At 67.7% G+C, this 55,167-nt stretch carries 54 protein-coding genes and 2 tRNA genes (2 of these 56 cut by a window edge); 37 read left to right on the top strand and 19 right to left on the bottom strand.

Annotated features, from left to right (window positions below):
- The 8 genes from I7X39_RS18485 to tssJ form a co-directional block, all read right to left on the bottom strand.
- A protein-coding gene (locus I7X39_RS18485; protein ID WP_198112649.1) for a DUF2345 domain-containing protein crosses the window boundary here: on the bottom strand, positions 1 to 976 show its 5' portion. Its footprint begins 335 nt before the window's first position; 976 of the gene's 1,311 nt are visible here — the first part of the coding sequence; it begins with the start codon at positions 974 to 976; its stop codon lies off the left edge, out of view.
- The gene (locus tag I7X39_RS23865; RefSeq protein WP_445666936.1) at positions 946 to 1,191 is read right to left on the bottom strand and encodes a transposase-like zinc-binding domain-containing protein; all 246 of its coding nucleotides are present in this window, start codon (positions 1,189 to 1,191) and stop codon (positions 946 to 948) included. Before I7X39_RS23865 ends, I7X39_RS18485 begins: the two co-directional genes overlap by 31 nt.
- 162 nt (positions 1,192 to 1,353) lie before the next feature.
- Positions 1,354 to 2,253 (bottom strand): hypothetical protein, encoded by a 900-nt coding sequence (locus tag I7X39_RS18480; RefSeq protein ID WP_198112648.1) that lies wholly within the window; start codon positions 2,251 to 2,253, stop codon positions 1,354 to 1,356.
- Between the two features lie 11 nt (positions 2,254 to 2,264).
- Positions 2,265 to 3,728: a hypothetical protein gene (locus I7X39_RS18475; RefSeq protein ID WP_198112647.1), complete on the bottom strand. Its 1,464-nt coding sequence runs from the start codon at positions 3,726 to 3,728 to the stop codon at positions 2,265 to 2,267.
- A gap of 8 nt (positions 3,729 to 3,736) precedes the next feature.
- On the bottom strand, positions 3,737 to 6,724 hold the full coding sequence (locus I7X39_RS18470; protein WP_198112646.1) for a type VI secretion system Vgr family protein: 2,988 nt from the start codon (positions 6,722 to 6,724) through the stop codon (positions 3,737 to 3,739).
- Positions 6,725 to 6,857: 133 nt separating this feature from the next.
- Positions 6,858 to 7,637, bottom strand: a complete 780-nt coding sequence (gene icmH / locus I7X39_RS18465; RefSeq protein ID WP_198112645.1) for a type IVB secretion system protein IcmH/DotU — start codon at positions 7,635 to 7,637, stop codon at positions 6,858 to 6,860.
- Positions 7,637 to 8,986 (bottom strand): type VI secretion system baseplate subunit TssK, encoded by a 1,350-nt coding sequence (gene tssK, locus I7X39_RS18460; RefSeq protein ID WP_198112644.1) that lies wholly within the window; start codon positions 8,984 to 8,986, stop codon positions 7,637 to 7,639. The genes icmH and tssK overlap by 1 nt, the downstream gene beginning before the upstream one ends.
- Positions 8,987 to 9,222: 236 nt before the next feature.
- Positions 9,223 to 9,834, bottom strand: coding sequence for a type VI secretion system lipoprotein TssJ (gene tssJ / locus I7X39_RS18455; protein ID WP_198112643.1), 612 nt, complete (start codon positions 9,832 to 9,834; stop codon positions 9,223 to 9,225).
- Positions 9,835 to 10,250: 416 nt separating this feature from the next.
- Here tssJ and I7X39_RS18450 point away from each other — a divergent pair, with 416 nt between their 5' ends.
- From I7X39_RS18450 to I7X39_RS18360, 19 genes are all read left to right on the top strand, one after another.
- Positions 10,251 to 10,883, top strand: a complete 633-nt coding sequence (locus I7X39_RS18450) for a hypothetical protein (RefSeq protein ID WP_198112642.1) — start codon at positions 10,251 to 10,253, stop codon at positions 10,881 to 10,883.
- Between the two features lie 30 nt (positions 10,884 to 10,913).
- A complete protein-coding gene (tssB, locus tag I7X39_RS18445; protein ID WP_198112641.1) occupies positions 10,914 to 11,432 on the top strand; it encodes a type VI secretion system contractile sheath small subunit in 519 nt (172 codons plus the stop codon).
- A gap of 5 nt (positions 11,433 to 11,437) precedes the next feature.
- On the top strand, positions 11,438 to 12,925 hold the full coding sequence (tssC, locus tag I7X39_RS18440; RefSeq protein ID WP_198112640.1) for a type VI secretion system contractile sheath large subunit: 1,488 nt from the start codon (positions 11,438 to 11,440) through the stop codon (positions 12,923 to 12,925).
- Between the two features lie 194 nt (positions 12,926 to 13,119).
- On the top strand, positions 13,120 to 13,638 hold the full coding sequence (locus I7X39_RS18435; protein WP_198112639.1) for an Hcp family type VI secretion system effector: 519 nt from the start codon (positions 13,120 to 13,122) through the stop codon (positions 13,636 to 13,638).
- A 63-nt stretch (positions 13,639 to 13,701) separates the two neighbouring features.
- Positions 13,702 to 14,169 carry a type VI secretion system baseplate subunit TssE gene (gene tssE / locus I7X39_RS18430; protein WP_198112638.1) on the top strand — a complete coding sequence of 156 codons (468 nt, stop codon included), beginning with the start codon at positions 13,702 to 13,704 and terminating at the stop codon, positions 14,167 to 14,169.
- Positions 14,169 to 16,016: a type VI secretion system baseplate subunit TssF gene (gene tssF / locus I7X39_RS18425; protein ID WP_198112637.1), complete on the top strand. Its 1,848-nt coding sequence runs from the start codon at positions 14,169 to 14,171 to the stop codon at positions 16,014 to 16,016. The genes tssE and tssF overlap by 1 nt, the downstream gene beginning before the upstream one ends.
- 1 nt (position 16,017) lies before the next feature.
- Positions 16,018 to 17,100, top strand: coding sequence for a type VI secretion system baseplate subunit TssG (tssG, locus tag I7X39_RS18420; RefSeq protein ID WP_232352047.1), 1,083 nt, complete (start codon positions 16,018 to 16,020; stop codon positions 17,098 to 17,100).
- A 13-nt stretch (positions 17,101 to 17,113) separates the two neighbouring features.
- The gene (tssH, locus tag I7X39_RS18415; protein ID WP_198112636.1) at positions 17,114 to 19,795 is read left to right on the top strand and encodes a type VI secretion system ATPase TssH; all 2,682 of its coding nucleotides are present in this window, start codon (positions 17,114 to 17,116) and stop codon (positions 19,793 to 19,795) included.
- A 19-nt stretch (positions 19,796 to 19,814) separates the two neighbouring features.
- Positions 19,815 to 22,838 (top strand): type VI secretion system Vgr family protein, encoded by a 3,024-nt coding sequence (locus I7X39_RS18410; RefSeq protein ID WP_198112635.1) that lies wholly within the window; start codon positions 19,815 to 19,817, stop codon positions 22,836 to 22,838.
- Positions 22,835 to 24,364 (top strand): polymorphic toxin type 15 domain-containing protein, encoded by a 1,530-nt coding sequence (locus I7X39_RS18405; RefSeq protein ID WP_198112634.1) that lies wholly within the window; start codon positions 22,835 to 22,837, stop codon positions 24,362 to 24,364. The genes I7X39_RS18410 and I7X39_RS18405 overlap by 4 nt, the downstream gene beginning before the upstream one ends.
- Positions 24,348 to 25,040 carry a GAD-like domain-containing protein gene (locus I7X39_RS18400; protein ID WP_198112633.1) on the top strand — a complete coding sequence of 231 codons (693 nt, stop codon included), beginning with the start codon at positions 24,348 to 24,350 and terminating at the stop codon, positions 25,038 to 25,040. The genes I7X39_RS18405 and I7X39_RS18400 overlap by 17 nt, the downstream gene beginning before the upstream one ends.
- Positions 25,041 to 25,051: 11 nt before the next feature.
- Positions 25,052 to 26,080, top strand: a complete 1,029-nt coding sequence (tssA, locus tag I7X39_RS18395; protein WP_198112632.1) for a type VI secretion system protein TssA — start codon at positions 25,052 to 25,054, stop codon at positions 26,078 to 26,080.
- 57 nt (positions 26,081 to 26,137) lie between these two features.
- Positions 26,138 to 27,172, top strand: coding sequence for a hypothetical protein (locus tag I7X39_RS18390; protein ID WP_198112631.1), 1,035 nt, complete (start codon positions 26,138 to 26,140; stop codon positions 27,170 to 27,172).
- A gap of 54 nt (positions 27,173 to 27,226) precedes the next feature.
- Complete coding sequence (locus tag I7X39_RS23835) at positions 27,227 to 27,517, top strand: glycoside hydrolase family protein (RefSeq protein WP_375140803.1); 291 nt, start codon at positions 27,227 to 27,229, stop codon at positions 27,515 to 27,517.
- Positions 27,501 to 28,496: a hypothetical protein gene (locus I7X39_RS18380; protein ID WP_198112629.1), complete on the top strand. Its 996-nt coding sequence runs from the start codon at positions 27,501 to 27,503 to the stop codon at positions 28,494 to 28,496. The genes I7X39_RS23835 and I7X39_RS18380 overlap by 17 nt, the downstream gene beginning before the upstream one ends.
- A gap of 7 nt (positions 28,497 to 28,503) precedes the next feature.
- Positions 28,504 to 29,541: a type VI secretion system protein TssA gene (gene tssA / locus I7X39_RS18375; RefSeq protein ID WP_198112628.1), complete on the top strand. Its 1,038-nt coding sequence runs from the start codon at positions 28,504 to 28,506 to the stop codon at positions 29,539 to 29,541.
- Between the two features lie 45 nt (positions 29,542 to 29,586).
- Positions 29,587 to 29,823, top strand: coding sequence for a hypothetical protein (locus tag I7X39_RS18370; protein WP_198112627.1), 237 nt, complete (start codon positions 29,587 to 29,589; stop codon positions 29,821 to 29,823).
- A gap of 139 nt (positions 29,824 to 29,962) precedes the next feature.
- Positions 29,963 to 30,355, top strand: a complete 393-nt coding sequence (locus tag I7X39_RS18365) for a hypothetical protein (protein ID WP_198112626.1) — start codon at positions 29,963 to 29,965, stop codon at positions 30,353 to 30,355.
- Between the two features lie 75 nt (positions 30,356 to 30,430).
- Positions 30,431 to 30,958, top strand: coding sequence for a hypothetical protein (locus tag I7X39_RS18360; RefSeq protein WP_198112625.1), 528 nt, complete (start codon positions 30,431 to 30,433; stop codon positions 30,956 to 30,958).
- A gap of 11 nt (positions 30,959 to 30,969) precedes the next feature.
- On the opposite strand, the gene I7X39_RS18355 is transcribed toward I7X39_RS18360, so the two are convergent.
- Positions 30,970 to 32,400, bottom strand: a complete 1,431-nt coding sequence (locus I7X39_RS18355; RefSeq protein ID WP_198112624.1) for a cryptochrome/photolyase family protein — start codon at positions 32,398 to 32,400, stop codon at positions 30,970 to 30,972.
- A gap of 34 nt (positions 32,401 to 32,434) precedes the next feature.
- Between I7X39_RS18355 and I7X39_RS18350 the strand changes: the two genes are divergently transcribed.
- From I7X39_RS18350 to I7X39_RS18320, 7 genes are read left to right on the top strand one after another with little or no spacing between them, the layout of a single operon-like run.
- On the top strand, positions 32,435 to 33,013 hold the full coding sequence (locus I7X39_RS18350) for a YqgE/AlgH family protein (RefSeq protein ID WP_198112623.1): 579 nt from the start codon (positions 32,435 to 32,437) through the stop codon (positions 33,011 to 33,013).
- Complete coding sequence (ruvX, locus tag I7X39_RS18345) at positions 33,010 to 33,399, top strand: Holliday junction resolvase RuvX (RefSeq protein ID WP_198112622.1); 390 nt, start codon at positions 33,010 to 33,012, stop codon at positions 33,397 to 33,399. Before I7X39_RS18350 ends, ruvX begins: the two co-directional genes overlap by 4 nt.
- Complete coding sequence (gene pyrR, locus I7X39_RS18340; protein ID WP_198112621.1) at positions 33,396 to 33,905, top strand: bifunctional pyr operon transcriptional regulator/uracil phosphoribosyltransferase PyrR; 510 nt, start codon at positions 33,396 to 33,398, stop codon at positions 33,903 to 33,905. Before ruvX ends, pyrR begins: the two co-directional genes overlap by 4 nt.
- On the top strand, positions 33,905 to 34,867 hold the full coding sequence (locus I7X39_RS18335; RefSeq protein ID WP_198112620.1) for an aspartate carbamoyltransferase catalytic subunit: 963 nt from the start codon (positions 33,905 to 33,907) through the stop codon (positions 34,865 to 34,867). Before pyrR ends, I7X39_RS18335 begins: the two co-directional genes overlap by 1 nt.
- A complete protein-coding gene (locus I7X39_RS18330) occupies positions 34,864 to 36,153 on the top strand; it encodes a dihydroorotase (RefSeq protein WP_198112619.1) in 1,290 nt (429 codons plus the stop codon). The genes I7X39_RS18335 and I7X39_RS18330 overlap by 4 nt, the downstream gene beginning before the upstream one ends.
- Positions 36,150 to 36,881 carry a lysophospholipid acyltransferase family protein gene (locus tag I7X39_RS18325; protein ID WP_198112618.1) on the top strand — a complete coding sequence of 244 codons (732 nt, stop codon included), beginning with the start codon at positions 36,150 to 36,152 and terminating at the stop codon, positions 36,879 to 36,881. The genes I7X39_RS18330 and I7X39_RS18325 overlap by 4 nt, the downstream gene beginning before the upstream one ends.
- A gap of 5 nt (positions 36,882 to 36,886) precedes the next feature.
- Entirely contained in the window at positions 36,887 to 38,497 is a 1,611-nt protein-coding gene (locus I7X39_RS18320) for a GMC family oxidoreductase (RefSeq protein ID WP_198112617.1), read from the top strand.
- Here the strand turns inward: I7X39_RS18320 and gpmA are convergent.
- Positions 38,479 to 39,216 carry a 2,3-diphosphoglycerate-dependent phosphoglycerate mutase gene (gene gpmA, locus I7X39_RS18315; protein ID WP_198112616.1) on the bottom strand — a complete coding sequence of 246 codons (738 nt, stop codon included), beginning with the start codon at positions 39,214 to 39,216 and terminating at the stop codon, positions 38,479 to 38,481. The genes I7X39_RS18320 and gpmA overlap by 19 nt on opposite strands.
- A gap of 162 nt (positions 39,217 to 39,378) precedes the next feature.
- Between gpmA and I7X39_RS23730 the strand changes: the two genes are divergently transcribed.
- The 9 genes from I7X39_RS23730 (at position 39,379) to I7X39_RS18270 (ending at position 46,319) form a co-directional block, all read left to right on the top strand.
- Entirely contained in the window at positions 39,379 to 40,890 is a 1,512-nt protein-coding gene (locus I7X39_RS23730; protein ID WP_198112615.1) for a methyl-accepting chemotaxis protein, read from the top strand.
- 91 nt (positions 40,891 to 40,981) lie between these two features.
- Positions 40,982 to 41,359, top strand: coding sequence for a rhodanese-like domain-containing protein (locus I7X39_RS18305; RefSeq protein ID WP_198112656.1), 378 nt, complete (start codon positions 40,982 to 40,984; stop codon positions 41,357 to 41,359).
- Entirely contained in the window at positions 41,356 to 41,616 is a 261-nt protein-coding gene (grxC, locus tag I7X39_RS18300) for a glutaredoxin 3 (RefSeq protein WP_198112614.1), read from the top strand. Before I7X39_RS18305 ends, grxC begins: the two co-directional genes overlap by 4 nt.
- A 54-nt stretch (positions 41,617 to 41,670) precedes the next feature.
- A complete protein-coding gene (gene secB / locus I7X39_RS18295) occupies positions 41,671 to 42,132 on the top strand; it encodes a protein-export chaperone SecB (protein ID WP_198112613.1) in 462 nt (153 codons plus the stop codon).
- Between the two features lie 54 nt (positions 42,133 to 42,186).
- Positions 42,187 to 43,194: an NAD(P)H-dependent glycerol-3-phosphate dehydrogenase gene (locus tag I7X39_RS18290; RefSeq protein WP_198112612.1), complete on the top strand. Its 1,008-nt coding sequence runs from the start codon at positions 42,187 to 42,189 to the stop codon at positions 43,192 to 43,194.
- An 81-nt stretch (positions 43,195 to 43,275) separates the two neighbouring features.
- Positions 43,276 to 44,241: a glycosyltransferase family 2 protein gene (locus I7X39_RS18285; RefSeq protein WP_198112611.1), complete on the top strand. Its 966-nt coding sequence runs from the start codon at positions 43,276 to 43,278 to the stop codon at positions 44,239 to 44,241.
- Positions 44,228 to 44,623: a GtrA family protein gene (locus tag I7X39_RS18280; protein WP_198112610.1), complete on the top strand. Its 396-nt coding sequence runs from the start codon at positions 44,228 to 44,230 to the stop codon at positions 44,621 to 44,623. The genes I7X39_RS18285 and I7X39_RS18280 overlap by 14 nt, the downstream gene beginning before the upstream one ends.
- Positions 44,608 to 45,753 carry a putative hexosyltransferase gene (locus tag I7X39_RS18275; RefSeq protein ID WP_198112609.1) on the top strand — a complete coding sequence of 382 codons (1,146 nt, stop codon included), beginning with the start codon at positions 44,608 to 44,610 and terminating at the stop codon, positions 45,751 to 45,753. The genes I7X39_RS18280 and I7X39_RS18275 overlap by 16 nt, the downstream gene beginning before the upstream one ends.
- A complete protein-coding gene (locus I7X39_RS18270) occupies positions 45,750 to 46,319 on the top strand; it encodes a hypothetical protein (RefSeq protein ID WP_198112608.1) in 570 nt (189 codons plus the stop codon). The genes I7X39_RS18275 and I7X39_RS18270 overlap by 4 nt, the downstream gene beginning before the upstream one ends.
- Here I7X39_RS18270 and I7X39_RS18265 read toward each other — a convergent pair whose 3' ends face one another.
- Entirely contained in the window at positions 46,320 to 46,790 is a 471-nt protein-coding gene (locus I7X39_RS18265; protein ID WP_198112607.1) for a tRNA (cytidine(34)-2'-O)-methyltransferase, read from the bottom strand.
- A 4-nt stretch (positions 46,791 to 46,794) separates the two neighbouring features.
- A complete protein-coding gene (locus tag I7X39_RS18260) occupies positions 46,795 to 47,505 on the bottom strand; it encodes a ComF family protein (protein ID WP_198112606.1) in 711 nt (236 codons plus the stop codon).
- A 26-nt stretch (positions 47,506 to 47,531) separates the two neighbouring features.
- Here I7X39_RS18260 and I7X39_RS18255 point away from each other — a divergent pair, with 26 nt between their 5' ends.
- The gene (locus I7X39_RS18255) at positions 47,532 to 48,407 is read left to right on the top strand and encodes a methyltransferase domain-containing protein (protein ID WP_198112605.1); all 876 of its coding nucleotides are present in this window, start codon (positions 47,532 to 47,534) and stop codon (positions 48,405 to 48,407) included.
- Here the strand turns inward: I7X39_RS18255 and I7X39_RS18250 are convergent.
- Positions 48,404 to 49,351, bottom strand: a complete 948-nt coding sequence (locus tag I7X39_RS18250; RefSeq protein WP_198112604.1) for a LysR family transcriptional regulator — start codon at positions 49,349 to 49,351, stop codon at positions 48,404 to 48,406. The genes I7X39_RS18255 and I7X39_RS18250 overlap by 4 nt on opposite strands.
- A gap of 86 nt (positions 49,352 to 49,437) precedes the next feature.
- Here I7X39_RS18250 and I7X39_RS18245 point away from each other — a divergent pair, with 86 nt between their 5' ends.
- Positions 49,438 to 50,433: an alpha/beta hydrolase family protein gene (locus I7X39_RS18245; RefSeq protein WP_198112603.1), complete on the top strand. Its 996-nt coding sequence runs from the start codon at positions 49,438 to 49,440 to the stop codon at positions 50,431 to 50,433.
- On the opposite strand, the gene I7X39_RS18240 is transcribed toward I7X39_RS18245, so the two are convergent.
- From I7X39_RS18240 to I7X39_RS18215, 6 genes are all read right to left on the bottom strand, one after another.
- Entirely contained in the window at positions 50,417 to 50,839 is a 423-nt protein-coding gene (locus I7X39_RS18240) for a hypothetical protein (protein WP_198112602.1), read from the bottom strand. The two genes, I7X39_RS18245 and I7X39_RS18240, sit on opposite strands and share 17 nt — an antisense overlap.
- A gap of 183 nt (positions 50,840 to 51,022) precedes the next feature.
- Positions 51,023 to 51,364, bottom strand: coding sequence for a zinc ribbon domain-containing protein YjdM (locus tag I7X39_RS18235; protein ID WP_198112601.1), 342 nt, complete (start codon positions 51,362 to 51,364; stop codon positions 51,023 to 51,025).
- Between the two features lie 729 nt (positions 51,365 to 52,093).
- On the bottom strand, positions 52,094 to 52,648 hold the full coding sequence (locus I7X39_RS18230) for a PEP-CTERM sorting domain-containing protein (protein ID WP_198112600.1): 555 nt from the start codon (positions 52,646 to 52,648) through the stop codon (positions 52,094 to 52,096).
- A 392-nt stretch (positions 52,649 to 53,040) separates the two neighbouring features.
- A tRNA-Asn gene (locus I7X39_RS18225) sits at positions 53,041 to 53,116 on the bottom strand.
- 99 nt (positions 53,117 to 53,215) lie between these two features.
- Positions 53,216 to 53,291, bottom strand: a tRNA-Asn gene (locus tag I7X39_RS18220).
- A gap of 53 nt (positions 53,292 to 53,344) precedes the next feature.
- Positions 53,345 to 55,167, bottom strand: partial view of a TonB-dependent siderophore receptor gene (locus I7X39_RS18215; protein WP_198112599.1) — the 3' portion only. 280 nt of this gene lie beyond the right edge of the window; only the last 1,823 of its 2,103 coding nucleotides appear in the window; its start codon lies beyond the right edge, outside the window; its stop codon occupies positions 53,345 to 53,347.

Below are 55,167 nucleotides of genomic sequence, written 5' to 3'. Positions count from 1 at the left end.
TCTGCATCAAGGGCATCTGCGTTCCCCGCTTGTCCGAACTGTCCGACAGCAAGTAATGCAGCATGCGCTGGTCATTGCTCACACCCGTGATCTTGGGGATCTTGCCGGTGCGCTCGCGGGTGGGCTCGTGTTCCAGCGCGCGCTCGATGGCCGCAGCGCCGGCGGACTGCTTGTCACCCTTGAAGAAGGCCTCGTCAAGCCGGTCCGAGGGGTCGGGGTCCCAGGGCCGTTGGTCCTCACCCAGCTCCACCTTGTAGCGGCCCTTGGGCACACCCGAGAGCAGTGCGTAGCCACTGGCATCGAGCTTGCCCTGGCGCACCGTGCCGTCCTCGAAGGTCACTTTGTAGGCGGCGCCTTGAACCGGGGTCAGATCGTCGTAGTCGTAGTTCAGCTCAATCTCTGTGGGCGGTTCATCGGTCTTGCCTTGCGGCAGCGCCGGCAACACGGCCGGCCCCGACCCACCGCCCTTGAAGTCATGAATCGCACTCTTGATCAGAAAAGTGCCCGGGGTGAAGAAGTCAATATCCCCACCGCGCAGCACCAGCGTCGAGTCGCCCGCCACGATCTCAATCTTGTCCTTGGCCTGGATGCGGATGCTGTCGTTGACCGAGAGGATCTGCACCGACTGGTCGGCCAGGATCTCCAGGGTGTCCGAGTGGGCATGCAAGGAGACCGGCCCGGCTGTCGCCTTGACCTGCAACTCCCCCTCGTGCGTGTAAAGGCTCGTGTGCTGGCCCGAGACCTGCACGCCGGTGTGGGCTGCCGTCTCGTGCTGATCCCCTTGGCTCACCCGTGTGGTGTGCTGGCCGCTCACCGACACCACATCCCCGGCGCTGGTGTGGGCCAGACTGGAGGGCGAGTCCAGCAGTAGGTAAGGGCGGTCGGGCCGCGGCACCGGGTCTTCCAGCTTCCTGCCGCTCCTGGGCTGCAGGGCCTCCTGACCAATCACATGGCTCGGGTGCTTGTCCTTCTGCACTTGTAGCGTTGCCGCCCATCCGCATGGCCATTGCTCACCACGTAAAGCCCCTGGCAGTGCGGGCACTCGGGGTGTTGGCTGCGCCAGCGCAGCAAGGCGGCCTCCAAGGCATCTACAGCGGCCACAGCATCCAAGCACTGGCGAAGCTGCAAGAGCTGTTCAGCGCTCAGGCGGCCCAGGCAAGCCAGCCAGGAAGTCCATTCGTCTTCGCGCATCGACGGCTCCAGCGCCCCCACCGAGGGGCTTTGCCCCAAGCATCCACGCCGACTGGCTCACCAGGTGCGCCATCATCGGCTAACGCGAACAGCGCCAAATGAAATGCATGGGTAGTCCAGCTGCCAAAACCGAAGCGCGAGGCGCGAGTTCGGCTCGCCGACCTAGTCTTCCGCGCCCCTGCGCTGAAGGGGGTCCGGGAACATGGGCATGCGTTTGGGCGGCTTTGGAGCAGGCCAGCCATTGCGGGCCGCCCACAGCTTGATGTTGGCGATGCGGCCTGGCGCATCGCCTCCGGGGCAGTCCAGCAAGCAGTACCAATGGCCCATATGCAGGCCGATCACTGGCTTGTTGTCACCGAAACGGGCCCAGCCGACGAACTCCTTGATGTAGGTGTCGGAAGGCGGCGCCTTGGGGCGATAGCTGGTGACATCGATATAAGGCCGCGAAGCGCTCTTGAGCTGGTGGGCCCACTCGCGGCAGCCAAAAGAAGGGCGCTGGTCGTCGTGCCGGTACATGGGCCCGTAGAGATAGTCGCGGTCGTTTGAGTTCAGACCATCGGGCCGCTCGGAGAAGCCGCACAGGGTGGGCGCCCAGTTGTCGCTGTCCTCGAATCCGTGAAACCACTTGCCGAGTCTGTCGAATGGGTCGTAGGGGTCGTCGCCAGACGACAGGGCCACGGTCAGCAGGTGGTTGAAGCGAAGGCGCAGCGGCTTGCTGTAACTGTGGGGCGTGCGAACCCAGCCCTCTTCGTCGAACTCGATCAGGTGAATGACTAGGTCGTAGCGCGGGTTGCCGTCGGTGCGGATGCGATGCCGGGGTTCAAAGTACCGGGGCCACGAAAAACCTCCGGAACGGTGGTCGCGGCCATCTTCGTGCCACTCGTTTGCTACCTCGCGGGCCACTTCGGCGCCCATCCCATCATGGAAGAACACGATGTAGCGATACCCTAGAGGCCGGTCGATCCAGGGGGGATTGGGGCGGCGCTTAGGTGCTTCCGCGTCATCTGCACGCGCGGGCATGGTACTGCAGAGTGCCAGCAGCGCGAGCAGTGCCAAGAGCATGCGTAGGCGACTCATCGGATCTTCGGTTCGTGAACCGTGATGTGCAGGTGATGAGAGTGCAGTTTTTCGTTGTCATCGAGTTGCTTGTTGTGAGTCGGCGGGGCCTTGTCTTGGGTGTTGACGTCCATGTACCAGGGATCGAAGAGCTGCTCGACGCACATGCACTTCAACAGAGCTCCTCGGAAAGCAGTGACCCTGGCGGGTTCGCGCGCTGACTTCTCGTCTGCCCAGGCGTCTTCAGCTGCTCTACGCTTCTTGCTTGCGCTATTCGCAGCTTTTTCGGCCTTTTCCTTCGCTGTTGTGGCCTGGTTCGCAGCCTCCTGCTTGGCCTCAACCGCCGCCGCTGCGGCTGCTTTCTGCGCGTCCGTCTTGGCTGCCGCCTGTTTGGCCTGTGCCGCCTTGAGGGCGGCACAGGCCTCCTTCTCTGCCTTGGCGGCGGCAGCGCTGGCGTCCTTCGCCGTTTCGTGTTCGTCTCTGGTCTCCAGGAACGCTTCGTACAACTTCCGCTCTTCTGCCGATACGTTGTCGTCGTCGTTCTTGTTATGCATCTTCGGGTTGGCCAACTCCTGTCGATTCATCCGAACGTCATCGACAAAGTTGACATCCAGGCCCAAACCGGCACGGTGGGCGATCGAGCCTTCCATGGGGCGCCAGTTCGATGTGACGTTGAGGCGGCTGACCTGAGCCGTCAAGGCGCTGTTGAACATGGAGGCAAAGCCGGCCGGGTGAACGCGCGGTAGGCCGTCTCGGAGCAGGTCGAAGTCGGTGATGTTGTTTAGGGGGTTGTTGGCGTCCTCAAAGACCACAGAAATCTTCATGTCTGGCTTGTCGCCCTTGGCCGGGACGATCAAGTTCAAGCTCTTGTCCTTCAGTCCTGCATAGATCTTCTTGACCGCCGCAAGCACTTCCGGTCCGGTATCGCTGGGTACCAGCGCCGCCACCTCGGCTTCTGTGTACTTGTGCGAGACCTTCATCCAGATGTCGCCGGTCAGCGGAGCGTCGTACTCGTCGATCTCGGGCCTCTTGCTTGTGGCCTTGTCTGTGCCACCTTCTTTGGCCTTGAGCACGGGTGTGTCCGCATCGGCGTGCTTACCCTTCTTCTCCCTGATGGTGACCCGCACATCCCGGGCTGTCGGCGTCACGGCGTAGACCGGATGCTGGCGGTAGTCCGGGTGGGCGTCGCTGTTGAGGTACAGACTGACCTTGTCACCGCATTGGACGACCACCTCAACTTTGCCGCCGCCGCCAGATAACTGTGCCGGCTTGTTTGAGTACCGTGGATCAACGACGCCGTTGACTGCGACGGCATAGGGCATTTCCAGGCTGGCTTTGCTGGGGGTGTGGAGCACATAGGTCACCTTTCTCGGGACCTTGATCTTGCAGTCAGTGACGCCGTGCAGCTTCTCTGGCTTCGTTGTGTCGGCGAGCGCTGGTTTGCTGGCGCTCGCCGGCGCGGTCACATGGGGCTGGGTCATGGTGGTTCTCAGCAGTCGGCGATCGAGCGTGAATCGGGTGTGTCTGCTGCAATTGACAGAGGGCCCCAGTAAAGCTTGAGACCGACGGCGTCCTTCGTCTTGACCCGGCGAGTCAGCCCGTCCTGGTCGGTTATGCCGGTGATCACCCTGCCAGTTGCAAGCTCAATCCGGTAGGGCAGACCGACGACAGGCTCTCCGCTGACCTCGTCCAATGCCCGGTACCGCTCGTAGTGTCGTAGCGGGTGCACAGGTGCCTGGCTGCCGAGATCCGGCATTGCGCGCTTGCGCTGGATGGATTTGCCGCCGCCGGATGCGTTCCGGCCAGTCCTTCTGCCTTCAAGGACCGATTGCGCGCTGCCGCGCGGCAGGTGCGGCAACCGCGCCGGCCCACTTCCCCCGCCCTTGAAATCATGAATCGCGCTCTTGATCAGGAAGGTGCCCGGGGTGAAGAAGTCAATGTCCCCACCGCGCAGTACCAGCGTCGAGTCGCCGGCCACGATCTCAATCTTGTCCTTGGCCTGGATGCGGATGCTGTCGTTGACCGAGAGGATCTGCACCGACTGGTCGGCCAGGATCTCCAGGGTGTCCGAGTGGGCATGCAAGGAGACCGGCCCGGCTGCCGCCTTGACCTGCAACTCCCCCTCGTGCGTGTAAAGGCTCGTGTGCCGACCCGAGACCTGCACGCCGGTGTGGGCTGCCGTCTCGTGCTGATCCCCTTGGCTCACCCGCGTGGTGTGCTGGCCGCTGACCGATACCACATCCCCGGCGCTGGTGTGGGCCAGGCTGGAGGGTGAGTCCAGTAGCAGGTAAGGGCGGTCGGGCCCCGGCACCGGGTCTTCCAGCTTCCTGCCGCTCCTGGGCTGCAGCGCCTCCTGCCCATTCACATGGCTCGGATGCTTGCCGCGCTGCTTCGGATCCGTGTCTTCGATCCAAGTGTCCACGGCCTTCTTGGGCTCGTGCGTCTTCAAGGCCTGTGCGCCACCGGGCGTGCTGGCTGCCGTGAGTCGCTGGGCCAGGTCGGTGGCGGCCTTGACCTGGGCAAGTGCTTCAGGCGCATCCATCTGCGTGCCCTGGGCGCTGCCGTAAGAGCCCGCGCGCGCCTGCGTCGTCAGGGCCAGGCCCTTGGGCGCGCGCAAGCTGCCCCAGCCCTGCGTGCCCAGCTCCGCTCCCATGCCGCGCCAGGCGCCGCGCGTGCTGCTCAAGGGGTTGTGCGCAATGCCCTCGCCCAGGATCAACTCACTCTGACCGTGGCTGGACGCCAAGCGCGTGCGCAGTTGCCCCGGCGTGTCATCCACCAGCCAGTGGTTGTGACCGGCACCGTCCAGCGTCTGGCTGCGCACGCCGCTGATCACCCCAGGGTGGTTGGCCCCTGAACCCTCGCCCGCGCTCCAGGGTGGCAGGTGCGCGGCGTTGTAGTGCTGACCGGTGATGACGGGGCGATCGATGTCGCCTTCGATGAAGCCCACCGCTACCTCGGTGCCGATGCGTGGCGTGAACACCTGACCCCAGTTGGCACCGGCTTGCGGCTGGGCCACACGCACCCAGGTGCCGCTGCTCAGCTCTCCCGGGGCGTTGCCACGCGCATCTACGGCGCTGCGGTGCGCCAGCCCGCCCAGATTGGGCCGCTGGCCGCGCTGCCAAGGGAACTGGATCTTGACGCGCAGATCGCGATCGGGCGAGAGGGCCTCGCCATCCACGCCCACCACCAGCGCCACCTGGCTGCCCGGCGCGGTGGGCTTGCGCGGCAGGGGCGGCGTGAGCGCGGCGGCGGCCGGCACGGCTTCGAGCGTGCACAGCGTGCTGCCGGATTCGAGCGCGGGCGCCTGCAGCAGCCGGGCCATCTCGGCGCCCAGGTTGTTGCGCACCGTGAGCCCCACCTGCGTCAGCGTGAAGCGGGCATCCGACCTCTTTTGGCTGGCCAGCAGTGCGCCGGCGTAATCCAGCGCCGTCGTGTTCGCCCCGAAATGCGGGTGATCGAAGAGCTCGAACTGCGCACCCGCCAGCAGATGGCGCAGGCCGCCCTGGCCCTGGTAGCGCTTCAAGCCCAGCTCGAGCGCCAGCAGCTGCTGGTCGGCGCGGGTCTGGGCCTGTCCGCCGTCCTGGAAGCGATAGGCGCCGGAGCCGACGTACTGCTCCAGCTGCGGCACCTCACCGGTGTTCAGGCTGGAGGCCGCATGGGCGGATGTGCCGGCCAGCGGCTTGTAGTCCCAGCTGGCTTCGGTGACGGCCAGGGCTTGAAAGGAGCGTTCCGCCTGGAACTGATGCAGGGTGTCCTGCGCGCCATTGGCCACCACGTGCTGGGCCGCGAAGCGCACGCGCCCCAGATCCGTGCGCTTGGAGCCAGCGTCGTGGATCACCAGGCAGTGGCGTGCATGGCCTTTGGCATCGGCCGCGGCGGCCGCGTCTCCCTGCAACTGCTCCAAGTGCCAGGACAGGCCTTCCAGGCCGAGCAGCCGGGTGATGAAGGCCGCATCGCTCTCCTGGTACTGGGTGCAGCGGCTGTGGGTCTGCAGGGGCTGTGAAGCTTCCCAGCGCCAGTTGGCCATTGCATGGTCGGCCAGCACCGCCTCGATGATCTGGCGCGTGTCCAGGTCCTGGAAGATGAAGCTGTCTTGCCGTCGTGCCAGAAAGGCCCCAAAGCTGCGCAGGGAAAGGCGGTAGCGCGCCAGACCACCATTGCCACCCAGCTGCGCGGCCTGAGCCACATAGCCGTGGATGGCACGGTACTCGCCGCTGGGCTGCAGCAGGCGCACGGTGATCTGCTCGCCGATCAGGCGCTTCAACTCGAAGTGCGCGTGGGTCGAGAGGCAGTCCAGCTCGTAGCCGAAGCCATCGAGCAGCGGCGCGTTGACGCGGTCCACGCCGTGCAGGCTCTCGGGAATGAGCGCGAGCTCGGGCAGGGCGGTGCGCACCTGCAGCAGGCGGTGGTGGTCCTTGAGCAGGGCGAGGAAGTCGATGCGGGAGACCAGGCTGGAAGCCAGAGTGCTCAGATCCATTTGGAGGATCCCTACAGGAGTTCGGTCACGCGGGGTGCGAGGTGCGCCTGGATCCAGTGCCACCGTGGAACCGGCTTGGCCGGGCCGCTGGTGGCGCCCCTTGGGGGGAGGCGCCGCAGGCGCTTCGGGGGGGTCAAGGCAGCGTAATCGTCACGTGCGCGGCCTGCGGCGCCAGCTGCACGAGCTGGCTGTGCTGCATCAGGCGTGCCTCGGTCTCGCGGGACAGCCAGTGCTGCAGGCCCAGATAAGCCAGCAAGCCGAACAGCGCAAACACGGCGGCGAAGGCCCACACTGGCACCTCGTGCCTGAGCGTGTGCAGGATGCGGTCGGGTGCCAGCGCGTGCGGGGCGAAGGGCGCGCGCTTGCCGCGCAGGTGGGCAATCTCGTCGCCCAGGCGGGCGGTCAGGTAACCCAGCTTCTCGCTGCCTTCCAGCACGTAGCGGCCCTGGAAGCCGAGCAGCAGGCACATGTGGAAGACCTCCAGCACCTGCAGCTTGGCTGCGCCCTGCGTGCGCAGGGTCTCCAGGTGCTCGAAGAACTTCTCGCCGGCCAGTTGCTCGCCGAAAAGTTCGAGCTGCAGCGGGCGTCGCTCCCAGCTCTCGCGCAGGTTCAGCGTGGGGCTCAGCGCCAACTCGTCCACCAGGGCGGTGAAGGCGAACTTGGCCAGGAAGACGTCCTCGGCTGAAGCGTTCAAGCGCTGGCTGCCGCGCTCGAAGCTGGCCAGAAAGCTCTTGACCCGTTCGCGGAACTCGACCGCGCTGCCCGGCAAGTGCCGGTTGCGCAGCAGGAAGACCATGTAGAAGCCTTCGAACAGCAGGTCCATCAGGTCGCGTGCCTGGCGTTGGCCGCGTGCGGTGCTGGGGGCGCCCTGCTGGGGGGCCGCGCTGCCGAAGAGGGAAGGTGCGGTGCTCATCAGCCGTTGAGTGCGAAGAGTTCGAGCTGCAGCTCGGGGATGCCGGCGGGCACGTAAAGGCTCAAGGATTGACCCTGCAACATGCGCTCGTACAAGGGGCCGCGCGGCTCGATGCTGAAGTAGGTGCAACCCGGGCGCACGGGGATGGCGCCGGGCACCTGCGGCGCATGCGCCAAGCGCACGCCCGACATGGCCGAGAGCACCAGCTTCTCCACGTCGTCCGGGGCGCCGGTCTTGAAGCGGATCGGCACGATGTCGATCAGCTCGCTCATCGGCAGCGCCGCCTGCACGCCCAGGAAGAGGCGCGTGTCGGCATTGATGCGCTCGGAATCCAGGCGCGCCTGATAGAAGCTGGGCTTGAGCTCGTCCAGCGCCAGCGCGAAGCAGCGTGTCGAGATCACGGTTTCCAGCAGCTCGCGCACCACATGGTCCAGCGCGGCGAAGGCGGCGTCGGGCTGGGCATGCTCATAGGGACGCAGGTCGGCCAGCGAGTGCGTGCGCGCGAAGGTCATCAGCGAGCCGGCCAGTTCCAACAGGCGCTGGTACAGGCGCTCGGGGTGCAGGCCGGGGTTGTGCAGCAGATGGCTCAGCCCGGCGAAGGCGGTGGAGGCCGTGTGCAGCAGCCAGAACGACGCGACATCACCGCTGCGGAACTCGATCACATGCTTGGAGGGCTCGCGGTGGAAGCCGTAGAGCGCGTCGACCTTGGCTTGCAGCGCATCCAGCAGGCGGCGCAGCTGGGCCAGCAGGGCAGGGGCGGCGGCCAGGCTCATGGCCGGGGGCACGAAGCCGCTGTCCAGCTCCCAGCCACCCGTGCCCTGGCGGCGCAGGCGCAGCAGGGGCATGGTGACGAGCTGGTCGCGCGGCTCGCCATCGAGCAGCAGGCGTGGGCTGCGGCGCAGCACCATCAGTTCGGCAGGGTCGGCACTGGTGAACCAGTCGGCCGCCTCTTGGGCGTGCTGCACGAAACGCAGCGGCGTGCCGCCTTCCATGCCGGCTTGGCCGTAATTGCTGGCGTGGCCGCGCAGCGGTGGCAGGGCCAGGTGCACGAGCAGCTCGCTCACGCCCGGCCGCACATCGGCGAGCGAACGCGCCGGGGGCAGCTCGTCATCGGCCGGCGCATGCACGCGCTCGCCGTCGGGCAGCACGGCGCTCAGCTCGGTCAGGCGCAGCATCTGGCTGGCCAGCGCATCGCTGTCGATCTGCAGGCGGCGCAGGCCCCAGGCGTAGGGGTGCAGGGCGCGGGCGGTGTCGGCCAGGCGGCCCTCGTGGTAGGCGTCCTGGCGCTGGAAGTGCTGCGGGCGCAGGAACAGGCCCTCGCCCCACAGGAGCTTGGAAGACTGGATCACGGTGTTCATCCCTGAAGAACGCGCCTCGGCCCGGGGGAGCTCGTTGCGTCCGGCTTGTCGGAACGGCGGGGGCTGGCCCCGCCAACTTTCAGCTTAGGTGAGAGGTCCTGACCTGCCACCCCCGCATCCGCGCAGTTCAAGGCAACAGTTGGTTAACGCCGGTGAGCGCAGGAAAACAGAACCCAACTTGGCTCCAATTCACGGAACGTTTTGGCACCAGCCTGCGGGCCATTGATTCATTGGCAACGCACGCCGGCCACGCGCAGATGTTCAGGAGCGGCCTGCAAGGGCTGGCCCTGCGAGACGCTCATGGCGCAGCCATGCAGGCCCAGCGTGATGCCGCTGGCGCTGGCAGCCTTGGTCTCGAAGGCAAAGCGCCAGCGCCCGGCGGCAGGTTGGCGGTACAGGGTGACGACGGCCAGCGCCTGCACCTCGGGGCCGAGCTTCTCGACGCTTTCGGCACGCTGGCCGGGCGCCAGCACCAGCTCGCGCATCTCGATCACGTCCTTGGCGAACGGTGTGCGGGTCGGGTCATCGGCCTGGAAGGCCTCGTAGGGGGCCTGCAGAAACGTATCCGTTGCGCGCAGTTTGTAAACCCGCGTGACAACTGTAAGAGCCCGCCCCGCCGCGTCGATGTTCAGCACCTCGCCGGCGTGCAGGCGCAAGGTCACCGGCTGGTAGCGCGGGCCGGTGGGCAGGGGCGGCAGTTTTTCCAGCTGCTCCACGGCGGCCGGCTTCTGCAGGCCCACCGCCTGCAAGGCCTTGTCCAGCAAGCCGGTTCCCTGTTCGGTGCTGGGGGTGGCCGGGGCCGAGGCGCAACCCGCCAGCAGGGCCCAGAGACCGGCCACCCAAGCGGCACGCCGGCCCGGTTTTGATGCAAAAAAACTGGATGAATTTGCTCGGTTCATGGCCAGCAAATTGTGGCGATCAGGGTGTAACAAGCCGGTATTGCCGCGCCCCCGTTCGGGGGGTGCGGATTTCAGAGTGCCGCACTTACATTCGTTTTGCCATTGCGTGATGAACTGCACAAGCAGTCGCCGCAAAGGCCTTGACGTTCGCAAATGACCCCTCGTGGGTCATTTGTATTTAGGGAGCAAATTTTGTGAATATTTGTGCGGCCCTCGGGTCCCTCAAGCGCCTGCAGGCCATTCGCCGGCCGCTGGCATCGTTCGCGCTGCTGGCCTTGCTGACGGCCTGCGCCAGCCCCCCGCCCCCGCCGCCGCCCCCGGCGCCCGCCCCTGTGCAACCCAGCCTGAGCGAGCTGATGAAGCAAGCGCAGGACGCGCAGAGCCAGGGCAGCAAGGAGCGCGCCCGTGAAGCCTGGCGGGATGCCGCCAAGGCCTACCCGACCAGCAAGGAGCCCTGGCAAAAACTGGCCGAGGACCACTTTGCCGCGGCCGACTACGGCTACGCCGTGCTGGCTGCCCAGGAGGTGAGCCAGCGCGACCCGGCCGACCGCACCGCCCACAGCATCTTGGCCGTGGCCGGCCTGCGGGTGGCGGCGATGGCGCTGGGCGCCTTGCGCGGTCAGCAGTCGGGCATGCCGGCCGATACCCGCAGCGAAGCCGAAGGCCTGACCAAGCTGCTGCGCGAGACCCTGGGTGAGCAGGTGCTGGTGCCGCCGACCGAAGTGGCCGCGCCGGCGGCCCGCCGCGCCACGGTGCGCCGTGCCGCAGCGGAGCCAGCCAAGTCGGCCGACACCAAGCCTGCAGGTACCAAACCCGCGGATGCCAAGCCCGCGGATGCCAAGGCGGCCCCCGACGCAAAGCTGGCCGAACTGGCCAAACCCGCCAAGGCGGAGCCAGCCAAGCCCGAAGCCGCCAAGCCGGCCGCACCGCCGCCCAAACCGGCCGCCACGCCCAGTGCCGCGGCCAATCCTTTCGACCGACTGCGCTGAGCGCACCCACCACCCCACCGGAGAACTTCCATGGCGAAGAAACAGTCCGTCCAGAAGCGCCTTGAGAAGGTGCGCCCGCCCCGCGTGCAACTGACCTATGACGTCGAGATCGGCGACGCGATCGAGAAGAAGGAACTGCCCTTCGTCGTTGGCGTGCTGGGCGAGTTCAGCGGCCAGCCCGATGCGGACAAGCCCCTGCCCAAGGTCAAGGATCGCAAGTTCGTCAGCATCGACATGGACAACTTCGACGACGTGATGGCCGGCATGGCGCCGCGCACCGCCTTCCGCGTCAAGAACCGTCTGAGCGAGCAGGGTGGCGAGTTCGCCGTCAACCTCGAGTTCAAGGCCATGGAGGACTTCCGACCCGAGGCCGTGGTGCAGCAGGTCGAGCCGCTGCGCAAGCTGCTCGAGGCGCGCACCAAGCTGAGCGATTTGCGCAACAAGCTGGCCGGCAACGAGAAGCTCGAAGACCTGCTGGCCGAGGTGCTGCAAAGCACCGAGAAGCTCGCCACGCTCAAGCGCGAAACCCAGCCTGCCAACGAGGAGTGAACGCCATGCTGCAAGAAGCCACCCTGAACGCGGCCGGCGAGGCCGTCCTCGAAGAGGCCAGCCTGCTCGACGAGATCGTCAGCAAGAGCAAGGTCGCGCGCTCAGACGCCGAGCACCACCGCGCCAAGGACATCATTGGCGAGCTGGTGCGCGAGGTGCTGCAGGGCACCGTGGTCGTGTCCGACAACCTCAGCGCCACGCTGGACGCGCGCGTGGCCGAGATCGACGAGCTGCTTTCGCGCCAGCTCAGCGAGGTGCTGCACCACCCCGAGTTCCAGAAGCTGGAATCGAGCTGGACCGGCCTGCACTACCTGGCCAAGCACACCAGCACCGGCTCGGGCATGAAGATCCAGATGCTCAACGCCACCAAGAAGGAGCTGATCAAGGACTTCAAGACCGCGATCGACTTCGACCAGTCGGCCCTGTTCAAGAAGGTCTACGAGGAAGAGTTCGGCACCTTCGGCGGCGCGCCCTTCGGCGCCCTGATCGGCGACTTCGAAATCGGCCGCGGCGCCGAGGACATGTACTTCGTCGAGCAGATGTCGCATGTGGCCGCGGCCGCGCACGCGCCCTTCATCAGCGCCGCCTCGGCCGAGCTGTTCGGCTTGGAGACTTTCACCGACCTGGGCAAGCCGCGCGATCTGAGCAAGATCTTCGACACGGTGGACTACGCCAAGTGGAAGAGCTTCCGTGAATCGGAAGACTCGCGCTACGTCGGCCTGACCCTGCCGCATTTCCTCGGCCGCCTGCCCTTCCACCCGAAGGACGGCATGACCGTCGAGGGCTTCAATTTCGTCGAGAACGTCGACGGCTCGGATCACTCGCGCTACCTGTGGGTGAACGCCGCCTACGCGATGGCCGCGCGCCTCACCGCCGCGTTCGAGAACTTCGGCTGGTGCGCGGCGATCCGCGGCGTCGAAGGCGGTGGCCTGGTGGAAGACCTGCCGACCCACACCTTCAAGACCGATGAAGGCGAAGTGGCGCTGAAGTGTCCGACCGAGATCTCGATCACCGACCGGCGCGAGAAGGAGCTGAGCGACCTTGGCTTCATCCCCCTGGTGCACTGCAAGAACACCGACTACGCCGCCTTCTTCGGCGCGCAGAGCACGCAAAAGCCCAAGAAGTACGACCTCGACTCGGCCAATGCCAATGCGGTGCTGTCCTCGCAGCTGCAGTACATGTTCAGCGTCTGCCGCATTGCGCATTACCTGAAGGCCATGATGCGCGACAAGATCGGCAGCTTCGCCTCGGCCGGCAATGTCGAGGAGTTCCTGAACCGCTGGATCCGCCAGTACGTGGTGGAAGACGACAACGCCAGCCAGGAAACCAAGGCCGCCTACCCGCTGCGCGAGGCCTCGATCCAGGTCAGCGAAGTGCCGGGCCGCCCCGGCGTGTACCGCGCGGTCAGCTTCGTGCGCCCGCACTTCCAACTCGATGAGCTCTCGGTCTCGCTGCGCCTGGTGGCGGAGCTGCCGCAGGGTCAACGGGGCTAATTCCAACCACGCATGACGCGATGCACGGGGGCCTGAGGGTGCCCGTGGCGTCGCGGCGTGCCTGTCATCTCCCGGGACGCCGGGGGCCTTGGGCTGTGACGGCAGCCCGAACAGCGTGACGGGTGCTCTCGGCCCTTCGACCCGCTCAGCCGCTGCTCCCATTCCCGAAGGGTTTCCAAGGAGGTTCTTTCCCCATGAAGGACATTTACGTCAAGTTTGTTGGCGCCAGCGAGCTGGAAGGCGACAGCACCGACGACAAGCACAAGAACGAGATCGAGGTCTCGACCTTCAAGCACCGCGTGTTCCAGCCGAAGTCCTCTTCGGCGTCGACCGCGGGCTCGCACACCGCCGAGCGCACCGAGCACGGCGAGATGCTGTTCACGAAGGACATCGACAAGGCCACCAGCAAGCTGCTGCGCGCCTGCTCGGCCGGCACGATCTACCCGAAGGTCGAGATCACCTTCTACCGCGCCTACGGCGGCAAGAACTCGACCAGCACCTCGCAGACCCGCATCGATTACTACAAGATCGTGCTGGAAGACGTGGTGGTGTCCTCGGTCGATACCGTCATCGACGGTGGCGAACTGCCGGCCGAATCCTTCGGCCTGAAGTACGGCAAGATCGTCTGGGAATACAAGCAGCACAAGCACGACGGCTCGGCCACCAGCACCGGCAAGGCCGGCTGGGATCTGCGCAAGAACATCGCCGCCTGATCGGTCGGTTGATGTGAACCCTGGGAGGCGGCTCCGCGCCGCTTCCTCTTTGCGCTGCTGCCCATGGCCGACACCTACGCTCCCTCCCTGCTCGACAAACTGCTGGGCGACGCCGATGAGGCGCAGCGCGGCGTGCTGGCGCGCTACAGCGTCGAGCGCATCAAGGCCTCGGTGGCACGCGACATCGAGCACCTGCTCAACACCCACGCCAGCTTCACGCCCGAAGAGCTGGCCGCCTACCCGCATGCCGCGCGTTCGCTGGCCACGCTGGGCTTGGTGGACATCAGCTCGCTGAGCATGGCCAGCGACCGCGACCGCAAGACCATTTCCGACAGCATCCGCCACGCCCTGATGCGCCAGGACGCCCGCCTGCGCGAGGTCGAGGTGGCGGTGCGCGAGGACCGCACGGCCACCGCCAAGCTGTCCTTCTCCATCCGCGCCAAGCTGATGCTGCACCCCCACGCCGAGCCGGTGGCCTTTGACGCCGTGCTGCACCCGGGCAGCCAGCGCTACGAAGTGGGAGCCGCCTGATGCGCGAACTGCTGCCACATTACGAGCGCGAGCTCAGCTTCCTGGCCGACAACGCCAAGGACTTCGCCAAGGCCTATCCGCGCATTGCCGGGCGCCTCTCTACCAGCGGGAACCTGCAGGAGGACCCGCATGTCGAGCGCCTGATCCAGTCCTTCGCGCTGCTGAGCGCGCGCGTGCACAAGCGCCTGGACGACGACTTCCCGCGCGTGACCGAAGCGCTGCTGGAGGTCCTCTACCCGCATTACCTGCGGCCCTTTCCGAGCTGCTCGATCGCCCAGTTCGAGCTGGGCGCGGCGGCGGCCCAGCTCAGCACCGGCAGCCAGCTGCCGCGCGGCACCGCGCTGCAGACGCGGCCGGTGAATACCGTGCCCTGCCGCTTCAGCACCACCCATGCGGTGCAGCTGCTGCCGCTGCAGATCAAGCGGGTGCAATGGCAGGCCGCCACGCCGGCGCCCGAAGGCACGCTGCTGCCCAGCAAGGCCACCAGCCTGTTCAGCATCGAGCTGGAGCTGGCTTCGAACCAGGCGCACTGGTCGACCCTGGGCACGGAGTGGCTGCGCGTCTATCTGGATGGCGAGCCCTCGCTGGTGAGCGCGCTGCGCGAGGCCCTGTTGGGCCACAGCCTGGGCTGCTGGGTGGAAGCCGGCCCGGGACCTTGGGCGCCGCTGCGCCAGGGCTTGCCGCGCGCCGTTGGCTTTGCCGACGAGGACGCGCTGCTCGAATTCGACGCCCGCTCGCCCCAGGCCTACCGCTTGCTGACCGAGTTCTTCGCCTTCCCCGAGAAGTTCAATTTCGTCGATCTGCGCCTGCCCACCGGATTGGATGCGCAGCCGCGAGTGAGCCTGCACATCGCCTTGCAGGGCCTGCGGGCCGACAGCGAGGCCGCGCGCCTGCTGGAGGCGGTGAGCGCGCGCAATCTGCGCCTGGGCTGCACGCCGGTCATCAACCGCTTCAGCCAGCGCGCCGAGCCCATCCGCATCACCCACGCCCAGGCCAGCTACCCGGTGCTGCCCGATGCGCGCCGTGCCCATGCCTTCGAGGTCTATTCGGTGGACCGCGTGTTCCGCGTGCAGCACAGCCCGGCGGGTGAGAGCGTGCAGGCCTTCCAGCCCTTCTACGGCCTGCGCCACGAGCAGCTGCTGGAAGAGGGGGTGGACCGTGCGCGCTACTGGAGCCTGAGCCGCGACCCGGTGCTGGCCGAGCGCGCGCCCGGCTACGAGACCGAGATCAGCATCGTCGACATCGACTTCGACCCCGCCGCGCCGCAGAGTGACACGCTGTCGATCGACGTCACCGCCACGAATCGCGACCTGGCGCACCAGATCTCGATCGGCCAGGCCGGCGGCGATCTGTTCATGGAAGGCGGCTCGCCGGCGCGCGCCATTGCGCTCTTGAAGAAGCCCACACGCAGCCAGCGCTTCGAGCGCGGCAACGGCACGCTGTGGCGTTTGGTCTCGCACCTCTCGCTGAATCACCTCTCCTTGAGCGGCAGCGGCCTGGAGGGCCTGAAGGAGTTGCTGCGCCTGTACGACCTGCCGCGCGCTGCCAGCACGGCGCGCCTGTTGGACGGGCTGCAGGCCATCGAGCACCGCCCGGCCGTGGCCTGGCTGCCGGGGGACGCCGCCATGCCCTTCCCGAGCTTTGTGCGCGGCACCGAGCTGCGCCTCACCGTGGAGCGCGAGGCCTTCGTGGGCACCGGCCTGCATCTGTTCGCCCAGGTGCTGGACCACTTCTTCGGCCAGTACGTGCACGTGAACAGCTTCGTGCAGCTGCGCCTGATCTGCGCGCGCAGCGGCGAGACCCTGGTGGACTGCCCACGCCGCAGCGGCTCCGGGCCCTTGCTCTGAGATGAGTACCCTGCCGCCGCCCAAGCTGCGCCTGGACAGCGCCCTGCAGCGCCTGTTCGCGCAGCCGCACGAGCATGGCTTCTACCAAGCCCTGCGCCTGCTGGAGCGCAGCCTGGCCCTGCACCAGGGCCTCTCCAGCGACGCGGCCATGCAGCGCCTGCGCTTTCGCAATTCGCTGCACATGGGCTTCCCGGCCAGCGAGATGGCTGCGCTGCGCGCGCTGCCTGCACCCGGCGAGAGCACGGCGTCGACCGAGGCCACCACGCTGGCCGGGGTCGAGATCACCCCGGCCTTCATCGGTTTCACCGGCGCCACCGGCACGCTGCCGTCTTTCTACACGGAGCTGATTGCGCTGCGCGAGCAGCAGAAGGACGGCGCGGCACGCGCCTTCCTCGATCTGTTCCTGCAGCGCTCGGCCGTGCAGCTCTACCAGGCCTGGCGCAAGAGCCGCCTGGCCCTGCGCTACGAACAGGACCGGCGCCGCCACTTCACGCCCATGCTGCTCAGCATCGCCGGCGTGGGGCAGGAGGCGCTGCGCGAGCGCCTGCGCGCGCCCGAGGGCGGCGTGGCCGACGAAACCCTGGCCTTCTACGCCGGCCGACTGCAGCAGCGTCCGGTCTCGCGGGCCACGCTGGAGCAGCTGCTGGCGCATTACTTCGGCGTGTGCGTGCGGGTGGATGAATTCGTCGGCCGCTGGTTCACGCTGGCGCCCGAGCAGCAGACCTGTGTGGGCCTTGCCGGCGCCGGCCTGAACCAGGGCGCCCTGGTGGGCGCGCGCGTGTGGCAGCGCGACCAGCGCCTGCGCATCACCCTGGGCCCCCTGAGCCGCGCGCGCCTGCAACGCTTCCTGCCCGGCCAGCCCGGCGCGCTGGCGCTGCGCGAATGGCTGCAGCTGCTGGTGGGCTTGACGCTGGAACTGGAGATCCGCCTGACCCTGCGCGCCGAAGACGTGATGCCCACCCAGCTGCACAGCCGCACCGCTCACGAGCAACAGCAAGGCCGCCTGGGCTACGACAACTTCCTGGTCACCCGACCGCAAATCCAAGACCGCAGCGAGCCGGGCTATTGCCTGCTGGCCGCCTGAACAAGCAACCGCCATGAGCCATCTCAAAACCCTGATCTCCAAGCTCAACGACAGCTGCCGCCGCGCGGCCGAGCGCGCCGCCAGCCTGACTCTGTCGCGCGGGCACTTCGAGGTGGACATCGAGCACCTGCTGCTGGCCCTGCTGGAGCAGCCCAAGAGCGACCTGTCCCTGCTGGCGCGTCGCTACGAGGTCTCCAGCAGCGCGCTGCAGCACGACCTGGAACGCGAGCTGGCCCACATCAAGAGCGGCAACACCCGCACCCCTGTGTTCGGCGCGCGCCTGCCGCTGCTGCTGGAACACGCCTGGCTGATCGCCTCGCTGGACTCCGCGCAGGCGCGCATCCGCTCCGGCCATCTGCTGCTGGCGCTGCTGAGCGAACCCAGCCTGGCGCAGCTGGCCCAACGCGTCAGCCCGCTGTTCGCGCGCGTCTCGCTCGAGGACCTGAAGCACCGCCTGGCCGACATCACGCAGGGCTCCGACGAAGTGCCGTTGGCCGTGGCGGCCTCTGCAGCGCCGGAAGCCACGCCCAGCCCAGCCGCCGCCCCCGGCCAGGCCGGTGCCACGCCGGCCCTGAACCAGTACACCACCAACCTCACCGCCCGTGCGCTGGAAGGCAAGCTCGACCCGGTGATCGGCCGCGACGCCGAGATCCGCCAGGCCATCGACATCCTGATGCGCCGCCGCCAGAACAACCCCATCCTGACCGGCGAGGCCGGCGTGGGCAAGACGGCCGTGGTGGAAGGCCTGGCGCTGAAGATCGCCGCCGGCGAGGTGCCCGAGAGCCTGCAGGGCGTGGCCCTGCATGTGCTGGACATGGGCCTGCTGCAGGCCGGCGCCAGCGTCAAGGGCGAGTTCGAGAACCGGCTCAAGTCCGTCATCGACGAGGTCAAGAAGAGCCCGCACCCCATCATCCTGTTCATCGACGAGGCCCACACCATGATCGGTGCGGGCGGCCAGGCCGGCCAGAACGACGCCGCCAACCTGCTCAAGCCGGCGCTGGCGCGCGGCGAGCTGAGGACGGTCGCCGCCACCACCTGGGCCGAGTACAAGAAGTACTTCGAGAAGGACGCCGCACTGGCGCGCCGCTTCCAAGTCATCAAGGTCGAGGAACCAAGCGAGCCGATTGCCGCGGCCATGCTGCGCGGCATGGCGCCGTTGATGGAAAAGCACTTCGGCGTGCGCGTGCTCGACGAGGCCATCACCGAGGCGGTGCGCCTCTCCAGCCGCTACATCAGCGGCCGGCAGCTGCCGGACAAGGCCATCAGCGTGCTCGACACCGCCTGCGCCAAAGTGGCCCTGGGCCAGAAGGCCGTGCCCGCGGCCATTGAGGAACGCGCCAAGCGCCTGGAGCGCCTGGGCGCCGAAGAGGCCGCGCTGAAGCGCGAGGCCGCCGCCGGGGCGGCGCATGCCGAGCGCCTCGCCGAACTCAAGCTGGAAGCCGAGCGCCTGAACACCGAGCTGGCGGCCCTGCGCGAACAGCTGGCCAAGGAGCAGGCCCTGGTCGAAGCCATCCAGACCCTGCGCGCCAAGGCGGAAGCCGAGCCGCAAGCCGAAGTGGCACCGGCCCCCAAGAAGGGCAGCAAGAAGGCGCCCGCCCTCAGTCCGATCCAAGCCGAACTGGCCGCCAAGCAAGCTGAACTGGCCGCGCTGCAAGGCGAGCAGCCGCTGCGCCCCACCCAGGTCGATGCCCATGTCGTGGCCGAGATCGTCGCCGCCTGGACGGGCGTGCCCCTGGGCAAGATGGTGGCCGACGAGATCCACACCGTGCTCAAGCTGGCTGACACGCTGAAGGACCGCGTCATCGGCCAGGACCAGGCCCTGAGCGCCATCGCCCAGCGCGTGCGCACCGCGCGTGCCCAGTTCGAAGACCCGAACAAGCCCAAGGGCGTGTTCCTGTTCGTCGGCCCCAGCGGCGTGGGCAAGACGGAGACGGCCCTGGCCCTGGCCGACGCTCTCTACGGCGGTGAGAAGAAGCTCATCACCATCAACATGAGCGAGTACCAGGAGGCCCACTCGGTGAGCGGCCTGAAGGGCAGCCCGCCCGGCTATGTGGGTTACGGCGAGGGCGGCGTGCTGACCGAGGCCGTGCGCCGCAACCCCTACAGCGTGGTGCTGCTGGACGAAGTGGAAAAGGCCCACCCCGATGTGCTGGAGATGTTCTTCCAGGTCTTCGACAAGGGCGTGATGGACGACGCCGAGGGTCGCGAGATCGACTTCCGCAACACCCTGATCATCCTGACCAGCAACGTGGGCAGCAGCCAGATCATGCAGGCCTGCCTGAACAAGCCGGCCGTCGAGCTGCCCGAGGCCGATGCCCTGGCCGAGGCCCTGCGTCCGGTGCTGATGAAGCACTTCAAGCCCGCCTTCCTGGGGCGCCTGAAGGTGGTGCCCTACTACCCCATCAGCGACCCGGTGCTCGAGCAAATCATCCGCCTCAAGCTCGAACGCATCGCCGCGCGCGCCCAGGCCAACCACCGCGCCAGCTTTGCCTTCGACGACAGCCTGATCGACGCCGTGCTGGCCCGCTGCACCGAGGTCGACTCGGGTGCCCGCAATGTCGACCACATCCTGAACGGCAGCCTGCTGCCCGAACTGGCCGAGCAGACCCTTGCCCGCATGGCCGCGGGCGAGAAGCTCAACAAGATCAAGGTCGGCGCGGACAAGCAGGGCCGCTTCAAGGTCACCGTCGCCTGATGGACGCCGGGGAGGGCGCATGAACATCCAGGCACTCATCAACAGCTTGCTCGGGCCGCTGACGCAGAACCAGCGCCTGCTCAAGCTGCACACGCCGCTGGGAGAGAACCTGCTGGTGGCGGAAAAGGCGCGCATCCTGGACGCGATCGGTCCACACCCGCAGCTGCCCAAGGACTGCCCGCAGGACTGGGCTGATGCCGCCGGCCTGCGCCTGGAGGTGGACGCGCTCAGCCCCGACGGCCACCTGGAAACCAAGCAGCTGATGGCGCAGAGCGTGCGCTTGGAACTGCTGACCGAGCAAGGTCCGCGCAGCTGGAGCGCGCGCGTGCATGGCTGCCGCTTCATGGGCTCTGACGGCGGCCTGGCGCGCTACCGGCTCACCCTCGAACCCTGGCTCGCCTTCCTGCGCCACCGCGTGGACGCCTATGTCTTCCAGGACCTGACGGTGCCCGAGATCGTCGACACCGTGTTCGGCGACCCGGCCCACGCCGGCTTCACGCCCGCCTGGCGCTGGGAGCTCGAAGACCCGTCGGTCTACCCCAAGCGCAGCCTGTGCATCCAGTACCACGAGAGTGACCTCGACTTCGTGCAGCGCCTGCTGCGCGAAGAAGGCATCGCCTACCGCTGGGAGCACGAGGGCGACACCCACACCCTGGTGCTGAGCGACCACAACGACGCCTTCCCCACCAACGCCAAGGCCCAGGTGCGCTACACGCAGAGCGGCTCGGTGTTCAAGGAAGACAGCCTGACCCAGGTGCACAGCCGCCGGCGCAGTCATGTGAATCAGCTGCACTGGGCCAGCCGTGACCACCGTAGCACCCAACTGCGCCCCGTGAGCAGCCAAGCCGCCGCCCCGCTCCCGCTGGAGCTGGCCGACATCCCCGGGGCCTACGCCTATCCCACCCAGGCCGACGGTCAGCGCCTGCTCGACCGCCAGCTCGAAGCCCTGCAGAGCCACGCCGCCCAAGTGCGCGCCGCCGGCCCCTGGCGCCAGGCCGAACCCGGCACCCGCTTCACCCTGCTCGAACACCCCCGCGAGGCGGGCAGCGAGCTCCTCATCACCGCCAGCTACCACCAGGCCCGCAACAACGTCAGCGCCGACCTGCGCGCCGGCCTGCTGGCGCTGGATGCCCTGCTCGAACATGGCGAGCGCTTTGGCGAGGGCGCCGGCCCGCTCCGAAACGAAAGCGAAGAGCCCCTGCATCACGTCGAGCTGCTCTGGCAGCCCTTCGAGCAGAGCTACCGCCCTGGCCCCGGGCCGCAGCACTTCAAGCGCCCCACCGTCACCGGCCTGCAAACCGCCGTGGTGGTGGGCGAGGGCGAGCCCACCCACACCGAGCGCGACCACCGCATCAAGGTCCAGTTCCACTGGCAGCGCGGCAGCCAGAGCAGCCACCGCCTGGACCACCCCAGCCGAGCCGACAACGCCCCCGCCAACTCCGCCAGCTTCACCTGGGTGCGCGTGGCCGCCCGCGTGGCCGGCGCGAACTGGGGCGCTGTGCACGTGCCGCGCCTCGGACAGGAAGTGCTCGTCGCCTTCCAGGGGGGTGACATCGATCGCCCCATCGTCGTCGGCAGCGTCTACAACAGCGAAGGCCAGCCCAACGCCCAAGGCGCCAAGACGCCAGAGGGCGCGGCCACTGCCACCGGCGACGCTCCGCAATGGTTCCCCGGCGACCAGGCCAAGGGCAAGCTGCAGGCCCACCAGCACCCGCACGTCCTCTCAGGCATCAAGACCCAGGAACTGGCCACCAGCAAGACCGGCCTGGGCGGCTACAACCAACTCGTCTTCGACGACAGCCCCGGCGCGGCTCGCCTGGAGCTGAGCACCAGCCAGGTCAAGACAAGGCTGCAGCTCGGCAGCCTGATCCACCAGGACGACAACCAGCGCCTGAACCTGCGCGGCCACGGCTTCGACCTCAAGACCGACAGCCTTGGCGCCGTGCGCGCGGGTTCAGGACTCTTGATCAGCACCCACGCCAAGCCCAGCAGCTTCAGCCAGGCCCGCCAGATGGACAGCCGCGAGCCCCTGCAGCAACTGCAGAGCGCGCACGAGCTGCTGCACACCCTGGCCCATAGCGCGCAGGCGCACCAGGCCAAGGGCAAGGCCGAGAAGTCGTTACCGAAGCCCTTCCCGGACGAAACCAAGGAGGCCCCGCGCCTGCCCAACGAAGAAGCCTTCCGGGGCTTCACGCAAAGTCTGCAGGGCGAGCAAAGCCGCAGCGAAGGGCAGGACGAGAGCTATGGCGGCGGCAGCGGCACCATCACCGCTTGGACGCGCCCCGATCTGCTCACCAGCAGCCCGGTCGGCGTCACCCGCTTCACGCCCGCCAACCTGATCTCCAGCGCCGGGCACACCCACAGCCTGGTGGCGGGGCAAGACCTGCAACGCCTGGCCCAAGGCCACGCCGCCCTCACGGTCAAAGGCGACCTGACTCTCTACACCTACGGCCGCGCCGAGAACCCCAAGAAGCCGACGCAGCAGACGGGTATTGCGATGCACGCGGCGCAGGGCAGCGTCCACGTGGGAGCGCTCAAGGCCAAGGTGATGGTGCATGCGGACAAGGAGCTGCAGGTCAACAGCACCAACGCCATGGTCAAGATCGTGGCGCCCAAGAAGGTGCTGTTCGCGGCCGGGGGCAGTGCGATTGAGCTGCAGCCGGGGAACATCACGCTGTACAGCAGTGGCACCGTGCACTTCCAGGCGAGTTTGGATGACCTCACTGGCGTGGCGGGAGGGGCGGCCTCGGTCACCCTGCCGCGCGTGGGCAAGCTCAAGCCAACCGACCTGGAGTTCCGCCGCCTCTACCCCGACGGCACCCCCATCCCCAACCTGCCCTACACCGCCACGCTGCCCGATGGCAGCCAGCGACGTGGTGCCACCGACAAGTCCGGTCTGGCGCGGTTGAGCGGTGTCACCTGTGGCGTGGTGCAAGTGGTCTATGGGCTGGACCCCAACAAGCCCGAAGCCGTCGTCCAGATGGAAGTGGACGAGGACATCTTGAAGCTGTTTGAAGCGGGAACGCTCGGGAGCGCTGCATGAGCGACATCCTGGACGAGGTGTGGGGCCGCGTGGTTGGTGGCTTGGACTGGCTCAAGCAGGTCATCCTGGGTGAGTTCCAGGACAACCGCGACCTCTCCGCCGTGGTGGCCGACATGCTGGTCAGCTTCATTCCCGGCGTGGTCATCGTCACCAGCGCCCGCGACCTGACAGCCGTCATCCTGCGCCTGGCCCAGCACGAAGAGCGGCGCGAGAAGACCGAAGAGTGGATGCTGCTGGTAGCCTGCGCGGTGCCCCTGGTGCTGCCCGTGCTGGCCGCCGCCGCTGGCGCAGCCGCAGCCGGCGTGGGCGCCATCATCGGCGGCATTGCCGGCAGCGAGGCCGCCGCCGCGCTGCGTGCGGTCTGCCTGCTGCTTATCAAGAAGGGTCAAGCACTGGTTGAGGTCGTGGGCTTCCTGCGCCGCTTCATCAAGGGCGACATCCTCAAAGTCCTGCGGGACATCAAGTTCCGCCAGTACGGTCAGGCACTGACGAAGTACGTTAGCGAGTTCATCGGCAAGCTCATCGGTGTGATTCAACGCGTGCGCGCCGAACTGCTCAAGGTCAACGCCTTCAAGATGCTGGATGACGTGCTGGCCAAGCTGGCGGACCTGGAGCGGCGCTTTTACGGCGTACAGCAGGCAGCGATGGCCAACATTCCCAAAGCCCTGGCCGAGTTGGACATCCGCTTGCAGCAGGTGCTGGCCGAAACTTTGCCGCACAGCCCAAGGCCCGCAACAGCGGGCATCCCGGCGCCTATGGCCAGGCCTATCGTGGCCGAGCCGCAGCGCGTGCCGAGCATGAGCCAGAACCCGCTGGGCACGCCCAGCGGCACCAGCCCGCCCAAGGGGCCGCCGCCGCGCGTGAAGCCGGAGGCCAACCTGCACCCCGAACATCCCCGACAGCCCAAGACGGGCGGTGGTGGCTCAGAGCCGCCCAAGCAGCCGCCGGGTAAAGGCAGCAAGATGGAGCCGGCCAAGCCCAAATGCTTCAAGCCGGGCGATGACCTCAAAAAGAATTGGAAGGGCGACCCCAAGAAGCTGGAGAAGGAGTACTTCGAGCAGCTCAAGGCTCAGGAGGAGGGCCTGAACAAGCTCACCGTGCAGGAGTACCTGGAGAACCGGCAGCGATATGAGCAGGTGCAGCGCGCTGGGACGGGGAAGGCGCAGGAGGCGGCGCGGCAGAAGATGTTCGACGAGATTAAGGAGTCCGTCGAAGAGTCGAACCGCGCCAGGGGCCTGAGTGGTAGGGCTGCGGAAGCAGCGGCGATCGAAAAGGCCACCGAAGTCATGGCCTCGCTGGCCGCTCTCCACGACCCCGACATGATTGCGGGCGGTCACGACCCAGGTCGCTCTGGTGCGTCTGGCGCTACCCACATGCGCATGGGCGACCGTGGCGTGAACTCTTCCATTGGCTCCCAGTGGCCCAAGGGCGGCCGGCTGGAAGTGATGGATGAGGCGGCACGAAAGGCGTTGGCTGACCACGGACCCAACACACCTATGCATGTCAAGCTTGAACGGTGCAGATAAAGAGGAACTTGAGATGAATATGGACGAGGACATTGCCTACTTTCTAGAAAAGTTTGGGCAACCCACCCAGCGAGTTCGCGCCGAGCCGGCGGTTATTGAGAAGTTCCGAGGCAAATTGCCCGACCAACTGCTGATGTATTGGCGCGACCTTGGCTTTAGTGGCTTCATGAACGGCCTGTTTTGGATCACCAACCCAGACGACTACGAGTCGGCGCTGGAGGCATGGATTGGCGATACACCCGCGATGGAGGAGGACGCCTTCTACGTCATCGCACGCAGTGGATTCGGTGAGCTGTTGCTATGGGGCGAGAAGACTGGCTATCGGTACTTGATCGACGCGCCTGATGGCTGGGTGATTCAAAAGCGCGGGGCTCAAAATCACATCGCCGAAGGCCATGCAGATCGCTCCATTCGCTGGTTCTTTGCAGGGCGCAGTCTTGACTCATGCGATCGGAAGGTGGCAGGCGAATCCCTGTTTGAAGCGGCTATCGCCCGGGACGGCCCGTTAGAGCCAGATGAGGTTTTTGCGTTTGAGCCGGCTCTGTTCCTCGGTGGAGACAACTCGCTCAATCACCTCAAGAAGCGCAACATCTTTGTTCACCTCGACTTGCTGGCTCAGTTGGCTGACCGCGAAATCCTGGACCGAGCCGGCTTGGCGGGCAAGGCTTTCGGATGAAGCCTGAGGACTTGATTGAAGCCCTCGGCGGTGCAACCTCCACCGGCCCCGACCTCGGCTTCTCCCCCGCCTTCGACGCCATCGCCGAATTGCGCCGCGAGGACGACCCCACGCTCGCTCAAGGCGACTGGGTCACCGAACTGAAGGTCGCCGACTGGCCAGCCGTGCTGCGCGCCTGCGAAGACCTGCTGGCCCAGCAAACCAAGGACCTGCGTGTGGCCGGCTGGTGGCTGGACGCCGCCGCGCGTGTGCAAGGCCTGCCAGGCCTGGCCGATGGCCTGAGCCTCACGCTCGAACTCATTCGCCGCTTCTGGGACGGCGTGCACCCCCAAGCCGACGGCGGTGACTTCGAAGAGCGCGTCGGCGCGCTGGCCTGGACGCTCAAGCGCGTCGAGGAACTGGCGCCGATCGCTCCCGTCGTCCCCATCGGCCGCCTGAAGCTCGGCCTGCGCGACATCGACCATGCGCGCCAGCACGGCAGCCTGTCGCAACCGGAGGGCAGCTCCGACGTCCCACCCACTTGGGCCGCGATCCAACGCGCCGTGGCGCAGGCCGGCTTGGCTGCGTTTGACCAGCAACTGGCGGCGCTGGACAGTGCCCGCAGCGCACTGCAGGCCCTGCAGGCCGAGCTGGACCAACGCCTGGGCGACGAAGGCCCGGGCTTCGCGGGGGCGCGCAAGGCGCTGGAGAACGCTGCCGACCAACTGCGTCGTCTGGGGCGTGATGCGGGCCTTGGCACTGCGTCCAGCGCAGCAGCTGACACCGAAGCCCCATCCGAAGAACTCAGCGCGCCCGCCAGCAGCGGCAGCTCCCGCACAGGCCCCATCCAATCGCGCGCCCAGGCTCTAGCCCAGTTGCAGGAAGTCGCTGCCTACTTCCGCCGCACCGAACCGCACAGCCCCGTGGCCTACCTGGCCGAGAAGGCGGCGCGCTGGGGCGAAATGCCCTTGCATGCCTGGCTGCGCCAGGTGGTCAAGGATCAGGGCGTGCTGGGCAGCCTGGACGAGATGCTCGGTGTGGATCCGTTGGCCGGCCAATGAGCGCCTGACCAGGCGTGCACGGCTCTTTGGAACGATCGAATCAATCGACCCTGTGATATGGAAGTCCTGGTTGAACGCAAGCATTCGGAGTGGATCGCGAGGTTGTTCCTCTTCGGCGCATTGCTTCTTGTGACCTCAATCGGAACCTTCTTTGTCTGGTTGGCGGGCGCCGCAGCCCAGGTAACTGGTGGTGGGCAAAGAGGGACGGAGCCGCCGTTGGACCAAGTCGCCGCTGCCCTCATGGGGTTGTCGGTGTTCGCGTTCTTGGCTTGCGCAGGCCTTGCTCTGGCCGCCAAGTTGCGCAGTCCACGCAAGCGGCGCAAGCCGCTGGTTGCGGCGGTTGCGGTCACTCTCGCGAGTGCTGCTCTAGCGGTCGGGTTCTTGGTGACCGAGCGTCTTGCGTCCCATGCCGAGTTGGCCAGCAATGACTCCGACGCAAGTCCTCCGCAAAGCGAAGAATCCTCGAGAAGGTTGAGTGATGACCTGCCAGACAAACGGGAATGTGCCCAACCCGAATTCGTGACCTCGGCGGACGAACGGTTGCACTACGAGGACGAAGCTTGTGGCGGGATTGGGGGAGACTTGAACGCGCGCACCTTTCTGATTCCCGGGCCTGGAGGAGAGACCTTGTGGCTACGCACTGCCAACCTGGACGACCCCAACTGGCAAAGCAACTCATTGGACGAGCCCAGACTCATCTCTCGTCTGGCCGACCTCAATGCGGCGTTCAGCGCAGCGGTCAGCGTCAGCCTTCCAGGTGGCGGACCGTGGGAGCAAGTTCGTCTTCATATCGGGGGCTTCGCTCAGGACTACTGTGGAAGCGAGATCAGCGCGGTCTACAGCCTGCGGCGGGGTCGGGTCTTTGCCACCGTGCATGTCAACCCTGCGGAACTGGGCCTGGAAGCCAGCCAATGCCCGCTGACATACACCGACCCGCCGCAAGCTGAATTGGCCGATCCCAACGTCGATCACCTCGGCAACTTTTGTCAGGCTCGTTCGAAGTGCTTGACGAACTACTACGCAGACCCGGCGCACCACACTTCACTCCGTGCCGCATGGCTCCCCTTTATTGAGGCTGTGGAGCTTCGTTAGGGCAACGCTGCAAAAGTCGCCCATCTCCATAAAAGCGAGTCTTGAGCACTGACGGTGAGGCGGCGCCGATGTCGGCATGAAGCAGAAGACGCTGGCAGCTCAGTGAAGAGGGCGGTTCGAGAGCCGCTCTTCCAACACGAATACGACGCTTGGGTCAGCCTGATATTCAACCTGGGCGGCTTTCGCAAGTGCCCCAATCCTTTGTCCAAGCTCAACACCCGTGACTACTCGGGCTGCTGCGATGAGTTCGCAGATATCACGAACGGCGGTGTCGCGGGCTTGGTGGCGCGGCGCAAGGGCGAAATGAAGATGTTTAGGAACAAGGTTTATGACTCGACGCATTGAAACCGTCTGGCTTCTGCTGGCAATTCTGACCGGTCTGCCTAGTGCGGCGCCTGCCCAAGAGCCCAGCGCCCGATTTGCACTGAACGGTCAGTTCAGCCTCGAACAGACAGCAGACATTGAGGATGAAAAGAATCCTGCGAAGCCGCTGCCCATCCGATCCTGGCTGGTGCAGAACAACCGAGCCAAGGTCAGCGCCAACTGTGAACTGGAGTTCAAGGAGCAGCCCTATTACCCGGGCGCTCCATTCCAGCTTCTATTGAAGTCCGGCCTGAAGATCGCCGAAATTGAACGTTTCTTGGCGAAGCGCTTCAACTTCAAGCTCGGCGAGTCGCCAAGGTATTTCGATGTCGAGGCCAGCCCTATGTGCCCCTACGTGGCTAGTAGTCTGCTGCTGGCTAACGGCAAGGCCGTGATGGTTGGGGCGAGCAGTGTTTTTCATGGTCTAAAGTGGGTCGAGGTTGCAGCGGGAGGCTCGGCTCCTGCCCCTGATCTGCTGCTTGGATTGCAGGTCACTCAGCTTCCCTTCAGCCCAGCCCAGTTCGCCGAGAACTGCGAGCAAAAAATTCGCCTCGTCAAAGGTGTGCCGAAGGCGCCGGCGTCCTGCGCTCCCCGGTTTTGGGCGTACACCGCCACACGCGGCTCACGGGAGCCGCTGGCGAAGCTCGTCGGATCCCACGACTACCCAAAGTGGGGCGGCAGAAACGAATCTGGCGACTACGCCAACCCGGTACAGAATGGCCTTCATCCCGTCTTCCTGGTGTTTCGTGCCCATCCGGGCATGTGGGTGCTCAGGGTGGAGGATCTTGAAGGGCGTGGCGAGGCTCGCGACCCCATGTCAGGCGTCTATTTGGTGGTGAAGGACGGTGTCGTCACAGATCAGCTTAACGAGGGCTGTGAACTGGACGTCCAATTGGTGTGCTGCAACAGCCGGTACGAGCCACCGTACACCTTGTTGCCCAGCGGCAAGTTCACACGGTGACAGGACGATGGAACGATTGATTGGCCCCGTTTCCGAAGCTCTGACCACCGGCCCCGACCTCGGCTTCTCCCCCGCCTTCGATGCCATTGCCGAACTGCGCCGCGAAGACGACCCTACGCTCGCCCAGGGCGAATGGGTCACCGAACTCAAGCAGGCCGACTGGCCCGCCGTCATCCGCGCCTGCGAAGACCTGCTGGCCCACCAGACCAAGGACCTGCGCGTGGCCGGCTGGTGGCTGGATGCCGCCGCGCGTGTGCAAGGCCTGCCCGGCCTGGCCGATGGTCTGAGCCTCACGCTCGAACTCATCCGCCGCTTCTGGGACGGCGTGCACCCCCAAGCCGATGGCGGTGACTTCGAAGAGCGCGTCGGTGCCCTGGCCTGGACGCTCAAGCGCGTCGAAGAACTCGCGCCGATCGCTCCCGTCATCCCCATCGGGCGCCTCAAGCTCGGCCTGCGCGACATTGATCACGCACGCCAGCATGGCAGCCTGCCGCAACCGGAGGGCAGCTCCGACGTCCCACCCACTTGGGCCGCGATCCAACGCGCCGTGGCGCAGGCCGGCTTGGCTGCCTTTGACCAGCAACTGGCGGCGCTGGACAGCGCCCGCAGCGCGCTGCAGGCCCTGCAAGCCGAACTGGACCAACGGCTTGGCGACGAAGGCCCGGGCTTTGCGGGTGCGCGCAAGGCGCTGGAGAACGCCGCCGACCAACTGCGCCGCTTGGGCCGCGATGCGGGGCTGGGCACCGCGTCGCCCACGGCGGGTGAAGCCGTGGCAGCGTCGGACGAACCCGGCGTGGCCGCGCCTGTGGCAACTGTCCGCGCCGGCCCCATCCAATCCCGCACCCAGGCCCTGGCCCAGTTGCAGGAAGTCGCCGCCTACTTCCGCCGCACCGAGCCGCACAGCCCGGTGGCCTATCTGGCCGAGAAGGCGGCCCGCTGGGGCGAGATGCCCCTGCACGCCTGGCTGCGCCAAGTGGTCAAGGACCAGGGCGTGCTGGGCAGCCTGGACGAGATGCTGGGGGTGGATCCGGGCAGCGGCCAATAGGTGCTGCCGCGGACACCCTGACACCCCAAACGATCGAACTGCAGCATGACCGAAGAACACAAAGCCCCGCTCCCGACCCAGCCCTCACTGGGCCTGCTGCCCGAGTATTCGTCTCCGACCCAAAAAGTGCCCTGGCACTTCATCGGCTGCCAGCTTGGTGCTGCCCTGTGCTGCATGGTGGCTGCCTACCGCGCCTTCCACATGCAGCCCGGCCTGGGCTGGGGCCTGGGGGCCGGGGCCCTCATGCTGCTTGGCTACGTCGTGCGCAAATTGGAAGACTGAATGGAATGGATCCAGGTGCTGTCGAGACTGCCTGAGTCCGACAAGCGCCAGGCATGCTGACGAGCGCGGCACAACGCCTCCTGCACGGGGTGGCACTCGTGAGCCTGCTGCGCAAACGGACGCGTGCGGCGGGGCCGCAATGAAGCCGCAACACAAGGCTGCTTGGGGTTGCGGAAGTTTGTTCGTGGCGCTCCTCGGGCTCATCCTTGGCATTGAAGAGACGCCCCGCGAGCACGGGACCGAGTACGAGCTGTTCGTCAAGCAGATGCCGACGCTGCAGGTCATCTACCGAAACCCTGCAGTGTGTGGCGAATGTGACGTCGAACCCTTTGCAAGCCTGACTCCGCCCGTCAAGAGCGAGTTCGCGGAGTTCTGCCGAGTGCGGTACGGCATCTCGGAGGTCCGGGCCTGTTATGGCATTTACCTTGAACGGCAGCGCATTGCGAATGAGGGACGCACCGAGGTGCCCAGCCGATCTGAGGCGCACCCGAGCTCGACATCTCGGGTCGACGCAGTAGGAGGTCTGAACTGAGCGTGATCTGTAGGAACCTAGTGCCGAGATGGGATGCCCCATTGGCGCAAGCGCCTGACGAAGCCTGATTTGCCCATGAAGCAAAAACAGATTCCGCTCGCGCCCGGCGGTCGGCCAAGGACGCGCGCCAAGCGCGCTCGGACCAGCCAGCCCGTCTCCAAGGGCAATCAAGTCGAGGGCTCTGCGTCGAGCGGCCTTGAGCCGAGCCCAAGGATGAATGTCCATGTTCACGATCCCGTGCCGCTCGCTCTGCCAGCGTCATTTCCCACGTTGACTGAAGCGCAGTACCGGGAGCTTCGCCAGCGACGCCGCGCCTATCTGGCGGTGATGCTGGCCGCCTTGCTGGCTTTCGCCGCCGTGATCTGGACCGCCATGGAGCTCGACAGCGTGCCGACAGGCGCCGAGCTGCTCTGCGGCTTTCTGCTCTGCAGCTTCGTGTTCCTGCTGGGCTACTGGTGTGTGGGCCGGTGGATGCGCATCCTTCACTGTCCGGCCTGCGATGTGCGGCTCTGGGACTCAGATCCCGAACGCAATCTCGGCCTGTTCGCCCGGGTTTGCCCGCACTGCCACAAGCCCTTTCCGCCGCGGCGTGGTTTCGGCTGAAGCCACGGGGATCAGGCTTTGAGCACACCGTAGCGCGCCAGCGTGCGCCCCCGCGCCTCGGCGTGGTCCACCAGCGGCAGCGGGTAATCCACCCCCAGCCGCAACCCTCCCAATTCGATCGGCCGCGCCGCCCAGGGCGCGTGAATGGCGGCTTCCGGCAGTTCCGCCAACTCGGGCACATAGCGGCGAATGAACGTACCTTGTGCGTCGAACTTCTCGCTCTGCGTCACCGGGTTGAAGATGCGGAACCAGGGTTGGGCGTCGCAGCCGGTGCTGGCGGCCCATTGCCAGCCGCCGTTGTTGCTGGCCAGTTCGAAGTCCAGCAGTTGCTCGGCGAACCAGGCTTCGCCGCGGCGCCAGTCGATTCCCAAGCTCTTGCACAGGAAGCTCGCGGTGACCATGCGCAGGCGGTTGTGCATGTAGCCGGTGCGGGCGAGCTGGCGCATGGCGGCGTCCACCAGCGGGTAGCCGGTGCGGCCCTCGCACCAGGCCTGGAAATGGGAGTCGGCCTGCGGCCCCTGTTCCCATTGCACGGCGGCGTACTCGGGCTTCAGCGGGCCGTCCACCACGCCGGGGTGGTGGTGCAGCACCTGGTGATAGAAGTCGCGCCAGATCAGTTCGCTCAAGAAGATGGCGGCGCCGGGCTCGTCGTGCCGGGCCCAGGCGGCGCGGGCCAGCTCGCGCACGCTGACGAGGCCGAAGCGCAGCGCCGGGCTCAGGTAGCTCGGGCCCTTCTGGGCCGGGAAGTCACGGCGCTCGGCGTAGGCATGTAGGCGCTCGTGCAGGAACTCGGCCGCTTGCTCGCGGGCCTGGCGCGCGCCGCCGCGAAAGCGCGCGTCCAGGTCGGTGGGCTCGAAGCCGAGCTCGCGCAGGCTGGGCAGGCCCGTGGCCAGCGGGGAGGGCGCCAGCTGTTGCAGCTGCGGTGTGCGCTCGGCCAGGCGTTCCGCCCGCTCGGCCTGCAGGGCCTTGAGCCAGGCGTTTTTGTAGGGCGTGAACACGGTGTAGGGCCGGCCCTGGCCGGTGAGCAGCTCGCGGCGCTCGAACACGGTCACGTCCTGTACTGACTCCACCTGCACGCCCAGCGGCAGCGCAGCGCGCACCGCCTGGTCGCGCGTCAGCGCGAAAGGGTCGTCGTCGTGGGCGTAGACCAGGCGCGTGGCACCGATCTGAGCCATCAGCTGCGGAATCCACTCACGCGCGCGGCCATGGCGCACGATCAGCCCGCAGCCGCGCTCGCGCAGCTGGGCTTCGAGTTCCTGCAGGGCGCAGTGAATCAGCTCGACGCGCCGGTCGTGCCGCGGCAGGGCGTCGAGGATCTCGGTGTCGAACACGAAGGCCAGCAGCACCGGGGCGCCGCTACGGCAGGCCAGCTCCAAGGCGGCGTGGTCGTGCAGGCGCAGGTCGCGGCGCAGCCAGACGAGGGTGGGCTCAGGGTTTGCCATGGGGCGCGAGTGTCGCCCTCAATAGAATGCCCCCATGCCCAAGGCCGAGATGGACCTCACCAACCAGTTTTTGATCGCCATGCCCGGCATGGCCGATGACACGTTTGCGGGGGCGGTGGTTTATCTGTGCGAGCACAACGACCAGGGCGCGCTGGGCTTGGTTATCAACAAGCCGATCGACTTGACGCTGGACGGATTGTTCGAAAAGGTCGATCTGAGTCTGGCACGCGAGGACCTGAAGGGCACGCCGGTGTACTTCGGGGGGCCGGTGCAGACCGAGCGCGGCTTCGTGCTGCACGAGCGCCTGGATGAGGAGGGCGGCCACTACAACGCCACCTTGGCCATCCCCGGCGGGCTGGAGATGACCACCAGCCGCGATGTGCTGGAGGCCCTGAGCCATGGCGCCGGCCCGCGCAAGCTGCTGGTCACGCTGGGCTACAGCGGCTGGAGTGCCGGCCAGCTGGAAGAGGAGATCGGTCGCAACGGCTGGCTGACAGTGGATGCCAAGCCCGAGCTGATCTTCGACACCCCGGTGGAGCAGCGCTACGAAAAGGCCCTGGCCCTGCTGGGGATCGACCCGCGCATGCTCAGCCAAGAGGCTGGGCACGCATGAGTCCGCAAAGCTTGCTGGCCTTTGACTTTGGGCTCAAGCGCGTGGGTGTGGCCAGTGGCAACCGCCTGACCGGCACCGCCACGCCGCTGACCACGCTGCATGCCCAGGGCAAGGCGGTGTTCGCACCCATCGAGGCCCTGCTGAAGGAATGGCAGCCCGACGCCCTGGTGGTGGGCATCCCCCGCCACCCCGACGGGGCGCCGCACGCGATGACGGCGGCAGCCCAAAAATTCGCGGCCTCCCTCAGAGGCCGTTTTCACAAGCCCGTGTTCGAGGTCGACGAGCGCTACACCAGCGTCGAGGCCGAGTCCTACGGGGCGCGCGATGTGGACGCCGCCGCGGCGGCCCTGATCCTGGAGCAATACATGCGGGAGCACGCAGCATGAGTGCCTTGGCGCTGGACGCCGAAACCCTGTACGCGGAGCTGCTGACGCAGGTTCGCGCCTTTCTGACGCGCCCGGACTGGGTGGGTGCCCAGCTGGTCGGCATCTGGAGCGGCGGCGCCTGGCTGGCCGAGCGCCTGCAGCGCGATCTGGGCCGACCCGGCAGCCCGGGCGTGATCAGCAGCCGCCTGCACCGCGACGACTTCGGCGCCCGCGGCCTGGCCGCCACCGCCGATGCGACCAAGCTCACGCAGTCCATTGACGGCGCGCCCATCCTGCTGATCGACGACGTGCTCTGGACCGGCCGCACCACGCGCGCGGTGCTGAACGAGCTGTTCGACTTCGGTCGCCCAGCCCGCGTGGCCCTGGCCGTGCTGGTGGACCGCAACGGCCGTGAGCTGCCCATGCAGGCCGAGCTGGCCGCCGCGCGCATCAGCCTGCCGGCCCACCAGCGCCTGCACCTGAAGAAGGACGGTGAATCCTTCGTCCTCGAAGTGGAGACCGTCTGATGCTCAGCAAACGCCACCCGCAACTGAACAAGAACGGCGAGCTGATCCACCTGCTCTCGATCGAGGGCCTGCCCAAGGCCGTCATCGAGCACATCCTGGACACCGCCTCGACCTTCGTCTCGGTCAGCGACCGCGACGTCAAGAAGGTGCCGCTGCTGCGCGGCAAATCGGTCTTCAACTTGTTCTTTGAGAACAGCACGCGCACCCGCACGACCTTCGAGATCGCCGCCAAGCGCCTTAGCGCCGATGTGCTGAACCTCGACATCGCGCGCAGTTCCACGGCCAAGGGCGAGACCCTGCTGGACACGGTGGCCAACCTGTCCGCCATGCACGCCGACATGTTCGTCGTGCGCCACTCGGAATCGGGCGCGCCCTACCTGATCGCCCAGCACTGCGCCCCGCATGTGCATGTCGTGAACGCCGGTGACGGCCGCCACTCGCACCCCACCCAGGGCCTGCTCGACATGTACACGATCCGCCACTACAAGCGCGATTTCACGCAGCTGTCGGTGGCCATCGTCGGCGACATCCTGCACTCGCGCGTGGCGCGCTCGGACATCCATGCGCTCAGCACCCTGGGCGTGCCCGACATCCGCGCCGTCGGCCCCAAGACCCTGGTGCCGGGCGACCTGCGCGAGATGGGCGTGCGCGTCTGCCACGACTTGGAAGAGGGCATCCGCGGCTGCGACGTCGTCATCATGCTGCGCTTGCAGAACGAACGCATGAGCGGCGCCCTGCTGCCCAGCAGTGGCGAGTACTTCCAGCGCTACGGCCTGACCGAGGAGCGCCTGCAGCTGGCCAAGCCGGATGCCATCGTCATGCACCCGGGGCCGATCAACCGCGGCGTCGAGATCGACTCGGCGGTGGCCGATGGGCCGCACAGCGTGATCCTGCCGCAGGTCAGCTTCGGCATTGCAGTCCGCATGGCGGTGATGGCCATCCTGGCAGGGAATGAAGCATGAGCAAGGTTCTGTTTGAGGGCGCACGCCTGATCGACCCCGCCAGCGGCCTGGACCGCGTGGGCGACCTGGCCGTGGATGACGGTCGCATCGTCGGCGTGGGCGCCGCGCCTGCGGGCTTCACGCCGGACCAACGCGTGCCCGCCCAGGGCGCGGTGCTGGCGTCCGGCCTGATCGATTTGCATGCGCGCCTGCGTGGCAGCGGCTCGGCGCTGGAAGGTGGCATCGAGTCCGAGCTGCGTGCGGCGGTGGCCGGTGGCGTCACCACGCTGGTGTGCCCGCCCGATACCGACCCCGTGCTGGACGAACCCGGCCTGGTGGAGATGCTGATGCAGCGCACCCAGCGCGCCGGCCTGAGCCGGGTGCTGCCGCTGGGCGCCTTGACGCGCGGCCTGACTGGCGAGGTGCTGGCCGAGATGGGCGGCCTCACACAGGCCGGCTGCGTGGGCCTGGCGCAGGCTGAAAAGCCGGTGCGCAACACCTCGGTGCTGTGGCGCGCGCTGCAGTACGCGGCCAGCTTCGGTCACAAGGTGTGGCTGCGCCCGCAGGATGCCTTCCTGAGCGGCGGCGTGGCGGCCAGCGGCCCGCTGGCCACGCGCCTGGGTCTCTCCGGCGTGCCGGCCATGGCGGAAAGCATCGCCCTGCACACCCTCTTTGAGCTGATGCGCGCCACCGGCGCGGCGGTGCATGTGCAGCGCCTCTCCACCTTGCAGGGCGTGGCCCTGCTGCGCGCCGCCAAGGCCGAGGGCCTGGCCGTCACGGCCGATGTGTCGGTGCACTCGCTGCACCTGATCGACCAGGACATCGGTTTCTTCGACACCACCGCGCGCCTGGAGCCGCCGCTGCGCCAGCAACGCGACCGCGAGGCCCTGCGCGCCGCACTGGCCGATGGCACCGTGGATGCGCTGGTCTCCGACCATGTGCCGGTGGATGCCGACGGCAAGGCCCTGCCCTTTGCCGAAGCCACGCCGGGCGCCAGCGCGGTGGAGTTGCTGCTCGGCCTGGCCCTGCACTGGGGCAATCAGGCCGGCCTGAGCTTGCAGCAGGCGCTGGCCCCGCTGACCGTCCGCGCGGCGGATGTCCTGGGCAGCCCGGCCGGCCGCTTGTGCGAAGGGGCGCCGGCGGACCTGTGCCTGTTCGACCCTGCCGCCCGCTGGCCCGTGACGGCCGAGGCCCTGCGCAGCCGCGCCAAGCACACGCCCTTTGCCTTCGAGCGCTGCGGCATGGAACTGCCCGGCCGCGTGCTGGGCACCTGGGTGGCCGGGCGGCAGGTGCACGGCGGCGAATGAGGGCGCTGCTCGGCGCCTGGCGCCTGCTGCGCGTCGTGGCCCATGTGTTCGTGGGCATCGCCGTGCTGGCGCTGCTGTTCCCGCGCCGGGATGCGGTGGGGCGCCAGTGGCATATCCAGCACTGGAGCGCCGGGCTGTTGCGCTGCCTGGGCCTGCGGCTCACCGTGCAGCAGCAGGCGGCGGTGGCGCCGGCCAGCTTCATCGTGCTGAATCACATCAGCTGGCTGGACATCGCCTGCGTGCACGCGGCCCTGCCGCAGGCGCGCTTCGTGTCCAAGGCCGATGTGCGGCATTGGCCGCTGATCGGCTGGATGGTGGCCGCCGCCGGCACGCTGTTCATTGAACGCGAGCGCAAGCGCGATGCCTTACGCGTGGTGCACCACTGCGCGGAAGCCCTGAAGGCCGGCGACACCGTGGCCGTGTTCCCGGAGGGCACCACCGGCACCGGGCCGGAGCTGCTGCCCTTTCACGCCAACTTGCTGCAGGCGGCGGTGACGGTGGACGCCCCGCTGCAGCCCTTGGCGCTGCGCTTCCATGCGCCAGGCGAGCGCTTTGCCAGCGCCACGCAGTTCGTCGGCCAGACCACGCTGCTGCAATCGGTGTGGCGCATCGCCACGTCGCGCGGGCTGCAGGCCGAACTCAAGATCCTGCCGGCCATTGATACGCAGGGCCTGGAGCGACGCGTGTTGGCCGAAGTGGCGCGCGAGCGCATCCAGGCCGAGCTGTAGCGGCGATGGGCACGCTGGAAGTCGACTTCCTCGTGCTCGGTGCCGGCACCGCCGGCTGCCTGCTGGCCAACCGCCTGAGCCGCGACCCGCGCCACACGGTGCTGCTCGTCGAGGCCGGCGGGCCCGACCGCTCGCCCTGGGTCAAGGTGCCGGTCGGCTACCTGAAGGCCATTGGCCATCCGCGCCTGGACTGGGGCTACTTCACCGAACCCGAGCCCGGCCTGCATGGGCGCGCGCTGCGCTACCCGCGCGGCAAGGTGCTGGGCGGCTGCTCCAGCATCAACGGCATGATTTACATGCGCGGCCAGGCCGGTGATTACGCCGACTGGGCGCGCGCCACGGCCAGCGCCGAATGGGACTGGCCCCAGGTGCTGCCCGACTTCCTGGCCCATGAGGACCTGCACGAGCCGCGCGCCGGCCACGCGCAGGGTGGCGAATGGCGTGTCGAGCGCCAGCGCCTGCGCTGGGACATCCTGGAGGATTTCATCCAGGCCGCGCAGCAAGCCGGCATACCACCCGCCGCCGACTTCAACGGCGGCGACAACGAAGGGGTCGGCTACTTCGAGGTCAACCAGCGTGCTGGCTGGCGCTGGAACGCCGCCCAGGCCTTTCTGCATCCCGTGCGCAACCGGTGCAACCTGCGCCTGTGGACGGACACACCCGCGCTCTCGCTGTGGATCGAGAACGGCCGCTGCCAGGGTGCCGACGTGCTGCACCAGGGCCAGCGCGTGCGGGTGCGCGTGCATCGCGAGGTGCTGCTGGCGCTGGGGGCCATCGGCACGCCGCAACTTTTGCAGCTCTCGGGCATCGGCCCCGGGGATCTGCTGCAGCGTCTGGGTATTCCGATCACGCTGGAGCGCCCGGCGGTGGGCGCGAACCTGCAGGACCATCTGCAGCTGCGCGCGGTCTATCAGGTGCAGGGCGCGCGCACGCTCAACACACTTTCGCGCAGCTGGGCGGGGCGCTTGGGCATGCTGTGGGATTACGCGCTGCACCGTGGCGGCCCCTTGAGCATGGCGCCTTCGCAGCTGGGCCTGTTCACGCGCAGCCGGCCCGAAGAGGCGCGGCCGGACCTGGAATTCCATGTGCAGCCGCTCAGCCTGCCGGCCTTCGGTCAGCCGCTGGATGCCTTTCCGGCCATCACGGCCAGCGTCTGCCAGCTCAACCCCAGCAGCCGCGGCACGGTGCAGATCCGCTCACCCGACCCGCTGCAGGCTCCGGCCATTGCGCCCAACTACCTGAGCACCGCACACGACCGCCAAGTGGCGGCCGACGCGCTGCGCGTGGTGCGGCGCATCCTGGCCCAGCCCGCCTTGGCGAAGTACGCACCGCAGGAGCTCAAGCCCGGTCCGGCCTGCCAGAGCGATGCCGAACTGGCCGAGCAGGCCGGCCACATTGGCACCACCATCTTTCACCCCGTGGGCACGGCGCGCATGGGTGGCGATGCGGACGCGGTGGTGGACGCCCGCCTGCGCCTGCGTGGCCTCAGCGGCCTGCGCGTGGCCGACGCGAGCGTGATGCCCAGCATCACGCGCGGCAACACCGCCAGCCCCACCTTGATGATTGCGGAGAAGGCGGCGCGCTTCGTGCTGCAGGATCAGGCCGACTTGCCCTGACTCGCGACCTTGGCGGCCGCGGCGGCAATCGCTTCGGCGTCACCCAGGTAGTAGCTCTTGATCGGCTTCAGATCCGCATCCAGCTCGTACACCAGCGGAATGCCGTTGGGGATGTTCAGGCCCACGATGTCGCTGTCCGAGATGCCGTCCAGGTGCTTGATCAGCGCGCGCAGCGAGTTGCCATGCGCAGCGATCAGCACGCGCTGGCCGCTCTTGATCATGGGCGCGATTTCGTCGTTCCAGTAGGGAATGACGCGCGCCACGGTGTCCTTCAGGCACTCGGTCAGCGGCACATCCACGCCGGCATAGCGGCGGTCGCCCCGCTCGCTGCGCGGGTCGTCGGCGGCCAGCGGGGGCGGCGGCACATCGTAGGAACGGCGCCACACCAGCACCTGCTCGTCACCGTACTTCTGCGCGGTTTCGGTCTTGTTCAGGCCCTGCAGGCCGCCGTAGTGGCGCTCGTTCAGGCGCCAGTCGTTGCGGATCGGCAACCAGGTGCGCTCCAGACCGTCCAGGCAATGCCAGAGCGTCCAGATGGCGCGGCTCAGCACCGAGGTGTAGGCGATGTCGAAGTCGTAGCCCTCGGCCTTGAGCAGTTGGCCGGCGGCCTGGGCCTGGGCCACGCCGGTGGCGGTCAGGGGCACATCGGTCCAGCCGGTGAAGCGGTTGTCGAGATTCCAGGTCGATTCGCCGTGGCGCAGCAGGACGAGCTTGTGCATGGTCAAAGACGGGTGAGGGAACAAGGGGGCAGATTCTAGGAAGCGCGCCCCGGGGGAAATCCCAAGCTTCGGGTGGTCAAGCGCGAAGCAGGGCCGGCATAAAGTCGGCGCAAAGGGTGGTAGAGGCCTGGCACACAAGGCCCTTTGACTGGAGCGAATCTCATGAAGGTCAAGACCCGTATCTGGACATTGCCCCTGGGTGCTGCGGTGCTGTTTGCGCTCGGCATCATCGTGCTGGTGGCGATGTCCGCCCGCACCTCGGCCGTGATCCAGGAAGTTGGCGATGCCGACTACCCCTACATGGACCAGACCACGCAATTCAGCGGCCACTTGGAAGCGCTGGTGGGGCTGGTGCAAAGCGCCGTGGCCGAAGGCGAGAAGAAGCGCCTGGAGGAGGCCGCGCAGCGGGCGGGCGAGCTGCGCAAGCTGCTCACCAGCCTGAAGGCCCTGCCGCGCCACGCCGACACCACGGCCAAGCTGACGAAGGACTTCGAGTCCTACTACACCAGCGCCATCGCGGCAGCCGAGACGCTGATGGACATCCGCCAGGGCGACAGCAACGCGGCCGTCAAGGCGATGCAGGAGACGCTGAAGTCGCTCAACACCAGCCTGGCCGAGGCCCGCAAGTTGGCGCGCGAGGGTTTCGATGCCGGCCTGGCTGGCGCGCGTGACGGCGTGAGCCGCGGCGTCTACCTGACGATCGCGCTGGGCGTGGTCATCGTGCTGGCCTTGGGCGTGGGCAGCTGGTGGGTGATCGGCATGGTCTGGCGCCAGTTGGGCGGCGAGCCCGAGTACGCCAGCGACGTGATCCACCGCATGGCCGAGGGCGATCTGTCGCAGGACATCCGCGTGGCGCCCGGCGCCAGCGGCAGTCTGCTGTCGGCGGTGCAGGACATGTCACAGGGCTTGTCCGCCATCGTGCGCAATGTGCGCAGCGGCACCGACTCCATCACCACCGCCTCGCAGGAAATCGCCATCGGCAACCAAGATCTCTCGGTGCGCACCGAAAAGCAGGCCGGCTCGCTCGAATCCACCTCGTCCACCATGCGCACGCTCACCGAGGCCGTGCGCCACAGCGCCGATGCCGCGCGTCAGGCCAACCAGATGGCCGGCTCGGCCGCCGAGGTGGCGCAGCGCGGCGGGGCCGTGGTGTCCCAGGTCGTCAGCACCATGGAGGACATCAATACCAGCTCCAAGAAGATCGCCGACATCATTGGTGTCATCGACGGCATCGCCTTCCAGACCAACATCCTGGCGCTGAATGCCGCCGTGGAAGCGGCGCGGGCGGGCGAGCAGGGCCGCGGCTTTGCGGTGGTGGCGGGCGAGGTGCGCTCGCTGGCGGGCCGCAGCGCCGAGGCCGCCAAGGAGATCAAGAGCCTGATCGGCGCCAGCGTCGAGCGCGTGGAATCCGGCAGCCGCCTGGTGCAGGACGCCGGCAAGACCATGGGCGAGATCGTGGCCAGCGTGCAGCGCGTCACCGACATCATTGGCGAGATCACCGCGGCCTCCAGCGAGCAAAGCGAGGGCATCGGCCAGGTCAACGAGGCCATCATGCAGATCGACCAGATGACGCAGCAGAACGCCGCGCTGGTGGAGCAGGCCGCCGCCGCGGCCAGCAGCCTGGAGCAGCAGGCGCAGGGGCTGCAGCAGGCGGTTTCGACCTTCAAGCTCTGAGGGTTCCACCGGCCCTCCTAAAATCGCGCCCTTTTTTGCCTGGGGCGCCGTCGTGCTCGACTTTCTGATCAAAAACTGGTTCTTGGTGCTGATGGCCCTGGGCTCCGGCCTGGCTCTGCTGTGGCCCAGCCTGTCGGGCAAGACAAATGGCGTGTCCACCGCCGAGGCGGTGCGCCTGATGAACCGCGAGAAGGCGGTGCTGATCGACGTCTCCGAGCCGGCCGAATTTGCCGCCGGCCATGCCAGCGGCGCACGCAACCTGCCGCTCGGTCAGATCGAGGCCGGCGCCAAGGGCCTGCCCTCGAACAAGACCCTGCCCCTGGTGCTGCTGTGCGTCAGCGGCGCGCGCGCCAATCGTGCTGCCCAGCTGCTGCGCAAGCTCGGGCATGAAAACGTGGTGGTGGTGGCAGGCGGCATGAACGCCTGGCGCGAGGCCAATCTGCCGACCGAGAAGGTGGCCGCGGCATGAACAAGGTGCTGATGTACACCACGCAGGTCTGCCCCTACTGCGTGCGCGCCAAGCAGTTGCTCAAGCAGCGCGGGGTCGAGCAGATCGAGGAGATCCGCATCGACCTGGACCCGGTGCAACGGGCCCAGATGATGGAGCGCACCGGCCGTCGCACCGTGCCGCAGATCTACATCGGCGACACCCATGTGGGTGGCTGCGACGACCTGATGGCGCTGGACCAGCGCGGCGGCCTGCTGCCACTCCTGAACGCCGCCTGATAATCCGGCGCTTTGCCGCCGGGGCATCCCCCGGCCCTCCACCGAAAGCATTCCATGTCCGACGACAACCTCCAGCCCGTGTTCAACATCCAGCGCATGTACCTGAAGGACCTGTCGCTGGAGCAACCCAACGCCCCCGCCAGCCTGCTGGAGCAGGGCCAACCTCAGGTCGACATCAACCTGACCCTGGCCGCCCAGCCCGTCGCTGAAGGCGTGTTCGAAGTGGCCGTCACCGCCACCGTGACCACCAAGGTCAACGACAAGGTGCTGTTCCTGATCGAGGCCAAGCAGGCTGGCATCTTCGAGATCCGCAACCTGCCCGACGAGCAGCTCGAAGGCATCCTGGGCATCGTCTGCCCGCAGATGATCTACCCCTACCTGCGCGCCGTCGTCTCCGACATGTGCACCCGCGCCGGCTTCCCGCCGGTGCTGCTGACGGAAGTGAACTTCCAGGCCATGTTCGAAGCCCAGCAGCAGGCGCGTGCCGAGCAGGCCGCCGGTGCCACGACCAACTGATTGACCCCTGCACAATGAAAGCGCGCCAGCCGGCGCGCTTTTTTCTTTGCGTTTATGAAGATCACTGTCTTGGGAGCGGGGGCCTGGGGCACCGCCCTGGCCATCCAGGCCGCCGCCCGGCACGAGGTGCGCTTGTGGGCGCGCGACGCCGAGCAGGCCGCCGCCATGAGCACAGAGCGGCTCAACCGCCGCTACCTGCCGGGCTCGGCCCTGCCGCCGGCCCTGTTCGTCACGCCTGACCGGGCCGCGGCGCTGGCGGGCACCGAGCTCATCATCGTCGGCACGCCCATGGCGGGCCTGCGCGAGTGTCTGCAGGCCTGCGCGGGCCGCACGCCGCTGCTCTGGCTGTGCAAGGGTTTCGAGGCCGGTAGCGGTCTGCTGGGCCATGAGATCGCCCGCGAGCTCGGGCGCGCCCACGCCGGCGTGCTGTCCGGCCCCAGCTTCGCGCAGGAAGTGGCGCGCGGCCAGCCCACGGCCTTGGTAGCGGCAGCCGAAGACCCCAGCGTGGCCGAGGCAGCGGTGCAGGCCTTCCATGGCGAGCGCCTGCGCATCTACACCTCGGCCGACCCGGTGGGCGTGGAGGTGGGTGGCGCGGTGAAGAACGTCATGGCGATTGCGGGTGGCGTGGCCGATGGCCTGCGCGAGCGCGCGGAGATCGAGCAGGCCTGGAGCGAGGCGCCGGGTCTGAACGCCCGCGCCGCCTTGCTGACGCGTGGCCTGGCCGAGATGACCCGCCTCGGCCTGGCCCTGGGCGCGCGCGCCGAGACCTTCCTGGGTCTTTCCGGGCTGGGGGACTTGGTGCTCACCGCCACCGGCGAGCTCAGCCGCAACCGCCGCGTCGGTGTGCTGCTGGCGCAGGGCCTGAGCCTGGCGCAGGCCCTGGCCCAGCTCGGCCATGTGGCCGAGGGCGTGTACAGCGCCCGCACAGTGCTGGAGCGTGGCCAGAAGCTGGGCCTGGAGCTGCCCATCACCGCCACCGTGGTGGCCTTGCTGGAAGGGCGCCTGAGCCCGAGCCAGGCGCTGAACCTGCTGATGACCCGGGACCCGCGCGCAGAACTTTAGCCAGCGGGGCTGTGCTGGTGATCACATCGGCCAGCCGGGGGCGGTGCGAACATCGCGCCCGTTTTCCAGGGATAAGAAAAGATGAATCAGGGAGTGGAAGCGGGCGCCACCTTGTCGGTGGTGGTGCCTTGCTATAACGAATCGGAAGTCATCGACGTGACCGTGCCGCGCCTGCTGGCGATGGCCGATTCGATGACCGATTTGCACACCGAACTGGTGTTCGTGGACGACGGCAGCCGCGACGCCACGCTCAGCCAGCTCAAGGCCTGGGCCACGCGTGATGCACGCATCAAGGTGCTCAGTTTCGCGCGCAACTTCGGCCACCAGGTGGCCGTGACGGCCGGCATCGACGCCGCGCGCGGCGACGCCGTGGTGCTGATCGACGCCGATTTGCAGGACCCACCGGAAGTGGTGCCGCAGATGGTGGCGAAGTGGCGCGAGGGCTTTGACGTGGTGTACGGCATGCGCACCGAGCGCGAGGGCGAGACGGCCTTCAAGCGCGTCACCGCCAAGGCCTTCTACCGTCTGCTGAACCGCATGTCCGATGTGCCCATCCCGCTCGACACCGGCGACTTCCGCCTGATGAGCCGGCGTGTGGTGGATGCCTTGAAGGCCATGCCCGAGCGCGACCGCTTTGTGCGCGGCATGGTCAGCTGGGTGGGCTTCCGCCAGGTGGCCTTGCCCTACCGCCGCGCCGAGCGCTTTGCCGGGGAATCGAAGTACCCGCTGCGCAAAATGCTGCGCTTCGCCACCGACGGCCTGTTGTCCTTCTCCACCAAGCCGCTGCAGATGGCCATCAGCGTGGGCGCGCTGGCCTCGGCGCTGGCCTTTGCGGGCATCGTCTACGCGCTCATCATTCGCCTGGCCACCGACCGCTGGGTCGAAGGCTGGGCCGCTCTCTTCATCGCCACGCTCTTCCTGGGCGGTGTGCAGCTCATCACCGTCGGCATCCTGGGCGAATACATCGGCCGCATCTACCACGAGGTCAAGCGCCGCCCGCTCTATGTGGTGGGCGAGACCGTGGGGCTGGGCCATGCGGACGACTGAGCGGGCAGCAGCCCGCGGCGAGTTCCTGCGCTTTCTGCTGGCCGGACTGGCCAACACCGCCCTGGGCTATGCCGTCTTTCTGGTCCTGCACCAGGGCCTGGGCCTGCAGGCAGGCTGGGCCAATGCCTGGAGCTATGGCGCCGGCCTGCTGCAGGCCCTGCTCCTGAACCGCTGGTTCGTGTTCCAGCAGGCGCGGCTCAGCGCGCCGGCGGTGCTGCGCTTCGCCCTGGGCTTTGGCCTGTGCTTCGGGCTCAACCAGGCGGTGCTGCATGCGCTGCTGGGCCTGGGCCGGCCGGCCGCGCTCGCGCAATTGGCGGCCATGGCCAGCTACACCCTGAGCTTCTTCGTGCTGAACCGGGCCTGGGTATGGAAGCGCGCCTGACGCTGGCGCCGCCGCGCCTCAGCACGGTGTGGCGCGATGCGCTGCTGATCCTCGGCCTGGGCTTGCTGAGCCGCTTCTGGCTGTATGGCCAGGCGCTGCTGATCAACGAGGTCTTCAGCCTGGGCCGCACCCCGCTGGACCTGCTGTGTTCCTGGGACTGCGGCTGGTACCAAGACCTGGCGCAGCACGGTTACCACCAGCAGCCTCTGGGCCCGGAAGGCAACCCGGACGCCGATGGCAAGGCCAATTGGGCCTTCTTCCCGCTCTTCCCGCTGGCCGCGCGCGCACTGATGGAGCTGGGCTTGGGCAGCTTCCAGCTGGCTGCGCAGCTGCTCAACAACCTGGCCTTCTGCGCCTCGCTGGGCCTGCTGTTCAGCCATTTGCAGCGCTGGCTGCCGCGCCAGGATGTCTGGTTCGTACTCTTGCTGCTGGCCTTCTCGCCCTACTCGCTGTACTTCAGCGCGCCCTACACCGAATCGCTCTACCTACTGCTGATGCTGGCCAGCCTGCTGGCCGCGCACCAGGGGCGCTGGCTGCTGGCCGGGCTGTGCGGGGCCTTGCTTTCGGCCACGCGCAACCTGGGCGTGTTCCTGGCCTTTTCGCTCGCCGCACTGGCCCTGCAGCAGTTCGGCTGGCGGGCGCTGCTGCGCTTCGCGCCGGGTACCGAGCGGGCCTGGTTGGCCTGCGTGCTTTGCGGTGCCGGCCTGTTTGCGTACATGGCCTTCCTGCAGGCCTGGGTGGGTGATGCGCTGGCCTTCTCGCATGTGCAGGCGGCCTGGGGTGGCGAGTTCATGAACCCCTTCAAGCGCATCCTGCAAGGCTTGGGGGCCAGCGGCTACGAGTTCTATTGCGCGCTCAGCCTCAGCGCCGGCCTGGCGGCCGGCCTGTACCTGGCGCGCCGTGGTTTTTGGGCCGAGGCTCTGGTGCTGTTCATCGGCTGCCTGATTCCGGCCACCGTGCGGCTCGCCTCGGCGCCTCGCTATGCGCTGACGCTCTTTCCCGTCTATCTGGCCATCGGCCTGGCGGTGCGCGGGCGGCCGGTGCTGCAGTTGGGGTTGCTGCTGCCGGCGGCCAGCTTCGGCGGCTTCCTGGTGGCCGCCTGGATGGCGACCAAGGTGGTGGCGCTGTGACCGCGCGCCGCGAGTTCTGGCCCCTGCTGCTGGCTGCTGCCTTGCTGGCCGCCTACCTGGCCGTGCTGAGCCGCCCGGCCGAAGTGGGTGAGCGCTACCGCCTGTTCTTCATCGAACGCGCCGTGCGCGCCTGGAACAACGGCCAGGACCCGCTGCTTCGCCTGGGCGAGCGCCTGGACTTTCGCCAGGAGCTGCCGCAGCGTTCGCTCGACGGCTGGAGCGTGGCCGAGCCCGCTGGCACCTGGACCCAGGGGCGCCGCGCCGGCCTGACCCTGCACCTGGCTCCGGGCGAAAACCCAGGCCGCCTGCTGCTGGACCTGGAACCCTTTCTGGCCCCGCAGCGCGGCCTGGATGCCCAGCCCCTGATCGTGTTCCTCAACGGCCAGCGCCTGGGTGAATGGGCGGTGCAGGGGCCGCAGACCCTGAACCTGGCGCTGCCGCCCGGCAGCGGGCCGTTGCTGCGCCTGCGCTTCGAGCTGCCGCGTGCGCAATCGCCGCGGGTGCTGGGCGTTTCGCCCGACGGGCGCGCGCTGGCGCTGCGCTTTCGCTGGCTGCAGATCGAGTGATCAGGCCGCGCCGGCGTAGCCGTTCTGCCGCCAGGCCTCGAACACCGCCACCGCCACCGCGTTGCTGAGGTTCAGGCTGCGCTGCGCCGGCCGCATCGGCAGGCGCAGCCATTGCGTGGCGTCAATCTGCGCCCGCACGGCCGGGTCCAGGCCGGCGGATTCGCTGCCGAACACCAGCCAGTCGCCCGGCTGCCAGGCCGGCTCCTGAAAGCCACGCTGACCGCGGGTGGTGAAGGCGAACAGGCGCGCGGGGTCGGGCTGCTCGGCTTGTGTGAAGGCGGCCCAGCTGGGGTGCACGCGCAGCTCGGCGTACTCGTGATAGTCCAGCCCGGCGCGCTGCAGCAGCTTGTCTTCGAGCGAAAAGCCCAGGGGCTCGATGAGGTGCAAACGGCAGCCGGTGTTGGCGGCCAGGCGGATCACATTGCCGGTGTTGGGTGGGATCTCGGGGTGGACGAGGACGATGTTGAACATTCAGTCAGGCATGCGGGTCAGGGGTTCGGGCCACCACCCAGGCTTGCACGCTGGCGGCGCCATGGCGCTGCAGCTCCTGCGCCAGCGCGGCCACGGTGGCGCCGGTGGTGAGCACATCATCGACGATGGCCCAATGCCCGCCGCGTACTGGCGCACCGGTGGCCAGCGCGAAGGCACCGCGCAGGTTGGCCTGGCGCTGCGGCCGGTTCAGCTGAGTTTGCGTGGGCGTGTCGCGCAGGCGCAGCAGCCAGTCGCGCTGCACCGGCAGGTTCAGGCGGCGGCCCAGGGCCCTGGCCAGTTGCTCGGCGGGGTTGTGGCCGCGTGCGCGCAGTCGCGCCTCGTGCTGGGGCACGGGCAGCAGGGCTTGGGGGCGGGGCAGGTGCTTGGGAGGCTCGGGTAGCAACTCGGCCAGGGCCACGGCGGCGCCCAGCTCGCCGCGGTACTTCAGCGCTTGCAGCAGGCCGTCCCAGGGGGCTTGGTAGTCCACCGCGGCCAGGCAATGCGTCAGGCCCAGGGGTTCCTGCAGGCAGTGGCCGCACAGCTGGCTGTGCGTGCCGGGCGGCAGGGGCAGGGCGCAGCCGCTGCAGCGCGGCAGGGGGCGGGCGAAGGCGCTGCGGCAATCGGCGCAGATGCGCGCGCCGTTCCAGCCCAGGCAGACCCAGCAGCCGCCGGGCAGGGGCCAGGCGCGGGGATGCAGGCGCTGCAGCAGGCTCATGCGGGGAGCTTAGCGATACTGCCGCGGTGAGCCTGAACCCCCCTGATCCCCGTGCCCTGGCGCGCCAGGCGCGCCGCTTGGCCAAGTTGGGCGAAACGCCCTGGCTGTCGCAGATCCTGGCCGCCCGCATGGCCGAGCGCTTGGACTGGATCAAGCTGGACGCGCAGACCGTCGTGTTCTGGCAGGGCCTGCTGGGCGGCGGCCAGGCGGCGCTGCGGGCGCGCTACCCGCAGGCCGAGATCCTGTGGGCCGAGCCCGATGCGGCCGAGGCGGCGCAGCACCTGCTTCGTGCGCCCTGGTGGCAGCCGTGGAAGCGCAGCGCGGACCGCGTGCTGGCGCCCGAGGCGCTGCCGCCGGGTGGCGCGCAGATGCTCTGGGCCAGCCTTGGGCTGCTGGGCCAGGCCGAGCCCGATGCCTTGTTCCGCCGCTGGGCCCAGGCGCTGGCGCCGCAGGGCTATCTGCTCTTCTCCACCCTGGGGCCGGACAGCTTCAAGGAACTGCGTGCCCTCTATGCCAGCCAGGGCTGGGGCGCGGCCACGCCGGCCTGGATCGACCTGCACGACCTGGGCGACGCCCTGCTCAAGGCGGGTTTTGCCGACCCGGTGATGGACCAGGAGCGCATCACCCTGACCTGGGCCGATGCCGAGACCCTGTGGCGCGAGCTGGCGGCACTGGGCGGCAACCTGGCGCCGGACCGCTGCGCCGGCCTGCGCACGCCGCGCTGGAAGCAACGCTGGCTGGCGGCCGCGGCCGAGCATCTGCGCCAGAGCGATGGCCGGCTGGCGCTGACGCTGGAGTTCGTCTGCGGCCACGCATTGAAGGCTGAGCCGCGCGTGCCAGGCGAGGCGAGCGTGTCGCTCAGCAGCCTGAAGGACCAGCTGGCGCAGCGGCGCAAGTCCTAAGAAGCTGCGAGGCGCTCGGCCACATGGCGCACCAGGGCGCGCGCCTTGGTGCCGGCGGTGGCGGCGGGCAGGGTCAGAGCCTGGATCTGCTCGCCCTCGGCGATGGGCAGCTGCCAGCCAGGCAGCAGGTCCACCAGCCGGCCGGCGGCCAGGTCGGCGCGCACGCAGTAATCCGGCGCCAGCACCACGCCCGCGCCCTGACGGGCCAGCTCGATCAAGGCGTCCATCGAATCGCCGCTGAAGCTGGGCTGCAGCTCGACCTGCTCGGTGCGCCCGTCCACATGGCGCCACAGCAGGGGCACGGCATCCGGCGCGTTGCCGAACAGCAGCAGGGGCTGCTGCTGCAACTCGGTGGGTGATTGGAGCGCCGGGCCCGGCGCCGCATAGGCCTTGATGCGAAAGCGCAGCACCGGCTGCGCCACCCAGTCCTGCGGCGGCTTGCGGGTGATGCGAAAGGCCACATCCACGCCCTCGCGCAGCAGGTCGACACGGCGGTCGGTGAACAGCAGGTCGAGCTGGATGCCGGGGTGCAGGCGGCGGAACTCGGCCAATAGCGGCAGCAGCACATGCTGGCCGAAGGTGGCCACCGCCGTGATGCGCAGCTGGCCCTGCAGGCCCTGGGCGTCACGGCGCAGGCTGTGGCGGGCGGCCTCGGCTGCCTCGCGCACGGCCTGGGCGCGTCGGGCCAGCTGGCGGCCGGCGTCCGTCAGGCCCAGCGAGCGGGTGGTGCGTGCCAGCAGGGCCTGGCCCACCTGCTCCTCCATCGCCGCCACGCGGCGGCTGATGGCTGCGCGCGTCAGGCCCAGCTGGCGCGCGGCCTGCGCAAAGCTGCCGGCCGCGGCCACGCGGGCGAACAGCTCCAAGGCGTTCGCGTCCAGCTCGTTGCGCTGGCGCCGCAGGGTGACGGCGGAAAGGGCCTCTGCAGCCTGTTTTGTTGATCTCATGTAACCAGTGTGTGGATCGACGGCCATCTAGTCAACAAAGAGTCTCGTTTCTAGCATTCGCCCACCGTTTCCAGACCGAGATCGCCATGCACGCCCAACTCACCCGCCCCTCCTGGCCCCAGCTGCTGGGTTCGCCCAATCTGGCCCTGCTGCAGGCCGCGCTGCCCGGGGAGGAGCCGAGTGCGATCGAGGGCTTGAACCTGGCCTTTGCGGCGGCCGATGGCGCGCTGCTGCACGGCCGCGTGTTCGAGCCTCAAGGGGCGGCGCGTGCCGTGGCCGTGCTGGCGCCGGCCACTGGCGTGCCCCAGCGCTACTACCAGGCCTTTGCGCAATGGCTGGCCGCGCGCGGCTATGCGGTGCTGAGCTTCGACTACCGCGGCATGGGCGCTTCCCGTGCTGCCGGAACGGGCCGGGCCTCGATGCGCGATTGGATTCGCCTGGACCTTTCCGCCGCCCTGGCTGCCGCGCGTGAACGCGCCGGGCGCGGGCCCCAGCGCCTGCCCATCCTCTGGGTCGGGCACTCGCTCGGCGGCAACGGCTTGCCGATGGTGGAGGGCCTGGCGCACCTGGACGCCGCCATCACCGTGGGCTCGCAGTTCGGTTACTGGGGCCTGTGGCCGGCGGGCTGGCACCGCACCGTCACCCGGGTGTTCTTCTCCCACTGGGTGCCGCTGTGCGTGCGCGTGACCGGCCGCCTGCCCGGCTGGGCCCTGGGGGGCGGTGAGACCCTGCCGGGCCCCGCCGCCATGGACTGGAGCCGCTGGGGCCGCTCGGCCGGTTACTTCACCGACGACCCGGCCTGCCGCGACTGGTACCGCCCGCAGGATTTCCAGGGCCATCTGCAGCTCTGGAGCGTGGCCGACGACCTGACCTATGGCCCCGCGCCCGCCGTGGACGCACTGGCGCGCTGCTTCGAGCATGCGGGTGAGCGCGTCGAGCGCATCCATCTGCATCCGCAGGAGATCGGTCTGAAACGCCTGGGCCACTTCGGCCCCTTCCGCCGCGCGGCGGGTGAGCGCCTGTGGCCGCTGTTGTTGGAGCGGATCGAGGCGAAGGTGCCGGCGCTCAGTCCGGGGTGCTGAGAGCCGGAACGCCGTCCAGCACGCGCCAACCCTGTGCCCATAACGCCTGGACGGCGCGCGTTTGCAGTTCGGCCTGCAACTGCTGCGGCGCGGTGCCGGCGCGTGCATGCCAGGCCGGGCTGAGCCACTCCAGCCCACCTTCTGCGCGGCAGACCGCCAGACGCCAGGCCGGGGTGTGGCGGCTGCCTTCTTCGGCCAGCACACCCAGCCAGTCGCCCGGGCCGATGCGATGCGCCAGCTTGAGCAAGGTGAGGGCGTCAGCGGCTGCGGCCAGCGGCAGGACCTGGTCGGCCAAGGGACCGATCAGGTAGCGGTTCAGGCTGGGGCGGTTGTCGCTGCGAGCCGCCGGTGCGGCGAAGGCATGGCGCTGGGCCAGGCAGCGGTCGAAAGAGGCAAGACCTTGCATGAATGAAAAACTCCGTGAGCCCAAGGACCGGCGTTTGCCGGCCCGGGCTTCACGGAGCCGCAACGCTTTAGCCGTACTTGTTAACCGCCCGCAAGTAGTTGGTAAATCGGCGGTGCTGGGCGCGCAAGGCGAACAGCGAGCGCGCAGTGTAGAGGTGCCTGCGCGCTTGGGGAAAGAAGGCTGTCAGACCTTTTTCACGAACTCCGACTTCAGGCTCATCGCCCCGATGCCCTCGATGCGGCAGTCGATGTCGTGGTCGGCATCCACCAGGCGGATGTTCTTGACCTTGGTGCCCACCTTGACCACCAAGGACGAGCCCTTGACCTTGAGGTCCTTCACCAAGGTGACGGTGTCGCCATCGGCCAGCACATTGCCCACGGCATCGCGCACCACGCGGGCTTCGGGCTCGGAGGCTGTGGCAGCCTGCGCCGACCACTCGTACGCGCATTCAGGACAGATGAACTGATCACCGTCCTGGTAGGTCAGTTCGGAATGGCACTGGGGGCAGGCGGGCAGGGTGTTCATGGGCGGCGCGAGGAAGAAAAAGCCCCCAGCCACTTGCGCCGCTGAGGGTTTTGATTTGGCTCCTCGACCTGGCCTCGAACCAGGGACCTACAGATTAACAGTCGAACGAAGCGGGGAGGCAGCTGCGAGGTAAGTGTAAGAGCCGTAACTGCTGCACTCTTTTGGTGGTCGTGAGACTCCTGGATGAGAGCCGGTATCGAGCCACCATAAAGACGTGAAGGAGGCTGATTTGGCGGCCAACTTGTTGTTGGTTAACAGGAATTCTGAAATTCGAGCCGAGCAGCGTTCGACGGTCGGGCCCACTGTTCGACGGAATCGCCCGAAGATGGAAAAGGGCCCTGGCAGCCAGCGGCGCCGCTTGCAGCAGGGCATCCAAGTCGATGGTGCAGAACTTCCCGCCTAGGCGACTCGTTGCAGGGGCGGGCGCTCCTGCAGCACAGAAGCAGCTTGCACCGCCTGTACCAATCCGGCATTTGACAAATGGGCGTACCGCATCGTCACCTTCGGGTCAGAGTGCCCAAGGATCGTCTGCACGCTCGTAAAGCGTTCGACCGTTTTCCACGAGCAAGCTGGCGAAGTTGTGTCGCTGGTCGTGAATGCGCAGGTGTCTGCGGCCAGCGGACGCAAAAGGATTTCATCCGTTCTCGCGAATGAGGCTCTGTGTTCCATGCCCCCGAGCCGGAGGCCTCGGGTTCACTATGGCAGGGGCGGGGTCCACCCCTTTTGGTTTCAGCTGCGGTGACGACGCGATGCAGCGGCGCCGACGAGTCCGAGGCCGACCAGCGCGAGTGTCATCGGCTCAGGGACATGGGAGATAACCAGCAGATTGTTTGCGCCTTCGATAGCGGGACCTTGGGTGAAGCCATTCTGGAAACCCAAGCCGTCGGCGTGGAAATTGGCAAGGTTGAAGTCACCCACCAAGTCGTAGTGCAGATCGATCTGGTCGCCGATCAACCACGCGGTGGAGGAAACGGTCCAAACCGTTTCGCCGTACACACCGGTCAAGTCATAAACGCCGGAGATGCCCTGCTTTGTTGGGCCGCTGACGGACACGGACGACGCGGCGCCGTTGAACGAATTGATCCAGTCCAAGCTGGGGTCGGAGACGTGGCCGAAACCGAACTGGTGGTGGTAGCCGGAACCCTGAACGGTGATCGTGCCGATGATGTCGAACGAGATATGCGTTGAGGTCGCCGACAGGTTCTGGATCACGACATCAGCATGCGCGGCCAGTGTTGCGCAGGTGAGCGCCAAAACGCTGGCAATCCTATTGAGCTTGATCATCCCGGACTCCTTGTTTGGTAGGGCCTCTCGCAAAAGCAGGAGTCATGCCAGCTCTGTCAATCTCATAGCTGACAGCTGTTTGCATCGTTGAGGCGAGGGAATTTAGGGCGATGCCGTAAGGAGTTTCGACAGGGTGATGGGCTGTCCGTCATTCTCCAAAGGGGACGGGCTCCCCTCGTTTAGCTTGGTACGGCAGGGGGGCAGGTTAAAGGAGGCAGAGGTTGTGGCGCTGGAGTCGGTTGATGACATCCACAACTTTGCCGAGCAGTTGAAAGCGACAGCGGCGTCCTATGGAGCCGGCGAAAGCTGAGGGCCTGAAGACGCTGGGCATCAAACTTCGGAAGCGCGCAAAGAAAAACCCCCAGCCGCTTGCGCCGCTGAGGGTTTTGATTTGGCTCCTCGACCTGGGCTCGAACCAGGGACCTACGGATTAACAGTCCGGCGCTCTACCGACTGAGCTATCGAGGAATCGATCTGTCCGGCCGCCAATCGGTTGCGACGGCCTTCAAATACAAACGCACCTGAGCGGGATGCACAAGGTGCGTTGTCTGATTGTGTTCGCTGGGTTGGCTCCCCGACCTGGGCTCGAACCAGGGACCTACGGATTAACAGTCCGGCGCTCTACCGACTGAGCTATCGGGGAACAGCGAAGACCGCGAGTATAGACTGTTTTTTTGAAGGTCTACAAGAGGGCGATCAGAGCGCGAGGCTCAAACCAGCCTTCCACACGCGCGGCGCCAGCGGGAACAGATAGCTGTGCCCAAAGCTGTACGGGGCTTCCTTCCAGGCGCGCTGGTTGGTGGCGTTGTCCACGCCGAGCTGCCAGGTCCACTGCTGGGTGCCGACCGCATGCTGATAGCGCGCGCTCAGGTCCAGGCGGGTCCAGGAGGGTAGTTCGATCGAGTTGTCCGGCAGCACGGCGCGGCGGCCCTCGTGCACCAGGTTCGCCTGCAGGCGCAGAGCCTGCAGCACCTGCTGGTGCACGCCCACGCGGTAGGAGCGCGCCGGCACGTTCACGGGGCGCAGGCCGTTGACGCCGACCTGCGTCGAGCCCTCGCGGCGGGCCTGCAGCCATTGCGCCGAGCCCACCAGGCCGCCACCCTGCCACTTGAAGTCCGCTTGAGCTTCAACACCGCGGTGGCGCGCCTCGCCGTCCACACGGCGCTCGCAGCTGTTGGCGGCGCTGCAGCTGCCCAGGTCGGCCCAGACCGGCCGCTGGATCTGGAAGGTGGCCAGGCTCCATTCCACGGTCTGGCTGCCGGCCTTCAGACCGGCTTCGAGCTGGCGGCTCTTCAGCGCCGGCAGTGCGCGGCCGGCGTTCTGGTAGCGGCTGCGGTTGGGGATGACTTCGCTCTCGATGCCCTGGCCCCAGCTGGCGTAGACGCGCAGGTCCGGCGCCAGCGCCCAGCTCGCACCCAGCCAGGGGGTGGTGAAGGACTGCGTGTAGTTCGTGGCACGCGAGCCATCGGTGCGCACGGCCTCGCGTTCGATGCGGCTGTGGCGCAGGCCAGCGAAGAGCTCGAGCGCACCGATCTGTACCTGGTCGCTGAAGGCGAGTTCACGGTTGCGCTCGTCGCGGTGGGTGTTCTCGTCGGTCAGGCTGGGGTCGGGCTGGCTGGGCGTGGGCTGGAACACCGAGCCATAGCCGACCCAGTTGTAGGCCTGGCGCTGGAAGCGCGCCTCGTAGCGGCTCAGCAGGGCTTCGGCGCGAAGCTGGTGCGTCAGGCCGCCCAGCTGCACGCGGCCGTCCACGGCGGCGCGCAGGGCGTCGGTATCGCGGCGCTCGTTCTCGCTGCGGAAGTCGTAGAGGTCGAAGCTGCCGTCGCTGCAGTAGCGGCTGTAGTCGTCCTCGCTCGGGCAGCCGAAGGGGAAGGCGACGCGGTCGTCATTGCGGGCGCGCTGCACGCCGGCCTGCAGGAGCAGGTTCCAGTCGGCGTTCAGGCGCTGGCGCAGGCGCAGGGTGGCGAAGTCGTTGTCCAGCACCACCGGCAGGCGCCAGCTGGCCTCATTCAGGTTGCGGCGGATGTCGACGCTTTCGATGCTGGGCAGGCGGTTGCCCAGCAGGCTGAAGCCGGGTTGGCTGGGTTGGCTGTGCTGGCTGCTCTCAACTTCCGCTTCCAGCAGGGTGTCGGCGCCCAGGCGCCAGTCACCCGCCAGGGCCAGGCCCTGTTGGCGGCCGCGGCTGTTGTGCAGCCAGGGGTCCAGCTCGGCGGCGGCCAGGTTCACGCGCAGGCCGAATTCCTTGCCCCAGCGCTTGGTCCAGTCCAGCGCCAGCGCGCGCGAGTTGTGCTGCTCCCAGCTCAGGCGCAGGTCCAGGCGGTCGGCGTCCGGGCGCTTGACGACGAGGTTCAGCAAACCCCCAGGCGCACTGGTGCCGGCTTGCAGGCCGCTGCTGCCTTTGAGGAGTTCGAGTGCGGCCTTGTTGAACAGGTCCAGCCCGGTCTCGCCATTGATGGGCAGGCCCTCGCGGCGCAGGTTGAAGCGGGTGTCCAGCTCGTAGCCGCGCACGCGCAGCTGGG

Source organism: Inhella proteolytica, from assembly GCF_016093275.1.
Classification (GTDB): domain Bacteria; phylum Pseudomonadota; class Gammaproteobacteria; order Burkholderiales; family Burkholderiaceae_C; genus Inhella; species Inhella proteolytica.
The sequence above is the reverse complement of the archived record's forward strand: the minus strand, read 5'-3'. Positions and strand labels throughout refer to the sequence as shown.

Bases quoted from the DNA above. Each gene is read 5' to 3' on its own strand.
- I7X39_RS23865 (WP_445666936.1), bottom strand. From the start codon at position 1,191: ATGCGCGAAGACGAATGGACTTCCTGGCTGGCTTGCCTGGGCCGCCTG.
- I7X39_RS18480 (WP_198112648.1), bottom strand. From the start codon at position 2,253: ATGCTCTTGGCACTGCTCGCGCTGCTGGCACTCTGCAGTACCATGCCC.
- I7X39_RS18475 (WP_198112647.1), bottom strand. From the start codon at position 3,728: ATGACCCAGCCCCATGTGACCGCGCCGGCGAGCGCCAGCAAACCAGCG.
- I7X39_RS18470 (WP_198112646.1), bottom strand. From the start codon at position 6,724: ATGGATCTGAGCACTCTGGCTTCCAGCCTGGTCTCCCGCATCGACTTC.
- icmH (WP_198112645.1), bottom strand. From the start codon at position 7,637: ATGAGCACCGCACCTTCCCTCTTCGGCAGCGCGGCCCCCCAGCAGGGC.
- I7X39_RS18450 (WP_198112642.1), top strand. From the start codon at position 10,251: ATGAAGCAAGCGCAGGACGCGCAGAGCCAGGGCAGCAAGGAGCGCGCC.
- tssB (WP_198112641.1), top strand. From the start codon at position 10,914: ATGGCGAAGAAACAGTCCGTCCAGAAGCGCCTTGAGAAGGTGCGCCCG.
- tssC (WP_198112640.1), top strand. From the start codon at position 11,438: ATGCTGCAAGAAGCCACCCTGAACGCGGCCGGCGAGGCCGTCCTCGAA.
- I7X39_RS18435 (WP_198112639.1), top strand. From the start codon at position 13,120: ATGAAGGACATTTACGTCAAGTTTGTTGGCGCCAGCGAGCTGGAAGGC.
- tssE (WP_198112638.1), top strand. From the start codon at position 13,702: ATGGCCGACACCTACGCTCCCTCCCTGCTCGACAAACTGCTGGGCGAC.
- tssF (WP_198112637.1), top strand. From the start codon at position 14,169: ATGCGCGAACTGCTGCCACATTACGAGCGCGAGCTCAGCTTCCTGGCC.
- tssG (WP_232352047.1), top strand. From the start codon at position 16,018: ATGAGTACCCTGCCGCCGCCCAAGCTGCGCCTGGACAGCGCCCTGCAG.
- tssH (WP_198112636.1), top strand. From the start codon at position 17,114: ATGAGCCATCTCAAAACCCTGATCTCCAAGCTCAACGACAGCTGCCGC.
- I7X39_RS18410 (WP_198112635.1), top strand. From the start codon at position 19,815: ATGAACATCCAGGCACTCATCAACAGCTTGCTCGGGCCGCTGACGCAG.
- I7X39_RS18405 (WP_198112634.1), top strand. From the start codon at position 22,835: ATGAGCGACATCCTGGACGAGGTGTGGGGCCGCGTGGTTGGTGGCTTG.
- I7X39_RS18390 (WP_198112631.1), top strand. From the start codon at position 26,138: ATGGAAGTCCTGGTTGAACGCAAGCATTCGGAGTGGATCGCGAGGTTG.
- I7X39_RS18380 (WP_198112629.1), top strand. From the start codon at position 27,501: ATGACTCGACGCATTGAAACCGTCTGGCTTCTGCTGGCAATTCTGACC.
- tssA (WP_198112628.1), top strand. From the start codon at position 28,504: ATGGAACGATTGATTGGCCCCGTTTCCGAAGCTCTGACCACCGGCCCC.
- I7X39_RS18370 (WP_198112627.1), top strand. From the start codon at position 29,587: ATGACCGAAGAACACAAAGCCCCGCTCCCGACCCAGCCCTCACTGGGC.
- I7X39_RS18365 (WP_198112626.1), top strand. From the start codon at position 29,963: ATGAAGCCGCAACACAAGGCTGCTTGGGGTTGCGGAAGTTTGTTCGTG.
- I7X39_RS18360 (WP_198112625.1), top strand. From the start codon at position 30,431: ATGAAGCAAAAACAGATTCCGCTCGCGCCCGGCGGTCGGCCAAGGACG.
- I7X39_RS18355 (WP_198112624.1), bottom strand. From the start codon at position 32,400: ATGGCAAACCCTGAGCCCACCCTCGTCTGGCTGCGCCGCGACCTGCGC.
- I7X39_RS18350 (WP_198112623.1), top strand. From the start codon at position 32,435: ATGCCCAAGGCCGAGATGGACCTCACCAACCAGTTTTTGATCGCCATG.
- ruvX (WP_198112622.1), top strand. From the start codon at position 33,010: ATGAGTCCGCAAAGCTTGCTGGCCTTTGACTTTGGGCTCAAGCGCGTG.
- pyrR (WP_198112621.1), top strand. From the start codon at position 33,396: ATGAGTGCCTTGGCGCTGGACGCCGAAACCCTGTACGCGGAGCTGCTG.
- I7X39_RS18335 (WP_198112620.1), top strand. From the start codon at position 33,905: ATGCTCAGCAAACGCCACCCGCAACTGAACAAGAACGGCGAGCTGATC.
- I7X39_RS18330 (WP_198112619.1), top strand. From the start codon at position 34,864: ATGAGCAAGGTTCTGTTTGAGGGCGCACGCCTGATCGACCCCGCCAGC.
- I7X39_RS18325 (WP_198112618.1), top strand. From the start codon at position 36,150: ATGAGGGCGCTGCTCGGCGCCTGGCGCCTGCTGCGCGTCGTGGCCCAT.
- I7X39_RS18320 (WP_198112617.1), top strand. From the start codon at position 36,887: ATGGGCACGCTGGAAGTCGACTTCCTCGTGCTCGGTGCCGGCACCGCC.
- gpmA (WP_198112616.1), bottom strand. From the start codon at position 39,216: ATGCACAAGCTCGTCCTGCTGCGCCACGGCGAATCGACCTGGAATCTC.
- I7X39_RS23730 (WP_198112615.1), top strand. From the start codon at position 39,379: ATGAAGGTCAAGACCCGTATCTGGACATTGCCCCTGGGTGCTGCGGTG.
- I7X39_RS18305 (WP_198112656.1), top strand. From the start codon at position 40,982: ATGGCCCTGGGCTCCGGCCTGGCTCTGCTGTGGCCCAGCCTGTCGGGC.
- grxC (WP_198112614.1), top strand. From the start codon at position 41,356: ATGAACAAGGTGCTGATGTACACCACGCAGGTCTGCCCCTACTGCGTG.
- secB (WP_198112613.1), top strand. From the start codon at position 41,671: ATGTCCGACGACAACCTCCAGCCCGTGTTCAACATCCAGCGCATGTAC.
- I7X39_RS18290 (WP_198112612.1), top strand. From the start codon at position 42,187: ATGAAGATCACTGTCTTGGGAGCGGGGGCCTGGGGCACCGCCCTGGCC.
- I7X39_RS18285 (WP_198112611.1), top strand. From the start codon at position 43,276: ATGAATCAGGGAGTGGAAGCGGGCGCCACCTTGTCGGTGGTGGTGCCT.
- I7X39_RS18280 (WP_198112610.1), top strand. From the start codon at position 44,228: ATGCGGACGACTGAGCGGGCAGCAGCCCGCGGCGAGTTCCTGCGCTTT.
- I7X39_RS18275 (WP_198112609.1), top strand. From the start codon at position 44,608: ATGGAAGCGCGCCTGACGCTGGCGCCGCCGCGCCTCAGCACGGTGTGG.
- I7X39_RS18265 (WP_198112607.1), bottom strand. From the start codon at position 46,790: ATGTTCAACATCGTCCTCGTCCACCCCGAGATCCCACCCAACACCGGC.
- I7X39_RS18260 (WP_198112606.1), bottom strand. From the start codon at position 47,505: ATGAGCCTGCTGCAGCGCCTGCATCCCCGCGCCTGGCCCCTGCCCGGC.
- I7X39_RS18250 (WP_198112604.1), bottom strand. From the start codon at position 49,351: ATGAGATCAACAAAACAGGCTGCAGAGGCCCTTTCCGCCGTCACCCTG.
- I7X39_RS18245 (WP_198112603.1), top strand. From the start codon at position 49,438: ATGCACGCCCAACTCACCCGCCCCTCCTGGCCCCAGCTGCTGGGTTCG.
- I7X39_RS18240 (WP_198112602.1), bottom strand. From the start codon at position 50,839: ATGCAAGGTCTTGCCTCTTTCGACCGCTGCCTGGCCCAGCGCCATGCC.
- I7X39_RS18235 (WP_198112601.1), bottom strand. From the start codon at position 51,364: ATGAACACCCTGCCCGCCTGCCCCCAGTGCCATTCCGAACTGACCTAC.
- I7X39_RS18230 (WP_198112600.1), bottom strand. From the start codon at position 52,648: ATGATCAAGCTCAATAGGATTGCCAGCGTTTTGGCGCTCACCTGCGCA.